The sequence below is a fragment of the Immundisolibacter sp. genome (assembly GCF_014359565.1).
Taxonomy (GTDB): Bacteria; Pseudomonadota; Gammaproteobacteria; order Immundisolibacterales; family Immundisolibacteraceae; genus Immundisolibacter.
The window spans coordinates 1-57671 of the sequence record NZ_JACIZD010000004.1 but is presented as its reverse complement, the minus strand read 5'-3'; the positions used below and the strand labels follow the sequence as shown (position 1 = coordinate 57671).

At 68.2% G+C, this 57671-nt stretch carries 52 protein-coding genes and 2 riboswitches; of the genes, 38 read left to right on the top strand and 14 right to left on the bottom strand.

From position 1 onward, the window contains the following. Positions 1-147: 147 nt before the first annotated feature. Entirely contained in the window at positions 148-561 is a 414-nt protein-coding gene (locus H5U26_RS07865; RefSeq protein WP_290618385.1) for a hypothetical protein, read from the top strand. Positions 562-812: 251 nt separating this feature from the next. Here H5U26_RS07865 and H5U26_RS07860 read toward each other — a convergent pair whose 3' ends face one another. From H5U26_RS07860 to mnmG, 5 genes are all read right to left on the bottom strand, one after another. After that, a complete protein-coding gene (locus H5U26_RS07860) occupies positions 813-2225 on the bottom strand; it encodes a DUF2628 domain-containing protein (protein ID WP_290618383.1) in 1413 nt (470 codons plus the stop codon). A gap of 184 nt (positions 2226-2409) precedes the next feature. Next, on the bottom strand, positions 2410-3255 hold the full coding sequence (locus H5U26_RS07855) for a ParB/RepB/Spo0J family partition protein (protein ID WP_290618381.1): 846 nt from the start codon (positions 3253-3255) through the stop codon (positions 2410-2412). Further along, positions 3255-4028, bottom strand: coding sequence for a ParA family protein (locus H5U26_RS07850; RefSeq protein WP_290618379.1), 774 nt, complete (start codon positions 4026-4028; stop codon positions 3255-3257). The genes H5U26_RS07855 and H5U26_RS07850 overlap by 1 nt, the downstream gene beginning before the upstream one ends. Before the next feature lie 35 nt (positions 4029-4063). Further along, positions 4064-4726: a 16S rRNA (guanine(527)-N(7))-methyltransferase RsmG gene (gene rsmG / locus H5U26_RS07845; protein WP_290618377.1), complete on the bottom strand. Its 663-nt coding sequence runs from the start codon at positions 4724-4726 to the stop codon at positions 4064-4066. Further along, on the bottom strand, positions 4716-6605 hold the full coding sequence (gene mnmG, locus H5U26_RS07840) for a tRNA uridine-5-carboxymethylaminomethyl(34) synthesis enzyme MnmG (protein ID WP_290618375.1): 1890 nt from the start codon (positions 6603-6605) through the stop codon (positions 4716-4718). Before mnmG ends, rsmG begins: the two co-directional genes overlap by 11 nt. 87 nt (positions 6606-6692) lie before the next feature. Here mnmG and miaB point away from each other — a divergent pair, with 87 nt between their 5' ends. From miaB to H5U26_RS07775, 13 genes are read left to right on the top strand one after another with little or no spacing between them, the layout of a single operon-like run. Beyond that, positions 6693-8039 (top strand): tRNA (N6-isopentenyl adenosine(37)-C2)-methylthiotransferase MiaB, encoded by a 1347-nt coding sequence (gene miaB / locus H5U26_RS07835; RefSeq protein WP_290618373.1) that lies wholly within the window; start codon positions 6693-6695, stop codon positions 8037-8039. Continuing rightward, the gene (locus H5U26_RS07830) at positions 8036-9016 is read left to right on the top strand and encodes a PhoH family protein (protein WP_290618371.1); all 981 of its coding nucleotides are present in this window, start codon (positions 8036-8038) and stop codon (positions 9014-9016) included. The genes miaB and H5U26_RS07830 overlap by 4 nt, the downstream gene beginning before the upstream one ends. After that, entirely contained in the window at positions 8979-9485 is a 507-nt protein-coding gene (ybeY, locus tag H5U26_RS07825) for an rRNA maturation RNase YbeY (protein ID WP_290618369.1), read from the top strand. Before H5U26_RS07830 ends, ybeY begins: the two co-directional genes overlap by 38 nt. After that, positions 9482-10336 (top strand): transporter associated domain-containing protein, encoded by an 855-nt coding sequence (locus tag H5U26_RS07820; protein ID WP_290618367.1) that lies wholly within the window; start codon positions 9482-9484, stop codon positions 10334-10336. The genes ybeY and H5U26_RS07820 overlap by 4 nt, the downstream gene beginning before the upstream one ends. 9 nt (positions 10337-10345) lie before the next feature. Further along, positions 10346-11833 carry an apolipoprotein N-acyltransferase gene (gene lnt / locus H5U26_RS07815; RefSeq protein WP_290618365.1) on the top strand — a complete coding sequence of 496 codons (1488 nt, stop codon included), beginning with the start codon at positions 10346-10348 and terminating at the stop codon, positions 11831-11833. 37 nt (positions 11834-11870) lie between these two features. Next, on the top strand, positions 11871-14330 hold the full coding sequence (gene leuS / locus H5U26_RS07810; protein WP_290618363.1) for a leucine--tRNA ligase: 2460 nt from the start codon (positions 11871-11873) through the stop codon (positions 14328-14330). A 31-nt stretch (positions 14331-14361) separates the two neighbouring features. Further along, positions 14362-14856 carry an LPS assembly lipoprotein LptE gene (gene lptE, locus H5U26_RS07805; protein ID WP_290618361.1) on the top strand — a complete coding sequence of 165 codons (495 nt, stop codon included), beginning with the start codon at positions 14362-14364 and terminating at the stop codon, positions 14854-14856. A gap of 7 nt (positions 14857-14863) precedes the next feature. Continuing rightward, a complete protein-coding gene (gene holA, locus H5U26_RS07800; RefSeq protein ID WP_290618353.1) occupies positions 14864-15874 on the top strand; it encodes a DNA polymerase III subunit delta in 1011 nt (336 codons plus the stop codon). A gap of 20 nt (positions 15875-15894) precedes the next feature. Next, complete coding sequence (locus H5U26_RS07795) at positions 15895-17130, top strand: glutamate-5-semialdehyde dehydrogenase (RefSeq protein WP_290618615.1); 1236 nt, start codon at positions 15895-15897, stop codon at positions 17128-17130. Between the two features lie 29 nt (positions 17131-17159). After that, positions 17160-17807 (top strand): nicotinate-nucleotide adenylyltransferase, encoded by a 648-nt coding sequence (gene nadD, locus H5U26_RS07790; RefSeq protein ID WP_290618351.1) that lies wholly within the window; start codon positions 17160-17162, stop codon positions 17805-17807. Between the two features lie 3 nt (positions 17808-17810). Beyond that, positions 17811-18179, top strand: a complete 369-nt coding sequence (gene rsfS / locus H5U26_RS07785; protein ID WP_290618349.1) for a ribosome silencing factor — start codon at positions 17811-17813, stop codon at positions 18177-18179. Further along, positions 18176-18649, top strand: coding sequence for a 23S rRNA (pseudouridine(1915)-N(3))-methyltransferase RlmH (rlmH, locus tag H5U26_RS07780; RefSeq protein ID WP_290618347.1), 474 nt, complete (start codon positions 18176-18178; stop codon positions 18647-18649). Before rsfS ends, rlmH begins: the two co-directional genes overlap by 4 nt. 33 nt (positions 18650-18682) lie before the next feature. Beyond that, positions 18683-22420, top strand: a complete 3738-nt coding sequence (locus H5U26_RS07775; RefSeq protein ID WP_290618345.1) for a YhdP family protein — start codon at positions 18683-18685, stop codon at positions 22418-22420. Between the two features lie 61 nt (positions 22421-22481). Here the strand turns inward: H5U26_RS07775 and H5U26_RS07770 are convergent, their stop codons facing one another. The 4 genes from H5U26_RS07770 to H5U26_RS07755 all read right to left on the bottom strand — a co-directional run bounded on the left by H5U26_RS07770 (position 22482) and on the right by H5U26_RS07755 (position 28618). After that, a complete protein-coding gene (locus H5U26_RS07770; protein ID WP_290618343.1) occupies positions 22482-23603 on the bottom strand; it encodes an ABC transporter permease in 1122 nt (373 codons plus the stop codon). Positions 23604-23754: 151 nt separating this feature from the next. Further along, the gene (gene rbbA, locus H5U26_RS07765; RefSeq protein ID WP_290618341.1) at positions 23755-26523 is read right to left on the bottom strand and encodes a ribosome-associated ATPase/putative transporter RbbA; all 2769 of its coding nucleotides are present in this window, start codon (positions 26521-26523) and stop codon (positions 23755-23757) included. After that, a complete protein-coding gene (locus tag H5U26_RS07760) occupies positions 26520-27536 on the bottom strand; it encodes an HlyD family efflux transporter periplasmic adaptor subunit (RefSeq protein ID WP_366055920.1) in 1017 nt (338 codons plus the stop codon). The genes rbbA and H5U26_RS07760 overlap by 4 nt, the downstream gene beginning before the upstream one ends. Before the next feature lie 341 nt (positions 27537-27877). Further along, positions 27878-28618 carry a methyltransferase domain-containing protein gene (locus H5U26_RS07755; protein ID WP_290618337.1) on the bottom strand — a complete coding sequence of 247 codons (741 nt, stop codon included), beginning with the start codon at positions 28616-28618 and terminating at the stop codon, positions 27878-27880. 117 nt (positions 28619-28735) lie between these two features. Here H5U26_RS07755 and acs point away from each other — a divergent pair, with 117 nt between their 5' ends. Then, a complete protein-coding gene (acs, locus tag H5U26_RS07750; RefSeq protein ID WP_290618335.1) occupies positions 28736-30667 on the top strand; it encodes an acetate--CoA ligase in 1932 nt (643 codons plus the stop codon). A 33-nt stretch (positions 30668-30700) separates the two neighbouring features. Here the strand turns inward: acs and H5U26_RS07745 are convergent, their stop codons facing one another. Both H5U26_RS07745 and H5U26_RS07740 read right to left on the bottom strand, forming a co-directional pair. Continuing rightward, entirely contained in the window at positions 30701-31858 is a 1158-nt protein-coding gene (locus H5U26_RS07745; protein WP_290618333.1) for an MFS transporter, read from the bottom strand. A gap of 7 nt (positions 31859-31865) precedes the next feature. Then, positions 31866-32561, bottom strand: coding sequence for a 2,3-bisphosphoglycerate-dependent phosphoglycerate mutase (locus tag H5U26_RS07740; RefSeq protein WP_290618331.1), 696 nt, complete (start codon positions 32559-32561; stop codon positions 31866-31868). A gap of 123 nt (positions 32562-32684) precedes the next feature. Here H5U26_RS07740 and H5U26_RS07735 point away from each other — a divergent pair, with 123 nt between their 5' ends. Then, positions 32685-33128 (top strand): MaoC/PaaZ C-terminal domain-containing protein, encoded by a 444-nt coding sequence (locus H5U26_RS07735; RefSeq protein WP_290618329.1) that lies wholly within the window; start codon positions 32685-32687, stop codon positions 33126-33128. Positions 33129-33162: 34 nt separating this feature from the next. Here the strand turns inward: H5U26_RS07735 and H5U26_RS07730 are convergent, their stop codons facing one another. Continuing rightward, entirely contained in the window at positions 33163-34302 is a 1140-nt protein-coding gene (locus tag H5U26_RS07730) for an insulinase family protein (RefSeq protein ID WP_290618327.1), read from the bottom strand. 14 nt (positions 34303-34316) lie between these two features. Next, a riboswitch (guanidine-I (ykkC/yxkD leader) is annotated at positions 34317-34424 on the top strand. A gap of 77 nt (positions 34425-34501) precedes the next feature. On the opposite strand from H5U26_RS07730, the gene H5U26_RS07725 reads away from it, so the two are divergent. The 18 genes from H5U26_RS07725 (at position 34502) to H5U26_RS07640 (ending at position 51429) form a co-directional block, all read left to right on the top strand. Further along, the gene (locus H5U26_RS07725; RefSeq protein ID WP_290618325.1) at positions 34502-35563 is read left to right on the top strand and encodes a putative urea ABC transporter substrate-binding protein; all 1062 of its coding nucleotides are present in this window, start codon (positions 34502-34504) and stop codon (positions 35561-35563) included. An 18-nt stretch (positions 35564-35581) separates the two neighbouring features. Beyond that, complete coding sequence (locus H5U26_RS07720; protein ID WP_290618323.1) at positions 35582-36400, top strand: ABC transporter permease; 819 nt, start codon at positions 35582-35584, stop codon at positions 36398-36400. Continuing rightward, the gene (locus tag H5U26_RS07715) at positions 36397-37215 is read left to right on the top strand and encodes an ABC transporter ATP-binding protein (RefSeq protein ID WP_290618321.1); all 819 of its coding nucleotides are present in this window, start codon (positions 36397-36399) and stop codon (positions 37213-37215) included. The genes H5U26_RS07720 and H5U26_RS07715 overlap by 4 nt, the downstream gene beginning before the upstream one ends. Before the next feature lie 21 nt (positions 37216-37236). Next, positions 37237-38412 carry an agmatinase family protein gene (locus H5U26_RS07710; RefSeq protein ID WP_290618319.1) on the top strand — a complete coding sequence of 392 codons (1176 nt, stop codon included), beginning with the start codon at positions 37237-37239 and terminating at the stop codon, positions 38410-38412. Positions 38413-38443: 31 nt separating this feature from the next. After that, positions 38444-38650 (top strand): hypothetical protein, encoded by a 207-nt coding sequence (locus H5U26_RS07705; RefSeq protein WP_290618317.1) that lies wholly within the window; start codon positions 38444-38446, stop codon positions 38648-38650. Beyond that, entirely contained in the window at positions 38628-39473 is an 846-nt protein-coding gene (locus H5U26_RS07700; RefSeq protein ID WP_290618315.1) for an urease accessory protein UreD, read from the top strand. Before H5U26_RS07705 ends, H5U26_RS07700 begins: the two co-directional genes overlap by 23 nt. Before the next feature lie 25 nt (positions 39474-39498). Further along, positions 39499-39801 carry an urease subunit gamma gene (gene ureA / locus H5U26_RS07695; RefSeq protein ID WP_290618313.1) on the top strand — a complete coding sequence of 101 codons (303 nt, stop codon included), beginning with the start codon at positions 39499-39501 and terminating at the stop codon, positions 39799-39801. A gap of 246 nt (positions 39802-40047) precedes the next feature. After that, positions 40048-40137 carry a K(+)-transporting ATPase subunit F gene (gene kdpF / locus H5U26_RS07690; protein ID WP_290618311.1) on the top strand — a complete coding sequence of 30 codons (90 nt, stop codon included), beginning with the start codon at positions 40048-40050 and terminating at the stop codon, positions 40135-40137. Then, positions 40138-41934: a potassium-transporting ATPase subunit KdpA gene (gene kdpA, locus H5U26_RS07685; RefSeq protein WP_290618309.1), complete on the top strand. Its 1797-nt coding sequence runs from the start codon at positions 40138-40140 to the stop codon at positions 41932-41934. Positions 41935-41944: 10 nt separating this feature from the next. After that, positions 41945-44011 carry a potassium-transporting ATPase subunit KdpB gene (gene kdpB, locus H5U26_RS07680; protein WP_290618307.1) on the top strand — a complete coding sequence of 689 codons (2067 nt, stop codon included), beginning with the start codon at positions 41945-41947 and terminating at the stop codon, positions 44009-44011. Positions 44012-44022: 11 nt separating this feature from the next. Beyond that, entirely contained in the window at positions 44023-44610 is a 588-nt protein-coding gene (kdpC, locus tag H5U26_RS07675) for a potassium-transporting ATPase subunit KdpC (RefSeq protein WP_290618305.1), read from the top strand. Next, the gene (gene kdpD, locus H5U26_RS07670; protein ID WP_290618303.1) at positions 44603-47338 is read left to right on the top strand and encodes a two-component system sensor histidine kinase KdpD; all 2736 of its coding nucleotides are present in this window, start codon (positions 44603-44605) and stop codon (positions 47336-47338) included. The genes kdpC and kdpD overlap by 8 nt, the downstream gene beginning before the upstream one ends. Continuing rightward, positions 47320-48003 carry a two-component system response regulator KdpE gene (gene kdpE / locus H5U26_RS07665; RefSeq protein ID WP_366055919.1) on the top strand — a complete coding sequence of 228 codons (684 nt, stop codon included), beginning with the start codon at positions 47320-47322 and terminating at the stop codon, positions 48001-48003. The genes kdpD and kdpE overlap by 19 nt, the downstream gene beginning before the upstream one ends. Positions 48004-48094: 91 nt before the next feature. Then, positions 48095-48412, top strand: a complete 318-nt coding sequence (locus H5U26_RS07660; RefSeq protein WP_290618299.1) for an urease subunit beta — start codon at positions 48095-48097, stop codon at positions 48410-48412. Beyond that, positions 48409-50115 carry an urease subunit alpha gene (gene ureC, locus H5U26_RS07655; protein ID WP_290618297.1) on the top strand — a complete coding sequence of 569 codons (1707 nt, stop codon included), beginning with the start codon at positions 48409-48411 and terminating at the stop codon, positions 50113-50115. The genes H5U26_RS07660 and ureC overlap by 4 nt, the downstream gene beginning before the upstream one ends. Positions 50116-50171: 56 nt before the next feature. Beyond that, on the top strand, positions 50172-50408 hold the full coding sequence (locus tag H5U26_RS07650) for an addiction module protein (protein ID WP_290618295.1): 237 nt from the start codon (positions 50172-50174) through the stop codon (positions 50406-50408). Positions 50409-50526: 118 nt separating this feature from the next. Further along, entirely contained in the window at positions 50527-51009 is a 483-nt protein-coding gene (locus tag H5U26_RS07645) for a hypothetical protein (protein ID WP_290618294.1), read from the top strand. A 75-nt stretch (positions 51010-51084) separates the two neighbouring features. After that, positions 51085-51429, top strand: a complete 345-nt coding sequence (locus H5U26_RS07640) for a hypothetical protein (protein ID WP_290618292.1) — start codon at positions 51085-51087, stop codon at positions 51427-51429. On the opposite strand, the gene H5U26_RS07635 is transcribed toward H5U26_RS07640, so the two are convergent. Next, positions 51416-52045, bottom strand: a complete 630-nt coding sequence (locus H5U26_RS07635; protein ID WP_290618290.1) for a 2OG-Fe(II) oxygenase — start codon at positions 52043-52045, stop codon at positions 51416-51418. The two genes, H5U26_RS07640 and H5U26_RS07635, sit on opposite strands and share 14 nt — an antisense overlap. 285 nt (positions 52046-52330) lie before the next feature. On the opposite strand from H5U26_RS07635, the gene H5U26_RS07630 reads away from it, so the two are divergent. From H5U26_RS07630 to H5U26_RS07620, 3 genes are all read left to right on the top strand, one after another. Further along, a complete protein-coding gene (locus tag H5U26_RS07630; protein WP_290618288.1) occupies positions 52331-53020 on the top strand; it encodes a VIT family protein in 690 nt (229 codons plus the stop codon). Between the two features lie 499 nt (positions 53021-53519). Beyond that, positions 53520-53613: riboswitch (cyclic di-GMP riboswitch) on the top strand. Positions 53614-53695: 82 nt separating this feature from the next. Then, positions 53696-54553, top strand: coding sequence for a PEP-CTERM sorting domain-containing protein (locus tag H5U26_RS07625; RefSeq protein WP_290618286.1), 858 nt, complete (start codon positions 53696-53698; stop codon positions 54551-54553). Between the two features lie 266 nt (positions 54554-54819). Next, entirely contained in the window at positions 54820-56334 is a 1515-nt protein-coding gene (locus H5U26_RS07620) for a hypothetical protein (protein WP_290618284.1), read from the top strand. 358 nt (positions 56335-56692) lie between these two features. Here the strand turns inward: H5U26_RS07620 and H5U26_RS07615 are convergent, their stop codons facing one another. Continuing rightward, positions 56693-57130: a transposase gene (locus tag H5U26_RS07615; protein ID WP_290618282.1), complete on the bottom strand. Its 438-nt coding sequence runs from the start codon at positions 57128-57130 to the stop codon at positions 56693-56695. A gap of 254 nt (positions 57131-57384) precedes the next feature. Here H5U26_RS07615 and H5U26_RS07610 point away from each other — a divergent pair. Then, the coding region (locus H5U26_RS07610; protein WP_290618280.1) for a transposase at positions 57385-57671 on the top strand (287 nt) is incomplete at its 3' end.

Below are 57671 nucleotides of genomic sequence, written 5' to 3'. Positions count from 1 at the left end.
AAGACTTGGATATGCGCCGCAATGCGCTACGCTTATTGCGCGGGCTGGATCAAGTAAATAGGGTGGTTGGTCTAACAATTCATACAAGCCGACACCGCTTCGCGGCGCGGCTTAATTCAGGCGTTATGTTTCTCGGGCAGATTGCGCATGCACATGGATATAAATCTATTAACAGCCTTGATCGGTATTGCTGCCGGTGCATTGGGTTATTGGCTCTCGATTTTTCATATCCAACCGATCCTGCGATTTAACGATGTTAGAAATCAAGTGCTAATGGATTTCATTTACTACGCGCAAGTGGTAAATGCCGTCGAGCTTAATGATGAAATGCAAAATCTATATCACGAGCGCGTACTTGCTAATCGTAAGGCATCGGCTCAACTATTTGCGGCAACTCAATGCCTGCCATGTTGGTATCGCTACTATCTCAAACTTAAAAAATGGGCTCCAGAAGAAGCAGCAAAAAATCTAATTCTATTTTCAAACACAACCGAATATGAAAAGGCTGCCAAGGTTCAGGCCTTTATAAGGAAAAAAATTGGGCTACCCCCCGAAACATAAACCGTCAGTCGAGAGGGACTGCGCAAAGTCCGGTAGGTTGGGCTGACGCAGGAAGCCCAACATCGGTTACACGGATAATACCGCAGCATAAGGGTTGCCGCCTGCAACCTGCCCGACGGAGCGCTTTCTGTGCGTGATGCTTGGGTGGGATGCAAAACGCGTAGGCTTCGCAAGCGTGTTTTTCGGACGAGGGTTGAATCTGTTGGGCTTCCTGCGTCAGCCCAACCTACACGATTGAACCATTTGCGAATTTACGTATGGCACACCGATATAAATATCGCTTCGCCAAGGGAGCGCGGCACGATGGGTTGAAATGTTTGATTCAACGAGTCGGACCAAATAGGAGCGCCATCACCCATGTGGCTGGAATACAGGGCAAAGAATACTTGCCTTATGGCGTGATTTCCGCAATCAACTTGGTGGTGTCCTACAGACGAGAGATAGAGGTTTCCGGCTTCTTCTTGCACAATATCATAATCGATAAGCACCTTGATTGTCGCGGAGCTGTCGTTTGATCTCTGACTTCCCAAATCTACGTAGACGGTATGATCGGGGGCATAATAAACGGGCGCCCATCCCGCTTTCAAGGCAGGCGCTTTCTGTAACTGTTCAACAGGTGCAGCCGGTGGCGCTTCTACCATTTTCGGTGTATCCACCACCTCACTGGAACTCGGCAGAGGGGCCTGGCCTAGCGAGCTTCCTGTTATAGATACTTGTTGGTCATAAGCGACAAGAGCCATCAAGATGGCCGAGATACCCACAAATACCTGGCCGGCCGCCACCCAACCGCCTAAAAGGTTGACGCCACCCTTATCGCCGACCTCTGAACGACCTTGCTTGTTTGATCCGGTAGTCCGTGCAGCTGCTACGACTATCTCTTTAGCCTTGGAGTAGTATGCGGCGTTAGCGTATATGCCGGAGGCGATATGTACGGCAATCAGAGAAATAAATCCAAGTCCCGCCGCTCCTTCTGTCATTGCCATAAAGCAAAAAGCCGAAGTCAAGAAAAGTACAATGGACCATCCATACAATTTCCGATAAATCGCCCAACCGTAGGTAAATAAAAACGCAGACCAGTTCCAGCTGGGCTTGAAGAACTTGGCGGTGTACTCGTAGATAGAAAATGAATCGAAGGTGGGTGTGAGCTTGGGCTTTTGCTGAGCAAATTTCTCGAATCGTGGAAGATAATAGCGCAGGCCTTTCTTTCCAATAAAGGTTTCACACAAGGCCAATTGCTCGCCAGAGAGCCAAGTCAACTCGTCAGCTGGGGCATGGTCACTTGCGTTTATAGAGTCGTCCGCAGCAAGATGTTCGCCGCTGGGTGGGGCATTCGGTAATGGTGTGGGTTGATTGGAAAACTTAAAAAATTTTCCATAACCCCAACCAACTGCAAAGGTCGATATTCCCAACACGCTTGTGCCAAGAAACCATCCAAAAAGCGAAAAAAGCTCGAACGTGATAAAGAATTTGTATAAAAGAGCTATGGATGACATGAGAACCACCCAGCCCGCCCATGAGCGGCCGAGCTCTGTCGGCGTTGTTGGTGGTCCGGGTGGCGCGATCAACGTACGCAAAAACCAGCCGATAATATACGAGAGGCCAACGACTATGAAAGTGAGAACGATAGCAGCAAATTTGCCGCCGTCGGCGGCCCATTCGTTCATTTCAGAGGCTCCCTGACTAGCTCAAATTGCCGGACCCGTTACCGAAAATATCGCCCTATTGCAGCCGATGTTACGTTTCCTGTGGCCAGCCTAGCGCCCGTGGGACGGGGTTGATGTAGCGCCCCTGCCTGCCGTGGCGGCGCGCAGTAGTAACCCATCGTCTATCATTGCGCCGGGTGGCCAATTACTTGATATGCCCCAGTATCCCGTCCAGCTCGTCCAGGCTGGAGTAGCGGATCACCAGCCGGCCACCGCGGCGGCCGTGTTCGATGCTGACTTTCGCGCCGAGGCGTTCTTCGAGATTCTGCTCCAGGTGCCGCACGTCGGCGCTGGGCGCGGGCTTCGTGGCGGGCGTCGTGGTCTCGCCGCGCAGTTCGCGGGCCACCAGATGCTCGGTCTGGCGCACTGACAGGCCCTGCGCTGCCACCCGCTGCGCCAGTTCGATCTGCGCCGTGCCTTCCAGCGCCAGCAGGGCGCGGGCGTGGCCCATGTCCAGCTGGCGGCTTTCGAGCAGCGCGCGCACCTGCGGCGTGAGCTGGCGCAGGCGCAGCAGGTTGCTGACCGCCACGCGCGAGCGGCCGACGGCGCGCGCCACTTGCTCGTGGGTGAGACCGAACTCGCGCGTCAGGCGTTCGAGTGCGTCGGCCTCTTCCATGGCGTTCAGGTCCTGGCGCTGGATGTTCTCGATCAGCGCCACGGCCGCCGCGGCTTCGTCGGGAATGTCGCGCACGATGGCCGGCAGTTCGTGCAGGCCGGCCAGTTGCGAGGCCCGCCAGCGCCGTTCGCCGGCGATCAGTTCGTAGCGCTGTTCGCCGATCATGCGCACCACCACCGGCTGCACCACGCCCTGGGCGCGGATGGAGTCGGCCAGGGCGGCGAGTTCTTCCTCGCCGATGTGGCGGCGCGGCTGGTAGCGGCCGCGTTCGATCTGCTCGATCGGCAGGCGCACCAGCCGTTCGCTGTTGCTGGCCGGCGCGGCGCTGCTGAGCAGCGCTTCCAGGCCACGGCCAAGTCCCCGTTTCTGGCTCATCAGCTGGCCTTCAGGTGATGCCGGCGCAGCATTTCGCCGGCCAGGGTGAGAAAGGCCGTGCTGCCGACGCAGCTGCGGTCGTAGTCGAGCACTGGCAGGCCGTGGCTGGGCGCCTCGGCCAGGCGCACGTTGCGCGGAATCACGGTGCGGTACAGGCGCTCGCCGAAGTGGCTTTGCAACTGTTCGGACACGTCGCGCGACAGGCGGCTGCGCGGGTCGAACATGCTGCGCAGGACGCCTTCCACGTGCAGGCCGGGGTTGGCGCTGCTCGCGATGTCGTTGATGGTGTCGAGCAGGTCGGACAGGCCCTCCAGCGCGTAGTACTCGCACTGCATGGGGATCAGCACGGAGCCGGCGGCGGTCAGCGCGTTCACGGTCAGCATGTCGAGCGCCGGCGGGCAGTCGATCAGCACGTAGTGGTATTCGTCGCGGATCGGGCCGAGCGCGTCGCGCAGGCGGAACTCGCGCCGCTCGATCTGCAGCAGCAGCACCTTGGCGGCGGTCAGGTCGGCGTTGGCCGGCAGCACGTCGAAGCCGGCCGGCACGGTCTGGCGCGCATCGGCCAGGGTCGCCTCGCCGGTCAGCACTTCCAGCGTGGCGGGGCTGGCGGCGCGTTTGTCGATGCCGCTGCCGGTGGTGGCGTTGCCCTGTGGGTCCAGGTCGATCAGCAGCACCCGCTGGCGCGCGCGGGCGAGACTCGCCGCCAGATTGACGGTGGTGGTGGTCTTGCCGACCCCGCCTTTCTGGTTGGCGATGGCGATGATGCGTGGCATGGATTTGGGTTCAGGAACTGCGCGGCGGCGACACTTTACCCGACCGCCCGCCGCGCCAGCACGACCAGCGTGCGCCGGTCACGGCCGGTCACGGCGGGCAGGGTCAGCGTGTCGATGTGCTCGAACTGGGCCGGCAGGTCGGTCAGTTCCGTTTCGACAGCCGGTCCCTTGAGCGCCAGTACACGGCCGCCGGGCGCGCACAGGTCGCCGATCAGGCGCAGCAGGCGAGGCAGGGGAGCGAATGCCCGTGCGATCACCACCGGGAACGGCGGGTCCGGCTGGTATTGCTCGGCGCGCTGCTGGACCACTTCGACGTTATGCAGGTCCAGCGTCAAGGCCGCATGCTGCACGAAGCGGGTCTTCTTGAGGTGGCTGTCGAGCAGCACGTGCGCCGTGTCCGGCCGGGCTATGGCCAGCGGCAGGCCGGGAAAGCCGGCGCCGGTGCCCACATCCAGCAGCCGCCCCGGCGGCAGGTGCGCCAGCACCGCCAGGCTGTCCAGCAGGTGGCCTGCCACCATGTCGGCCGGCGTGCGCAGGGCGGTGAGGTTGAAGCTGCGATTCCACTGCGCGAGCAGGCGCAGCAGGGCGATCAGCTGATCCCGGCTGGCGGCCGGCAGGTCAAGATTTAAAGCGACCAGGCCCTGGTCGAGCTGCCTGCGCGCCTGATCCCAGTCGCCGGGCGCCGCCTCAGGCGGCATCGACGGACGGACGGTTGCGGCGTTTCAGGTGCACCAGCAGCAGCGAGATGGCGGCCGGCGTGACGCCCGGCACGCGGCTGGCCTGGCCGATGGTGGCGGGCCGGGCGGCGGCGAGTTTCTGGCGCACCTCGTGCGACAGGCCGCGGATGGCGGCGTAGTCCAGATCGGCCGCCAGGGCGGTGGTTTCGGCGTGGCGCTGACGTTCGATCTCGGCCCGCTGGCGACCGAGGTAGCCGTCGTACTTGAGGTCGATTTCGAGCTGGGCGGTGGCCTCGGCATCCGCATGCGGCTCGCCCACGCCCGGCAGGCGGTGCAGGGTGGGGTAGTCGATGGTCGGACGGCGCAGCAGGTCGAGCGCCGTGCTCTCGCGCGACAGCGGGCCGCCCAGCAGCGCCAGGTCGGCTTCGTCGAGCCGCTCCGGGCGCAGCAGGATGGCGCCGAGGCGCGCTTTTTCGGCGGCGATGACGTCCTGCTTGCGGCAAAAATGCGCCCAGCGCACGTCGTCCACCAGGCCGAGCGCCCGGCCGGTTTCGGTCAGGCGCTGGTCGGCGTTGTCCTCGCGCAGCCACAGGCGGTACTCGGCCCGCGAGGTGAACATGCGGTACGGCTCGCGCGTGCCGCGGGTGGTCAGGTCGTCGATCAGCACGCCGATGTAGGCCTCGTCCCGGCGCGGCCACCAGGGTTCCAGATCCCGCGCCCGGCGCGCCGCGTTCAGGCCGGCGATCAGGCCCTGCGCGGCGGCTTCCTCGTAGCCGGTGGTGCCGTTGATCTGGCCGGCGAAGAACAGGTCGCCAAGCGCCTGGGTCTCCAGCCACGGCTGCAGCGCGCGCGGGTCGAAGAAGTCGTACTCGATGGCGTAGCCGGGGCGCAGGATGTGCGCGTGCTCGAAGCCGGCGATGGAGCGCACCAGCGCCAGCTGCACGTCGAACGGCAGGCTGGTGGAGATGCCGTTCGGGTACACCTCGCAGGTGTCCAGGCCCTCCGGTTCGACGAAAATCTGGTGCGCGGTCTTGTCGGCAAAGCGCACCACCTTGTCCTCGATGGACGGGCAGTAGCGCGGCCCGACGCCCTCGATGGCGCCGGCGTACATGGGCGAGCGGTGCAGGTTGGCGCGGATGATGTCGTGCGTGCGCTCGCTGGTGTAGGTCAGGTGGCAGCTGACCTGGCGCGGGTGCAGCCGGGCGCTGCCCAGGTACGAGAACACCGGCGTTGGCGTGTCGCCCGGCTGTTCCTGCAGGCGCGAGTAGTCGATGCTGCGCCCGTCCAGGCGTGGCGGCGTGCCGGTTTTAAGGCGCCCGACCGGCAGGCCGAGCTCGCGCAGGCGCCGCGCCAGCGCGATGGCCGGCGCATCACCGGCCCGGCCGCCGCCGTAATGCTGCTCGCCGACGTGGATGACGCCGCCCAGGAAGGTGCCGGTGGTCAGCACCACCGCGCGGGCGCTGAAACTCAGGCCCATCTGCGTGAGCACGCCGCGCACGCGGCCGTCCTCGACGATCAGGTCCTCGACGTTCTGCTGGAAAAGACTCAGGTTCGGCTGCGCCTCGACCATGCCGCGCACGGTCTGGCGGTACAGCGCCCGGTCGGCCTGGGCGCGGGTGGCGCGCACCGCCGGGCCCTTGCTGCGGTTCAGCACCCGGAACTGGATGCCGGCGCGATCGGCGGCCAGCGCCATGGCGCCGCCCAGCGCATCGATCTCGCGCACCAGGTGGCTCTTGCCGATGCCGCCGATGGCCGGGTTGCAGGACATCTGGCCGATGGTTTCCAGGTTCTGGGTCAGCAGCAGGGTCGCGGCGCCGCTGCGGGCAGCCGCCAGCGCGGCCTCGACACCGGCGTGGCCGGCGCCGACCACGATCACGTCGAAGGGGCGGTCGAACTGCATGGAAGTCACGGGCAGGGCAGGGGGAAGTCGTTATGATAGGCGGCCTTGTATACCGCTGTCAGGCTGTTTCCGGCCGTTTCCCCGCCCATGACCACGCCCCGCAAACTGCACGTCAAGACCCTCGGCTGTCAGATGAACGTGTACGACTCGCAGCGCATCGCCGATGTGCTTGCGCAGTCGCATGGTCTCGAGTCCACCGACGACCCGGCGCAGGCCGACGTGCTGCTGCTGAATACCTGTTCGATCCGCGAGAAGGCGCAAGAGAAGGTGTTCTCGGAGCTGGGCGCCTGGTGGCACGACTTCAAGCGCTACCGTCCGGAGCTGGTGATCGGCGTCGGCGGCTGCGTGGCCAGCCAGGAAGGCGACCGGCTGCGTGAGCGGGCGCCGTATGTGGACCTGATCTTCGGGCCGCAGACCATCCATCGTTTGCCGCTGCTGCTGAATCAGGCGCAGGGTCGCCAGGCGGCGGTGGACGTGAGCTTTCCCGAGATCGAGAAGTTCGATCATCTGCCGCTGCCGCGGGCGAACGGCCCGACCGCGTTCGTGTCGGCCATGGAGGGCTGCTCGAAGTACTGCAGCTTCTGCGTGGTGCCGTACACGCGCGGCGAGGAATTCAGCCGCCCGCTGCTGGACGTGCTGACCGAGGTCGCGGTCTACGCCGAGCAGGGCGTGCGCGAGGTGACGCTGCTGGGCCAGAACGTGAACGCCTACCGCGGCGCCACGCCGCGCGGCGGGGTGGCGGACCTGGCCGAACTGATACGCCAGGTGGCGCAGATCGACGGCATCGCGCGCATCCGCTTCACCACCTCGCATCCGGTGGAGTTCACGGACACGCTGGTGGCGGCCTATGCCGAGGTGCCCAAGCTCGCCCCGCACCTGCACCTGCCGGTGCAAAGCGGCTCGGACCGCATCCTGCGGGCCATGAAGCGCGGCCATACGGCGGACGAGTACCTGGAAAAAATCCGCCGCGTGCGGGCGGCGCGGCCCGGCCTGAGTCTGACCACCGACATCATCGTCGGCTTTCCGGGCGAGACCGAGGACGACTTTGCCGCCACGCTGGCCATGGTCGAGGCAGCCGGCTTCGACGAGGCCTACAGCTTCATCTATAGCGCCCGGCCCGGCACGCCGGCGGCGGCGCTGCCGGACGACACGCCGCTGGCGATCAAGAAGGAACGCCTGGCGCGGCTGCAGGCGTTGATCGAGCGGCAGTCGCAGGCTTACGTGGAAACCCTGGTCGGCAGCGTGCAGACGGTGCTGGTGGAAGGCCCGGCCAAGCGCGGTCAGGGCCGGCTGTTTGGCAGGATCGGTAACAATCGGGTGGTAAACTTTTTGGCCAGTGAGCAGCTCGTGGGTCAGTTGGTGGATTTGAAGATCACGGCGGTTTCGGTGCACACCCTGCGCGGCGAGCTGAGCGGCTCCCGCCACGCTGCATGACGGTTCCTGTTGGTTTGACGGCCGACGCCGCGGTGGCGGAAGTCACCCTGGAACCGGGCGACAACGCCCGCCTGGCCCGTATGTGCGGGCCGCTCGACGCCCACATCGGGCAGGTGGAGCGCCACTTCGGGGTGGCGATCCGCCGCCACGGTCACTCTTTCGCCATCAGCGGCGCCGCCGATCCGGTGGCCGGCGCCCGTCAGGCCCTGCAGACCATCTACGCCGAGACGGCCAGCAGCGAGGAGCTGTCGGCGGCCAAGGTGCACCTGCTGGTGCGCGGCGGTCATGCGGGCGACGACGAGCCCATCGTGGCGGTCGGCCGGCGCCTGCAGGTGCGCGCCCGCGGCCGCAGCCAGGGCGAGTACCTGCGCAGCATCCAGAACCACGACATCAATTTCGCCATCGGCCCGGCCGGCACCGGCAAGACTTATCTTGCCGTCGCCTGCGCCGTGCAGGCCCTGCTCGAAGAACAAGTGCAGCGGCTGGTGCTGGTGCGCCCAGCAGTCGAGGCGGGCGAGAAGCTCGGCTTTTTGCCCGGCGACCTGGCGCAGAAGGTCGACCCGTACCTGCGCCCGATCTACGACGCCCTGTACGAGATGCTGACCTTCGAGCGCGTCGGCAAGCTGATCGAGCGCCACGTGATCGAGATCGCCCCGCTGGCCTACATGCGCGGGCGTACGCTGAACGAGGCCTTCATCATCCTGGACGAGGCGCAGAACACCACGCCCGAGCAGATGAAGATGTTCCTGACGCGCATCGGCTTTGGATCGACTGCGGTCATCACCGGCGATGTGACGCAGATCGACCTGCCGCCCGGCAAGCCGTCCGGCCTGAAGCACGTGCTGGGCGTGCTGCAGGGCGTCGAGGGCATTTCATTCAATTTCTTCACCGCCCGCGACGTGGTCCGCCATCCGCTGGTGGAGCGCATCGTCAACGCCTATGAGCAGCACGCCGAGCCCGGCGACCAGCGAAGTTGACATCGACCGCGCCAGCACCGTGGCGGCCCCGGACGACGCGGTGTTCGTCGCCTGGGCGACGGCGGCGACGGCGGCGCTGCACCTGACCGGTGTGAACGTGGCGGTGCGGCTGGTGGACGAGGGCGAAGCCCGCCAGCTGAATCGCGACTACCGCGGCAAGGACTACGCGCCCAACGTGCTGTCGTTTCCGCTCGACGACGATTTTCCGCTGCCGCCCGGCGAGCCGCGGCCGCTGGGCGACATCGTGCTGTGCCTGCCGGTGGTGCAGGCGGAAGCCGCCGAATATGGCAAGACCTTCGAGCAGCGCCTGGCGCATCTGCTGATCCATGGCCTGCTGCACCTGGCCGGCCACAGTCACGACGAGGAGCCCCAGCGCCTGGCCATGGAAGCGCTAGAGACGGCCATCATGGCCGATCTTGGACTGCCAGACCCCTATTTGAGCGACCTCGGCGCGCTCGCCCCGCAATGAGTAGCGACAGCCACCACGGCCTGTTGCAGCGCATCAGCCACGCCCTGTTCGGCGAGCCGATCGACCGCGACTGGCTGATGCGCCACCTGAAGGACGCCGAGGCGGCGGCGGTGCTCGACGCCGGCACGCTGCGCATGATCGAGGGCGTGCTGACCATCGGCGAGCGCCAGGTGCGCGACATCATGGTGCCGCGCTCGCAGCTGGTGGTGATGCACCGGGACGACGATCTGGCGGCGCTGGTACGGGTGGTGGAGGCAAACGGCCATTCGCGCTACCCGGTGATCGGCGATGACCGCGACGAGGTGGTCGGCATCGTGCTGGCCAAGGACCTGCTGGCGTATCTGGAGCCCGGCCGGGACAGTCAGTTCAACCTGCGCGACGTGCTGCGCCCGGCCGTGTTCGTGCCCGAGAGCAAGCGCCTGAACGTGCTGCTGCGCGAGTTTCGCCAGACCCGCAACCACATGGCGATCGTGGTCGACGAGTACGGCGGCGTGGCCGGCCTGGTCACCATCGAGGACGTGCTGGAGCAGATCGTCGGCGAGATCGAGGACGAGTACGACTTCGACGAGGACGAGACCGACATCGAGCCGGCCGATGACGGCAGTGCGCTGGTGCATGGTCTGACGCCGATCGAGGACTTCAATGCCCATTTCGGCGTCAGTTTCAGTGACGAGGAGTTCGACACGGTCGGCGGGCTGCTGGCCCAGCAGTTCGGGCACCTGCCGGAAGTCGGCGAGCGGATCGAGTATCAGGGTTTCGAATTCGAGGTAACGGCCGCCGACGGGCGGCGCATTGAGCAGCTCCGGGTGCGCCGCGCGGCGGTGGTCGCCGCGGAGCCGGACGACGGCTGAGGCGCCTTGATGGCGCGAAACCGCCGCGCCGGCCTGCTGCTGGCGGCCCTGGCCGGCGGGCTGATGCCGCTGGCCTATGCGCCGTTTGGTCTGTGGCCGCTGGCACTGCTGGCGCTGGCCGGATTGCTGGCCGTGGCCATGCGGGGCACCGCGCGGGAAGCGGCGGCCCGCGGCTATGTGTTCGGTCTGGCCTGGTTCGGCGGCGGCCTGTACTGGATCTTCATCAGTTGCTACCGCTACGGCAACATGGATGCCGCCAGTGCGACGCTGGTCACGGCGGCGCTGGTCGCTTACCTGGCGCTGTTTCCGGCCCTGGCGCTGTATGCGGCCAGACGTCTTGGCCGCAGTGACGGCGCCTTTCTGCTTGCCGCAACTGGAACGCTGGGCTTGGCCGAATGGCTGCGTTCCTGGCTGCTGACCGGCTTCCCGTGGCTGGCGCCCGGCTACAGCCAGATCGACAGTCCGCTCGGTGCCTTCGCGCCGCTGCTCGGGATGGCCGGCGTCGGACTGGCCCTGACAGCCTCGGCGGCCTTGCTGGTGCACCTGTCAAACCGCCCCCGGCGGCGCTGGCCGGCAGCCCTGATATTCGTTGCGCTGACGACCGGCGGGCTGGCGCTCGGCCGGCTGGACTGGACGCAGCCGGCCGGGCCGCCGGTGCGTGTCGCTCTGGTGCAGGGCAACGTCGAGCAGCAGATGAAGTGGGATCCGGCCTATTTCGAGGAAACACTGGCCCGCTACCGGCGCCTGAGCGCCGGGCACTTCGACGCCGATGTCGTCATCTGGCCGGAAAACGCCATTCCCGCATTGCCGAGCCAGGTGGATGCCGGCTATTTCACCGCGCTGCGCGAGGCTGCCCAGCGTGGCGGCGCCGCGCTGCTGATCGGCATGCCGATCGAGGATGCCGGCGGGCGCTACTACAACGCCCTGGTGCAGTTGACGGGTCCGGGCGGCGAGTACCGCAAGCGGCACCTGGTGCCGTTTGGCGAGTACGTGCCGCTGCAGCGCCAGATCGGCCCGGTGCTGGACCTGCTGGCGGTGCCGATGTCGGATTTCTCGACCGGTGGTCCGGGCCAGCCGCTGCTGCGGATCGGCGAATCGCGGGTGGCGGCGTCGGTGTGTTACGAGATCCTGTTTCCGCAGGAACTGCGCGCCGGCGCGGCGGCCGACTGGCTCATCAACATCAGCAACGACGCCTGGTTTGGCGATTCCACCGCCCCGCCGCAGCACCTGGACATCGCCCGCATGCGGGCCCGTGAGCTGGGCAGACCGATTGCCCGCGCCACCAACACGGGGGTTACCGCCATCATCGACCACCGCGGCCGGGTCACGGCCCGCGCGGCGCCTTTCGAGCCGACTGTGCTGCGCGGCGAGCTGCTGCCGCGGCGGGGCCTGACGCCGTTCGCGCGCTTCGGCGAGATGCCGGTGACGCTGCTGTGCCTGGCGCTGTGTCTGGTCGGCGGGTGGCGGGGCCGGGCGGGCACGGGCCGGCGGCTATAATCGGCGGTCTTTTTTTGCCGCCCTTGCGCAGTCCTTCATGAATCGCCAGTACGACGCCGCCACGGTCGAAGCCCAGGCACAGGCCTGGTGGCAGGAACACCACGCCTTCGCGGCGGCCGACGACGGGCCGGGCGAGAAGTTCTACTGCCTGTCGATGTTTCCGTACCCGTCCGGTGCGCTGCACATGGGCCACGTGCGCAATTACACCATCGGCGACGTGCTGGCGCGCTTTCAGATGATGCAGGGCCGGCGCGTGCTGCAGCCGATGGGCTGGGACGCCTTCGGCATGCCGGCCGAGAACGCCGCCATCCAGCGCGGCATCGCGCCCAGCCGCTGGACCTACGACAACATCGCCCACATGCGCGCGCAGCTGCAGCGCCTGGGCTTTGCCTATGACTGGCGGCGCGAGATCGCCACCTGCCGGCCCGAGTACTACCGCTGGGAACAGTGGCTGTTCACGCGCCTGCTGAAGAAAGGCCTGGCCTACCGCAGGCTGGCGGCGGTCAACTGGGACCCGGTCGACCAGACGGTGCTGGCCAACGAGCAGGTCATCGACGGGCGCGGCTGGCGCTCCGGGGCGCTGGTCGAGCGGCGCGAGATTCCGCAGTGGTTCCTGCGCATCACCGCTTATGCCGACGAACTGCTGGCGGACCTGGACGGCCTGGACTGGCCGGAGCCGGTCAAGACCATGCAGCGCAACTGGATCGGCCGCTCGGTGGGTATGGAACTGAGCTTCGAGGTGCCCGGCTACGGGCAGTTGAAGGTATTCACCACGCGCCCGGACACGCTGTACGGCGCCACCTACATGGCGGTGGCGGCCGAGCATCCGCTGGCGCAGCAGGTGGCGGCCGGCAACCCGGCGCTGGCCGACGCCATCGACCAACTCAAACCCCGCGAGACCAGCGAGGCGGCGCTGCAGACCCAGGAAAAACTCGGCGTCGACACGGGCCTTCGCGCCGTGCATCCGCTGACCGGCGAGCAGATGCCGGTGTGGGTGGCCAACTTCGTGCTGATGGACTACGGCGAGGGCGCCATCATGGCCGTGCCCGGCCACGACCAGCGCGACTGGGAATTCGCCCGCCAGTACCGGCTGCCGATCCGGCCGGTGGTGGCGCCGGCTGGTTTCGACGGCGATCCGGCCAGCCTGGTCGAACACGCCGCGTTCACCGACAAGGGCCTGCTGATCAACTCCGGACCTCACGACGGTCTGGAGTTTCAGGCGGCCTTCGACGCCATCGCGGACCTGGCGCAGGCGCGCGGCATCGGCGCCCGGCGCGTGCAGTACCGCCTGCGCGACTGGGGCGTGTCGCGCCAGCGCTACTGGGGCTGCCCGATTCCGGTCATCCACTGCGAGGCCTGCGGACCGGTGCCGGTGCCGGACGCGCAGCTGCCGGTGCGCCTGCCCGAGGACGTCACGGTGGACGGCAGCGGCTCGCCGCTGACGCGCATGCCCGAGTTCTACGAGACCACCTGCCCGGACTGCGGTCGTGCGGCGCGCCGCGAGACGGACACCTTCGACACCTTCTTCGAGTCGTCCTGGTACTTCGCGCGTTTTGCCTGTCCCGATCTGGACACGGCCATGCTGGACCGGCGCGCCGACCACTGGCTGCCGGTGGACCAGTACGTCGGCGGCATCGAGCACGCCATCCTGCACCTGCTGTACGCGCGCTTCTTCACCAAGCTGATGCGCGACGAGGGCCTGATCAGCGCCAGCGAGCCGTTCACGCGGCTGCTCACGCAGGGCATGGTGCTCAAGGACGGCGCCAAGATGTCCAAGTCCAAGGGCAACACGGTCGACCCGCAGGCGCTGATCGATCGCTACGGCGCGGACACGGCGCGGCTGTTCATCATTTTTGCCTCGTCCCCGGACCAGGCGCTGGAATGGTCCGACGAGGGCGTGGCCGGTGCCAATCGTTTCCTGAAGCGCCTGTGGGCTTTCGCGGCCGATTTTCGCGCCTGGCGGGAGACCGCGCCGGCCGCCGATGCGCAGGCGCTGGACGCTGCGCAGCGCGACGCCCGGCGCGAAATCCACGCTTGTCTGCAGCAGGCCAGCCACGACTTTCGCAAGAACCAGTTCAACACCGTGGTGTCGGCCGGCATGAAGATGCTGAACGAGCTGTCGCGCCTGCCGGTGCCGGAAACCGGCGGCGGCTACCGGGCGCTGGTCGAGGAAGGCCTGTCCATCCTGCTGCGGCTGCTGTCGCCGATCGTCCCGCACATCACGCACGGCCTGTGGGATGAGCTCGGTTACCAGGGCCCGCTGCTGCGCGCTGCCTGGCCGCTGGTCGACCCGGCGGCGCTGCAAGCCGATGAAATCACGCTGGCAGTGCAGGTTTCAGGCAAGCTGCGCGGCACCGTGCGGGTGCCGGCCGGCGCCGATCAGGAAGCCGTGCGCGCGGCGGCGCTGGCCGAGCCGAACGTGCAGCGTTTCGTGGGCGAGGCGCCGGTGCGCAAGGTCATCGTGGTGCCGGGCAAGCTGGTCAATATCGTTGTCTGAACTGTCGACTGAACACCGGGTGAACCGATCCATGCGCCGATTTCTTTTCTTCCCGGCCCTGGCCGCACTGTTGCTGATGTCCGGCTGCGGCTTTCACGTGCGCGGCAACTACCAGCTGCCCGATACGGTGGGGGCGGTGTTCATCGACGTGCCGGGCTACGACTACGACCTGCGCCATCGCCTGCAGCGCACGCTGGCCAGCCGCGGCGTGCGTCTGGTCGAGGACGCCACGGCCGCCGATGCGGTGCTGCAGATCAGCAACCCGAGGTTCGACACGCGGGTGCTGTCCGTGGGCACCGACGCCCGCGTGCGCGAGCACGAGCTGCGCTACAGGCTCGGTTTCGAGCTGCGAAAGCGGGACGGCAGCTTCCTGGTCGCGCCGCAGACCGTCGAGCTGCTGCGCGATGTCAGCTACGACGAAACCAACGTGCTGGGCAGTCAGAGCGAGCAGAGCGCCGGCCGCCTGGAGCTGCAGGACCAGGCGGTGCAGCAGATCATGCGGCGCCTGGCGGCGCGCCTGGGCTGAGCCGGCCGTGCAGCTGAAACCGGAGCAGCTGCCCGCGGCCCTGGCCCGCGGCCTGGCGCCGGTGTACCTGCTGGCCGGCGAGGAGCCTTTGCTGGTGGCCGATGCCGCCAGCGCCGTGCGCGGCGCAGCGCGGGCAGCCGGCTACGACGAGCGGGTGGTGCACGAGGTCGAGCGTGGCTTCGACTGGAGCCTGCTGCGCGGCGAGGCGGCCAGCCTGTCGCTGTTCGCGCAGCGCCGGCTGATCGAACTGCGCCTGGGCAGCGGCAAATTGGCCGAGGACGGTATTGCCGCCTTGTGTGACTACCTCGCCGCGCCGCCGCCGGACGTGCTGCTGCTGTTGACCGGCGACGGTTTCGACAAGCGCACGCGCGACAGCGGCTGGTTCGCCGCCTGCGATCGAGCCGGGGTGGTCATGTATGCCTGGCCGCTGGAGGTCGCCGCGCTGCCGCGCTGGCTGGTGGCCCGGGCGCGTGGGCTGGGCCTGGCGCTGGACGAGCAGGCGGCCGCACTGCTGGCCGACCTGACCGAAGGCAACCTGCTGGCGGCGGCGCAGGAACTGGACAAGCTGGCCCTGCTGGCGCCGCCCGGCGGTGCGCTGGACCGTGACGGCGTGCTGCAGGCGGTTGGCGACAGCACGCGCTACGCGACGCGCGACCTGGCCGATGCGGTGCTGGCCGGCGATCGGCTGCGCCTGACGCGGGCGCTGGCGCACCTGCAGGATTCCGGCGAGACGCCCATCCTGGCCCTGTGGCAGCTGACGCAGGACCTGCAACGGCTGATCGACGGCAACAGCTTTGGCCAGCCGCCGCGGCGGCGCGAGCTGATCGAGCGTGCCGCCCGCCGCCGGCCGCCGGCCGCCTGGCAGGGCCTGCTGGCGCAGGCGGCGCAGGTCGATCGTGCCAACAAGGGCGTCGGCGGCGGTGTCGAGCCCTGGCAGGCACTGACCGCGCTGGCGCTGCGCATGGCCGGGCCAGCAAAGGCCGGCCGCCAATCTTCGGCCCACCCACAGCGGAGCTGACCGTGGAACTCGACGCTTACATGCAGCAGCTTGGCCAGCGCGCCCGCCAGGCCGCACGACACATGGCCCGCGCCAGCACCGGCGCCAAGAATGCCGCCCTGCTGGCGATTGCCGATGCCCTGCAGCGCAGCGAAGCGGCCTTGCGGGCGGCCAATGACAAGGATCTGGCAGCCGGCCGGGCGGCGGGTCTGGACGAGGCGCTGCTCGACCGCCTGCTGCTGGACGCGCGTGGCATCGCCGGCATGGCCGAGGGCCTGCGCCAGATCGCGGCGCTGCCCGATCCAGTCGGTGCGGTCGACGAGCTGCGCGCCCGGCCGTCGGGCATCCGCGTCGGGCGCATGCGCGCGCCGCTGGGTGTGGTCGGCATCATTTACGAGTCCCGCCCCAACGTCACCGCCGACGCGGCCGGGCTGTGCCTCAAATCCGGCAACGCCTGCATCCTGCGCGGCGGCTCGGAGGCGCTGCACTCGAACCTGGCCATCGCGGCGTGCATCGCCCGCGGTTTGGAAGCCGCCGGCCTGCCGGCCACCGCGGTGCAGGTGCTGGAAACCACCGACCGCGCGGCGGTTGGCCTGCTGGCCGGCCTGGTCGAGTACGTGGACATCATCGTGCCGCGCGGCGGCAAGGGGCTGATCCAGGCCGTCATGCAGCAGGCGCGGGTGCCGGTGCTCAAGCACCTGGACGGCGTGTGCCACGTCTACATCGACGACGGCGCCGACCCGGACATGGCCCGGCGCATCGTGCTGAACGCCAAGACCCACCGCTATGGCGTGTGCAACGCCATGGAAACCCTGCTGGTGGCAGCCGGCGCGGCGGACATGCTGCCGGCCATCGCCGCCGAGCTGTCTGCCAAAGGCGTCGAGCTGCGCGGCTGCGAGCGCGCCCGCGCCCAGGTGCCGGGCATGACGCCCGCTACCGAGGCCGACTGGCATGCCGAGTACCTGGCGCCGATCCTGGCCGTGCGCGTGGTGGACGGCCTGGACGAGGCCATGGAGCACATCGCCCGCTACGGCTCGGCGCACACCGAAGCGATCATCACCCGCGACCTTGGCCGCGCCGACCGCTTCCTGCGCGAGGTCGATTCGGCCTCGGTGATGGTCAATGCCTCGACCCGCTTCGCCGACGGCTTCGAGTACGGGCTGGGGGCCGAGATCGGCATCAGCACCGACAAGCTGCACGCCCGCGGGCCGGTCGGGCTGGAGGGCCTGACCAGCCAGAAGTGGGTGGTGCTGGGCAACGGCGAGGTACGCACCTGACGGCCGCCGCCGTGCGCGGGCGCCGCCGCTTGCGACCGGTCGGCATCCTGGGCGGCACCTTCGACCCGGTGCACATCGGCCATCTGCGGGCGGCGATCGAAATCTGCGATGCGCTGGATCTGGCGCAGGTGCGCCTGATCCCGGCCCACGTGCCGCCGCACCGCTCGCAGCCGGTGGCAAGCGCCGCCCAGCGCCTGGCCATGCTGCGCCTGGCGGTGCGCGGCGTGGCCGGACTGACCGTGGATGCTCGGGAACTCGAGCGTGCCGGGCCGTCCTACACGGTCGATACGCTGACCGATCTGCGGATGCAGCTTGGCCGGCGGCCGCTGTGCCTGCTGGTCGGCGAAGACGCCTTTCTGGGACTGACCACCTGGCATCGCTGGCAGGACCTGTTCGAGCTGGCCCACCTGGTGGTCATGCAGCGTCCGCCCTTGCCGGGCGAGCCGGCCCGCGAGCTGCCGCCCGCGCTCGCCCGGGCCGTGGCCGGCCGCTGGGCCGACAGCGCGCAGGCGCTGGCCGGGTCGGCGGCGGGTCTGGTCTGGCGCCAGGCGCTGCCGCCGCTGGACATTTCCGCCACCCGCGTGCGGGCCGCGCTGCGCGCCGGGCGCAGCGTGCACTTTCTCGTGACCGACGGTTGCCTGCGGTACATTCGCCGTCATCACCTCTATACCGACTGAAACATGCCGCAAGACTTGGCCGGCCTGCAGGCCGTGGTGCTCAGCGCCCTCGAAGAACTCAAAGCCGTCGACGTGACGGTGCTCGACGTCAGCCAGCTGACCAGCCTTACCAGTGTCATGGTGGTGGCAAGCGGCACCTCGAGCCGCCATGTGCGGGCACTGGCCGAATCCGCCCGCGACGCCGCCAAGGCCGCCGGTTACCCGGTTCTGGGCATGGAAGGCGACAGCGGTGCCGAATGGGTGCTGGTGGACCTGGTCGACCTGGTGCTGCACGTGATGCTGCCGCAGACGCGCGCCCTGTACCGCCTCGAGGACCTGTGGTCGGCGCGGCCTGGCCGGCCGAAGGCAGAGCAGGCCGGCGACGGGGTGTGAGCCAGGTGCTGATTCTGGCGGTCGGCCACCGACCGCCGGCCTGGGTCAGCGCCGCCTGTGGCGATTATCTGAGCCGTTTCGGGCGACGCCTGAAGGTGGAGCTGAAGGAAATCCCGCCGGCCCGGCGCAGCGCAGGTGGCCTCGCCGCTGCGCTGGCGCAGGAAGACGCCCGCCTGCTGGCGGCGTTGCCGGACAGTGCCTGGCCGGTGCTGCTCGACCCGCGTGGGGAGCAATACGACTCCGAAGCCCTGGCGGGTGCCCTGTCCGGCTGGCTGGAGCACGGCGGGCCGCTGGCGCTGCTGATCGGCGGCGCCGACGGTTTCGGTCCCGGCGTGCGCGCGCGCGCCCGGGCCAGCTGGTCGCTGTCGCGGCTGACCTTTCCGCACATGCTGGCGCGGGTGCTGGTGGCCGAGCAGCTGTACCGTGCCTGGAGCCTGCTGCACAAGCTGCCGTATCACCGGGAGCACTGAGCCGGTGCCTGCCCGTCCCGCTGCGTTCCGGCCATGCGCGTTCTGATTGGCCGTCTGCGCCGCCTGTTGGCGTGGACTGTGTTCGCGTTGCTGGTGCTCGCGGCCGCTGGCCTGAGCGCGCTGCGCGTGCTGTTGCCGCAGCTCGAGCAGCGGCCGCAGCAGGTGGCGGCCGTGGTCAGCCGGGTGCTCGGACAGCCGGTGCAGTTCTCCGACCTGAGCGCGGGTCTGCGCGGCAATACGCCGGAAATCTCCCTGCGCAGCGCCAGCCTCCTTGGCAGCGACGGCAGCGTCACGCGGGTGGCGGCACTGAGTCTGCGCTTCAACTGGCTGGCCTCGCTGCTGGCGTGGGAGCCGCGCCTGGCCGCGTTGCAGATCGAAGGCTTGCATCTGGCGGTGGTGCGCCAGCCGGACGGGCGCTGGCAGGTCGGCGGCATGCAGGTAGGCGAGGGCGGCGGCGACGGGCTTTCGTCCTGGCTGCTGGCCCAGCCGCAGGTGCGCCTGCGGGCGGCCGTGATCGATGTCACCGACCTCACGCAGGCCGGCCGCATGCTGCGTCTGGAGCCGGCCGACGTGACCCTGCAGCGGCGCGGTGCGCGGCACTGGTTGGACCTGCGCGTTGGCGTCGGCGGGGCGGCCAGCGGCAGCTTCAGGCTGCGGGCCGAGATGGGCGGTCTTGCGGGTGACATGGCCACCACCGACGGACGGGCCTACGTGACGGCGCGGGAGGTGGTCGGCGCCGGTGTACCGCTGGGGCCTTTCGTGTTTGGCGGCGAGCTCAACGGCGAACTGTGGCTGCGCTGGAAGGAAGGCCGGGTCACGCGCGTGCATGGCTCCGTCGATGGGCGGGGCGAGCTGCAGCGGGCCGATGCGCAAACCGGTCTGGTGCTGGATGCGCTGCACCTGTCGGGCGTGATGCAGCGCGCGGCCGACGGCTGGATGGCCGGTCTGGACAGCCTGCGGGCCGAGTCCGGCGAGCGTCTGTGGCGTCTGGATCGTGCCTTGCTTCGGCGCAGTGGCGACACGCTGGCCCTGACCGGCGGCCTGATCGACCTGCCGCGATTCGGTCCCCTTGCGGCATTGATGGCGCCATCACAAAACGCCCTGGCCACGCGCCTTGCAGGCGCTGATCCGACCCTGCGTGGTCGTGATCTGCTGCTCATCGCAGGCTCGGCTGGCACAACGCCAGGACCGCTGCGGCTGGCTGTCCGGGTGGACGAACTGGGCTGGCAGCCGGATGGTGCGTTGCCGGGTCTGGCCGGCGCCGCCGGTGAGCTGCGCCTGGGCGAGGCGGCGGCCAGCTTCACGCTGGTCGGTTCGCCGCACCTGCTCCTGGATGCGCCCCGCGCCTACGCCGAGCCCCTGCAACTGGATGCCGCGCAGGGCGAGCTGACCGCGCAATGGTCGCCGAGTGGGGTCGATGCCCAGCTCGGCGGTTTTTCCGCGCGTCGCGGCAGCATCGCGCTGGCGGCGCGCGGCCGGCTGAGCCTGCCGGCCGGTGGCGAGCCCGAACTGTTCCTTCAGGCCGGCACGCCGCAGGCGGCGGCGGCCGAGTTCTTTGCCCTGCTGCCGGATCGCGGACTGTCCCCAAAGTTCATTGAATGGGGCAGGAAGGCCATCCAGGCCGGCACGCTCAGCGACGTGCAGGCGCTGCTGCGGGGCGATCCGCGGCGCTTTCCGTTCCGCGACGGGCAGGGCCAGTTCCTGGGCACGGCGCGCTTTGTCGACGTCGGGCTCGACTATCAGCCGGGTGCGGGCTGGCCGGCGGTGGCCGAGGCGCGCGGCCAGTTCGGGCTGCGGGGGGCGGAGTTTTCCCTGAGCCTGGACGAGGGCCGGTTACTCGACAGCCGGGCCAGTGCCGTGCAGGTGCGCATCCCGGATGTGGCACTGCCGAGCAAGCGGCTGTTGCTGGATGGCGTCGTCGACGGTCCGGCGCAGGACGTGATCCGCTTCGTGCAGCAGTCGCCGCTGGCAAGCCGCTTCGGCGGTCGGGTCGAGCGCCTGGCCTTCGACGGCACGGCGCAGACCCGGGTCAAGCTCGACCTGGTCTTCACCGGTCCGGTCAAGTCCACGCAGGTGTCCGGCCGTACGCAGCTGGCCGGAAATGCGTTGACCATCGCCGGCAGCGGACTGACCGTGCAGCAGCTGCGCGGGGCGCTGACCTTCGATCAGCGCGGTCTCGGCGCCAAGGCGGTCCAGGCCCGACTGTTCGGCGGGCCGGTGGTGTTCGACCTCGCCAGCGCGCCGGGCAGCGGGCTGCGTGTCGAGCCGCGCGGCCAGGCCGACGCGGCGCAAATCACCCGCTACCTGCGCCTGCCCTGGCCGGAACTGTTCGCCGGTGCCGTGCCGTGGCAGGGCGGCATCGATATCGCCGGCGCCGGCGATCTGGACCTTGACCTGAACCTGGATCTGGCCAAGGCCACCGGCGAGCTGCCGGCACCGCTGGACGCGCTGCGCAGCCAGCCCCTGCACGTGCGCGCGCAGTGCGCCTGCGGGGCGCCGCCGCGCGCCTGGGACGTGACGCTGAGCGCGCAGCCACTGACCGCGCGGCTCGATCTGGCGCCCGTGGCAGGCGGCGGCACGGCGCTGCGGCGGGGCGATCTGGCGATCGGCGTCGAAACGCGCCTGCCGCCGGCCGGCTTCAACGTGCACGGGCGCCTCGCGCAGCTGCCGCTGGCGCCCTGGCTGGCGTGGCTGGGCCAGCATTTCGGCGGTGCGGCCGGTGGCGCCTGGCCGGCGCCGCGGGTGGATGTGTATGCCGACCGGCTCGATTACCTCGGCCAGTCCTTCGCCGGGGTGCGCCTGCAGGTGCTGCGCAGCGAGGGCTGGGACATCGATCTGGATGCCGTCGACGTGGCCGGCAAGGTGAATGTGCGCGGCAGCGGCCCGACGCAGGCGGTCGGGCTGGACCTTTCCCGGCTGTACCTGCAGCGCCAGGACGGTGCCGGCGAGGGTGGCAGCGGCGGCGTGAATCCGGCCAGCGTGCCGGTGCTGGGCGGCCGCATCGGCGCCCTGCGTTATGGCGGTGAGGACTTCGGCGCGCTGGAGTTCAGCAGCCAGCGCCTCGCCGACGGGCTCGATTTCGACCGCCTGGACCTGCGTGGCGAGTACGGCACCATCGGCGGCCGCGGCCGCTGGACGGGGACCGCCCAGCGTGCCGAGAGCCACCTGGACGCGACGGCGGATTTCAAGGACTTCGGGGCATTTCTGGCGCGGTTCGGGGTGGCCGACCTGGTGCGGGGTGGCCGCGGCAAGGTGCAGGCGCAGGTGTCCTGGCCGGGCAGTCCAGGCGCCTTCGGCTTTGCCATGCTCAGCGGCCAGGTCAGCGGGCAGTTGCAAAAGGGCACGCTGCCGGACGTCGAGCCCGGCGTCGGGCGCCTGTTTGGCATCCTCAGTCTGGACAGCGTCATGCGCCGCCTGTCGCTGGATTTCCGGGACGTGTTCGGGCGCGGGTTTGCCATCGACCGCACGGACGGCGAGCTGCAGCTGGCGGCTGGCGATGCCGAGCTGCGCGACCTGCGCGTGCGCGGCCCGGCGGCGCACCTGACGCTCAACGGCCACACCAACCTGGTCGACCGCAGCCTGGACCTGCAGGTGCTGGTGGTGCCGCAGGTCACCTCCAGCTTGCCGCTGGCCGGCGCCATCGCCGCGCCCGGTGTGGGTGCGGTCATTTATCTGGGGCAGAAAATCTTCGAGGGCGCGATCGACAAGGCCACCGAACAGCACTACCGGGTCACCGGCACCTGGGCCGAGCCGAAGATCGACAAGCGTTGAGCGACGCGCATCCGGCCCGCCGCAGGATGCAGGAACCGAAAAATCCCGAGGATGCGGTTTCTCAGGCCATGGTGGCGAGACTGCGCCGGAAGCGCGCCAGCGCCAGGGCGAACAGCACCGAGCCGATGGCGGCGATGGCCAGGAATTGAGGCCAGACCACCGTGATGCCGGCGCCGCGGTACAGGATCGCCTGGGCCAGCATTACGAAATGCGTGTTGGGCGCGGCGAGCATGATGTACTGGACCGCCAGGGGCATGCTTTCGCGCGGCGTCGAGCCACCGGACAGCATCTGCAGCGGCAGCAGCACCAGCATGAGCAGCAGGCCAAACTGCGGCATGGAGCGGGCGACGGTGCCAAGGAAGATGCCCATCGAGGTGGTCGCGAACAGATGCAGCGCCGCCCCGGCCAGGAACAGCGCAAGCGAGCCCTGGATCGGCACCGACAGCCAGCCCTGCACGACGGCGGTGAGCGCGAAGGCAGTGGCGGCCAGCACCACCAGCCCCATCGACCACACCTTGCTGGTCATGATCTGCAAAGGCGTGACCGGCATGACCAGCAGATGCTCGATCGTGCCGTGCTCGCGTTCGCGAATCAGTGCCGCGCCGGTGAGCACGATGGACAGCATGGTCACGTTGTTGATGACCTGCATGATGGCGCCGAACCACGATTTGTTGAGTTCGGGATTGAAGCGCACCCGCAGCGCCAGATCGACCGGCAACTCCGTCACCTCGCGATAGCGCTTCACGAAGGCGCGCACCTCGTCGTTCACGATGGTCTGGATGTAGCCGCTGCCGGTGAAGGCCTGGCTCATGCGCGTGGCATCGACGTTGAGCTGGATCGTGGGCTGCCGCCCCGCCAGTACGTCGCGCTGGAAGTCCGGCGGGATGTCCAGGGCAAAGGTGTCGAGGCCGGCGTCCATGCGGGCATCCATTCCGGCCTGGTCGATGATTTCGGGGGGCATGAAATAAGGCGGGTAAAAGGCGCTGACGATGCGCCAGGACAGCGGCGAGCGGTCCTCGTTCACCACTGCGATCGGCGCCTTGTTCAGGGTCTCGGGCATGGCCTTGGCCGCCGTGTAGACCGAAACGGTGAAGGCATAGACGATCAGCACCAGCATCATCGGGTCGCGCGCCAGGCTGCGCAGCTCCTTGATGCCCAGATGAAAAATATTGGCCGGGCGCATGGGCTAGGGATGGCCTGAAAAACGTAGCGAGCGAGTGGATGGCGCCGGCCGCCGGAGCGCAGAAAGCGCAGTGTATGTGCCAATACATGAGCATTTCGAGCACCGCCGGACGGTGCCAGGCGCACGCGCAGTAGTTTTGCAGACCATCCCGCTACCGCTCCTGCTTCTTGAGCAGCGTGGCGGACAAGCCGATCAGGATCGGCACGGCCAGCGCCAGCGGCAGAAAGGCGGCATGCAGGTCCGAGAAGTTGAGGGCCTTCGAGAAGGTGCCGCGGGCGATGGTCAGGAAATGTGTGGTCGGGTAGATCTCCCCGATCAGCCGGCCGGCGCCCTGGAGCGAGGACACCGGGTCGATCATGCCGGAGAAGTTCACTGCCGGCAGGATGGTCAGCACCGCCGTGCCGAAGATCGCCGCGATCTGGCTGCGCATGAAGGTGGAAATCAGCAGCCCCAGAGCCGTGGCGGCGCCGACATACAGCAGCGCAGCCGCCGCCAGCGTCAGGAAGCTGCCCTTCAGCGGCACGCGAAACACGGTCACCGCCAGCAGCGTGAGCAGCAGGAAGCTCAGGAAGGACAGGACCACGTAAGGCAGCTGCTTGCCGAGCAGGAATTCGAGCCGCGTGGTCGGCGTGACGTAGAAGTTGGTGATCGAGCCGAGTTCCTTCTCGCGTACCACGGCGAGCGCTGCGAGCATGGCCGGAATCATCATCAGCAGCAGCGGAATCACCGCCGGCACCATCGCCACCAGGCTCTTGACGTCCGGGTTGTAGCGGAACCGGGTCTCGATGGTGACGAGCCCCGCCAAGGCCTCGCCACGGCCGGCCTCGCGCGCCCTGGTGGCCAGCCAGTGGGCATGAATCCCCTGTACATAGCCGCGCACGGTCTCCGCCCGTGTCGGCATGGCGCCGTCGATCCAGGCGCCGATCTGCACCGGCCGGCCACGGGCGACGTCGCGCGCGAAGCTCGGCGGGATCTCGATCGCCAGGCTCAGCTTGCCCGAGCGCATGCGCCAGTCCAGATCGGCGTAGTCGATGATCGGCGGCTGTTCGCTGAAATAGCGCGAGCCGGCCAGGTCCAGGGCGTAGTTTTGGCTCAGCGTGGTCTGGTCGCGGTCGAGCACGGCGAAGCTGAGATCCTCGACGTCCAGGTTGATGCCATAGCCCATTACCAGCATCAGCAGGGCGCTGCCGAGCAGGGCCAGCGTCAGGCGGATCGGGTCGCGCACCAGCTCGAGCGTCTCGCGCCGCGCATAGCTGCCGAAGCGCCGCGGGTCGAAGTGCTGCCGCCAGCCGCTGAGGCCACCGTCGCTGGCCGCCGACGCCTGGGCCGTCAGTCGTGGCTCGTCGTCCTTCTTGTCGGCCGCGGTGGCATCCTCGAGGTAGGCGATGAAGGCATCCTCCAGCGTCGCTGTGCCGCGCCGCTGCGCCAGCTCGGCCGGCGGTCCGACCGCCAGCACCTTGCCGGCGTGCATCAGCGAGATGCGGTCGCAGCGTTCGGCCTCGTTCATGAAGTGGGTGGAGATGAAGATGGTCACCCCGTCGCCGCGCGACAACTCGACCAGCATGCGCCAGAAGGCGTCGCGCGCCACCGGGTCCACGCCCGAGGTGGGTTCGTCCAGGATCAGCATCTCAGGCTTGTGGATCAGCGCCGCCGCCAATGACAGGCGCTGGCGCACGCCCAGCGGCAGCGCGTCGGGCAGTTTGTCCATCACCTGCGTGAGGCCGAAGCGCTCGGCCATTTCCTGCACCCGCGGCGCGATCTGCGCCGCCGGCACGCCGAACAGGCGCGCGTGCAGGGTGAGGTTCTGCGCCACCGTCAGTTCGTTGTAGAGCGAGAACGACTGCGACATGTAGCCGACGCGCCGGCGCGTGGCGATGTCGTGCGGGTCGACCTCGTTTCCGAACAGCCAGGCCTGGCCTTCGGTCGGCGACAGCAGGCCGGTGAGCATCTTCATGGTCGTGGTCTTGCCGCAGCCGTTGGAGCCCAGAAAACCGAAGATCTCACCCCTCGGCACGCGCAGGCTGACGTGATCGACCGCCGTGAAGTCGCCAAAGCGCATGGTCAGATCCCGGGCCTCGATTGCGGTATCGCCATCGTCTTGCGGCCGCGGCGGAATCTCGACCGGCCGGTAACCCCGCCGCTTGTCCTCCGGCAGCAGGCGGATGAAGGCCTCTTCCAGCGTCGCCGCGCCGGCTTGCGCCAGGATGGTCGCTGGGCTGCCGATGGTCAGTACCCGGCCATCGTCCATGGCCGCCAGCCAGTCGAAGCGCGCTGCCTCTTCCATGTAGGCAGTGGCCACCAGCACGCTCAGGTTGGGGCGGTTGCGGCGGATGCCGGCGATCAAGTCCCAGAACTGGCGCCGCGACAGCGGATCGACGCCGGTGGTGGGCTCGTCCAGGATCAGCAGGTCCGGGTCGTGGATCAGCGCGCAGCACAGGCCGAGCTTCTGCTTCATGCCGCCGGACAGCTTGCCGGCCGGCCGGTCCAGAAATGGGAACAACCCGGTGGCGCGCGTGAGCGTCTCGATCCGCCGTGCCCGCTCGCTGCCGTCGTGGCCGAACAGGCGGGCGAAGAACTCGAGGTTCTCGGCGATCGACAGCGTCGGGTAGAGGTTCTTGCCCAGGCCTTGCGGCATGTAGGCAATGCGCGGCAGGATGCCCCGGCGCGCGCGGGCATCGGCCAGGTCCACGCCGAACACCTCGATCCGGCCGTCCTGGATGGCGCGCGCGCCGGCGGTCAGCGCCAACAGGCTCGACTTGCCGACCCCGTCCGGGCCGATCAGGCCGGCCATGCAACCGCCCGGCAGGTCGAGCGTCACATCGACCAGCGCCTCGACCTTGCCGTAGCGCAGGCCAACGCCGCTGAGGCGGGCCACCGGGGCGCCGTCCGGCGGCGGGCTGGCGGGGGGCGCGGCGGTCACGGCGGCAGGATGATCGCCAGCTGCTCCGGCCAAGCGGCGTTACGATCGATGCGCACGTAGGCGACGCCCGGCAGGCCGGTCTTGACCTGCTTGAGGTGTTTTTTCAGCAGATCGAGGTCGATGTTGGCCTTGACGCGGAACATCAGCTTCTGCCGCTCCTCGGCGGTTTCCACCGTCTTGGGCGTGAACTGCGCCACGTCGGCGACGAACGACACCCGCGCCGGCACCACGTACTGCGGGGCGGCATCCAGCACCAGGCGGACCTCGTCGCCCAGCGCTACCCGGCCGGCCTGCGCCGTGGGCAGGAAAAAGGTCATGTACACGTCGCCCAGGTCGACCAGGTTCAGCACCACGCCGCCGGCCGGCAGCACTTCGCCGGGTTCGGCCACGCGGTACTGCACGCGCCCGTCGCGCGGCGAGCGCAGCACGCTGTCGTCGATGTCGGCCTGGATGCGGTCGATGGTGGCGCGAGCTGCATCCACCGCTGCGCCGGCGTCGACCACCTGCGCGCGGCTGTTGACCAGGGCCGCATCGGCGGCTGCTACCTGCGCGCGCGCCGCCGCCACCGCTGCCACCGCCGCCGCGAACCGTGCCTGCTGGTCGTCGAGCTCTTGCTCGGAGATGGCAAGGCGCGCGCTGAGTTCGCGCGAGCGGGCGAGGTGCTTTTGCGCCGCCACGCGTTCGGCTTCGTTTTGCGCCACCCGCGCCTCGGCAGCGTGTTTTTCGGCCTCGCGCTGATGCACCAGGCTCTCGGCGGTGGCGACGCCGCTGTGCGCCCGCTCGAGCTGCGCCTGGGCCTCGGCGCGCTGGGCTTCGAGCACGGCCGTATCCATGCGCGCCAGCTCCGCCCCCGCGCTGACGAAGTCGCCCTCGCGGGCCAGGATTTCCTTGATCCGCCCCGGAATCTTGGCGGCAATGTCGATTTCGGTCGCCTCGATGCGGCCGTTGCCGCTGGCGATGCCGTTCAGTGCGCCGTTGCGCTCGAGTACGTACCGCCAGCCTGCGAACGCCAGCGCGGCGGCGATGGCCACGGCGGCAAGCACGCCAGCGCGGCGCCACCACGGGCGGGTTTCGTTATTCACGCTGTCTCCTGTGACTGGGTTTACGGCCGGTATGGGCTGCCGAGGCGCCCAGGTTTCGCCGTTCCATCGGCGTCGAACCGCGCCCGGCTATAGTTTGGCAGCAGATTGGGGAGCGCGATGCTTTCGATCAAGTCGGCGCCCCCAACACGTGCTCGAGACAGGGCATGCGCGCCTTGGCTCGCTGCGCCTGGTCACGGTAATTGCTGCCACCGGCAGCATCAAGCAAGCACATGTGGTGCCGGATGATCGATCGCGGCGATCGCCACGGCAGGTCAACCCGCCTCCGCAGCCAGCCGGCCCCCTGAATCATGGGCGAGTTGGCAAGACTCCGGCCGCCGGCCGGTGAAGATCACCGACGCTGGTCGACCCGTGAGCGGGTGCACGGGTTCGTCCAGCGCGATCAGCGGCAGGTCGTGATCGGTGAACAGCCGCACCCAGCTTTCCAGCGTGCGGAAGTACCACGGCGCCGGTTGCGCAAAGCCCGGCCCGCAGCCGGCCCAGGAACCCTCGCGCCAGCCGTTTCGGTAGGGCAGGCCGTGGTCGCCAGTATGCGGGTGCAGGGTCTGCACCACCAGTGTGCCGCGGGGGTCCAGCAGCGCCGGCGCCGCGCGAAACAGTGCCTCGGTCGAGTCCCGGCCGAGCAGGGCGAAGTTGCACACTACGGTGTCGAACATCTGCCCGATGCTGCCGGCCGCCAGGTCGTCGTACGACGCGACCGTGAATTCACATCCGCCGGCCGCCCGGGCGACGTCGATCAGGCCTTGCTCCGCGTCCACGCCCAGCACCGCCAGGCCGAGCGCCGTCAGCCGGCGCGAGAGCCAGCCTTCGCCGCATCCGGCATCGAGTACGCGTTTCGGCCGTTGGCGCATGACTGCCTCCACGATCGCCTGGTCGGTCACCAGCCGGCGGCTGTCGATGCGCTGCTGGCGCACGGCGTCAGCCCACGGCGCGGCGTTGCGTTGCCAGGCGCTGCGGATGGCCGCCTCGTGCCGATCCTCGGGGGAGTGTTCCATGCGTGTGTCCTCGCTGGGCCGTGGCGGGTCGTTTTTCTCGACGCCTATCGTCCGCTTACTTACCATTCGTTGTTCGAACGCTGTCGCCGCACGGCGCGTGAGCCATCAGGGGATCCCATGTCCGACGAAAAAATCTATCCGGTACCGGCCGAGTTTGCCGCCCGCGCCTACATCAAGGCCGCCGACTACGAGGCCCTGTACGCCCGCTCGCTGGCCGATCGGGATGCTTTCTGGGCCGAGCAGGCCAGCCGTTTCGTCAGCTGGTTCGAGCCCTGGCGGACGGTGTGCGAGGAAGACCTGACCGCCGGCCACATCCGCTGGTTCAGCGGCGGCAAGCTGAACGTGGCCTACAACTGCCTGGACCGACACTTGGAGACCCGCGGTGAGCAGACGGCGCTGATCTGGGAGGGCGACGATCCGGCCTTCGCCCGCCACGTCAGCTACCGTGAGCTGTACGACGAGGTCTGCCGCCTGGCGAATGTGCTCAAGACCCGCGGCGTCAAGAAAGGCGACCGCGTCTGCATCTACATGCCGATGATCCCGGCCGCGGTGGCGGCCATGCTGGCCTGCGCGCGCATCGGCGCCGTGCATTCGGTGGTGTTTGGCGGCTTTTCGCCGGAATCCATCAAAAGCCGCATTCTGGATTCCGACTGCCGGGTGGTCATCACCGCCGACCAGGGCCTGCGCGGCGGCAAGCCGATTCCGCTCAAGGCCAACGTCGATCAGGCACTCGAAGGGTGCCCCAACGTGCATACCGTGTTGGTGTACCGGCACACCGGCGCCGACATCGCCTGGCAGGACGGCCGCGACGGCTGGTATCAGGACCTGCTGGCCTCGGCCAGTGCCGACTGCCCGGCCGAGCCGATGGACGCCGAGGACCCGCTGTTCATCCTCTACACCTCGGGTTCCACCGGCAAACCCAAGGGCGTGCTGCACACCACCGGTGGCTATCTGACCTACGTGGCTCTGACCCACAAGTACGTCTTCGACTACCACGACGGCGACGTCTACTGGTGCACGGCGGACGTCGGCTGGGTCACCGGCCACAGCTACATCGTCTACGGGCCGCTGGCCAACGGCGCCACCTCGCTGGTGTTCGAGGGCGTGCCCACGCACCCCACGCCGGCCCGCTTCTGGGAAGTCATCGACAAGCACCAGGTCAACATCTTCTACACCGCGCCGACCGCCATCCGCGCCCTGATGCGCGCCGGCGACGAGCCGGTGCTGGGCACCAGCCGCAAGTCGTTGCGGCTGCTGGGTTCGGTCGGCGAGCCGATCAACCCCGAGGCCTGGGAGTGGTACCACCGCGTGGTGGGCGAGGGGCGCTGCCCGATCGTCGACACCTGGTGGCAGACCGAGACCGGCGGCATTCTGATCTCGCCGCTGCCGGGGGCGACGGCGCTCAAGCCCGGCTCGGCCACCAAGCCGCTGTTTGGCATCGAGCCGGCGCTGATGGATGCCGACGGCAACGAGCTGTCCGGCGCCGCCAGCGGTAACCTCGTTTTGAAGCGCTCCTGGCCGGGCATGATGCGCAGCGTGTTCGGCGACCACCAGCGCTTCGTCGACACGTATCTGAAGGCCTATCCGGGCTACTACTTCACCGGCGACGGCTGCCGGCGCGATGCCGATGGCTACTACTGGATCACCGGCCGCGTGGACGACGTCATCAACGTGTCCGGCCACCGTCTGGGCACGGCCGAGATCGAATCGGCGCTGGTGCTGCACCCGGCCGTGGCCGAGGCGGCCGTGGTCGGCTACCCGCACGAAATCAAGGGCCAGGGCATCTACGCCTTCGTGACCCTGATGGCCGGGCTGGAACCGACGCCGGCCCTGCGCGACGAACTGCTGGCGACGGTACGCAAGGAAATCGGCGCCATCGCCAGCCCGGACGTGATCCAGTGGGCGCCCGGCCTGCCCAAGACCCGCTCGGGCAAGATCATGCGTCGCATCCTGCGCAAGATCGCCGAGAACGACCTGGCGAGCATCGGCGACACCACCACCCTGGCCGATCCGACGGTGGTGGAGGATCTGGTGGCCAACCGGGGCTAGCGCCGGCCCCGACGGGGCGCGGGCGGTGCGAACTCAGCCTTGTCGTGCCTGGTGAACGAACGCGCCGGCGCCGATCAGCGTGATCGCGGCGGCCACGGCGAATGCACTGCCCTGGCCAAGGCTCTGCCACAGGCCGCCGAACAGCACGGCCCCGGGCAGGGCCAGCAGGCCGCTGACCAGGTAGTAGATGCCAAACGCGGTACCTTTTTGTTCCGGTGGGGCGCGATCGCCGATCAGCGCCCGTTCGGCGCCCTCGGTGCAGGCGGTGGCGCCGGCATAGGCCAGAAACAGCCCCCAGAGCAGCGTGCCGTCCCGGCTGACGGCGCCCATCACGGCCAGCAGGCCGGCGCGGATCAGCCAGCCACCGGTAACGACGGGGATGCGCCCGAGGCGGTCCGACAAATAGCCGGCCGGGATGGATATGGCCGACCGGACCGCATGCGCCGCCGCCCACAGCAGCGGCAGCCAGACCACCTCGATGCCGCCCTGATACGCCCACAGCACCAGGAAGGCGTCCGGCACGCTGGCGACTGCCAGCAGCCCGGCGGCGCCGATCAGGCCGCGAATGCGCCGGTCGAGCAGGCCCCAGCGCAGCGGCGCCAGCGGCGCGGGTGGAATCGCGGCGGGCTCGCGCAGCCCAAGGCCCAGGCACAGCAACACCAGCGCACCGGGCACCACCGAGGCCGCAAACACCTGCGGCGTGCTCAGGCCGGCCTGCAGCAGGCCAAAGGCCAGCAGCGGCCCCAGCATGGCGCCGCCGTGATCCATGGCCCGGTGAAAGCCGAACACCACGCCGCGGTGCCGTTCCTCCACCGCCCCGGCCAGCAGGGCGTCGCGTGGCGAGGTGCGCAGACCCTTGCCGATGCGGTCGGCAAAGCGCAACAGCAGCACCACCGGCCAGGCCCAGGCCAGCGCGATCAGTGGACGCACCAGGTTCGAGGCACCATAACCACCCAGCACCAGCCAGCGGGTGCTGACGCCACGGTCGGCGAGGCGCCCGGAAACCAGCTGCAGCACGCTGGCGGTGGCCACGGCCAGGCCCTCGATCAGGCCGATGGCGGCCGGCGCGGCGCCCAGCACGGCGGTCAGGAACACCGGCAGCAGGGGCGCGATCATCTCGCTGGCGGTGTCGTTCAGCAGCGAGGCGAAGCCGAGCACCCAGACCGTGCGCGGCAGGCGCAGACGCGCCACGGCCGGGTCAGCCGGTGCCCAGCACCTGCTTGTCGACGATGTGCAGCCGGTCTGCGTCGACATCCAGCCGGTAGATGATCGGCACGCCGGTCGGGATTTCCAGCTTGATGATGTCCTGGTCGGAAATGCCTTCCAGTTCCTTGGTCAGTGCGCGAAGCGAATTGCCGTGGGCGGAGATCAGCACCGTCTCGCCGCTCGCGAGACGCGGCCGAATCTCGGTGTTGAAGTAGGGCAGGGCGCGTGCCACGGTGTCCTTGAGGCTCTCGCCGTTCGGCGGCGGGGTGTCGTAACCGCGGCGCCACTTGACGAACTGCTCCTCGCCGTACTTGGCCCGCACCTCGTCCTTGTTCAGGCCCTGCAGGTCGCCGTAGTGGCGTTCGGCCAGCGGCACGACGTGCAAAAAGGCTGGAAACTCGTTCTCGTTCGGCCGGTAGGACTCGCGCGGCACGGTGCCCTCGGCCGGGATGAAGATCGGCGTGCGCCCGCCGCGGTTGGCGCGCAGCACCACCTGCAGGGTGCAGATGGCGCGCTGCAGGTGCGAGGCGTAGGCGGCATCGAAACGGTAGTCGGCCAGCAGGCGACCGGCCGTTTCGGCCTCCTGCCAGCCGCGCTCCATCAGCGGCACGTCGACCCAGCCGGTGAAGCGGTTCTGGTCGTTCCACAGCGAGCGGCCGTGGCGGATCAGGATCAGGGTGGCGGTCATGGCGCGGGCCTGGGTGCGGGTGGCGGGGCAGATAGTTTAAGTTTCCTTCAAGCCGGCGCGCTTGCCGGTCGCCTTTTGCAGCGCGTAATCTGCCGCCGCTTGTCCTGACCGCTAGGAGCTGAGATGACCGCCTGGTATTTCGAGGATTTCACCCCCGGCGCGGTCATCCCGACCGTGCGCCGTACCGTCACCGAGGCCGACGTGATGGCCTTCGCCGGCCTGTCCGGCGACTTCAACGTGCTGCACACCGACCGCGTGTTCGCAGCCGAGACGCAGTTCGGCGAGCCGATTGCGCACGGCCTGCTGGGTCTGGCCATCGTGTCCGGTCTGATGCATCAGACCGGTGTCATCAACGGCACCATCATCGCGTTCCTGGGCCTGACCTGGCGCTTCATCGGGCCGGTGAAGTTCGGCGACACCATCGCCGCCGAGATGCGCGTGCGGGCGGTGAAGGCAACCTCCAAGCCCGACCGCGGCGTGGTCACGCTGGCCTTTACTGTCACCAACCAGCGCCACGAGCGGATTCAGGACGGCGAGTTCACGCTGATGATGCGCACCCGGGGCTGATCCGGATGCGGTGAGCCGCAGGCGCGGCGCGCGCTCATACCACGATCTGCAACACGCAGCCGGCGGCCGGCAGCACGATCCGTTGGCCGGGCGCCGGCTCGATGCCGGGCGGATGCTGCGTCAGCGCCTGTGCCTGGTTTTCCAGGTCGTCCCGGGCCAGCGCTGCGCGCGCTGAAAGGGCGTCGCGCGCGAGGTTCGTCATTTCCGAACTCGAGCCTTCGTTCGCCAGCGCATCCAGGCAGGCATTCACCGCGTCGGCACAGGCGGCGACCCGGCCCGGCACCGTCGATACCTGCACCGCGATCAGGCCGGCATCCGAATGGAACTCTGGCCACACCGCGCACGCGTAGGCAAGACCGCTGTCCCGCAGCGCCGCGGCGAGGGTGAATTCCAGCACCGCTGCGGTCAATTCCCAGCCCGCCGTAGCGGCGCGGTCGTAGGGCATGCACGGCAGTGCCCACAGCAGGCTTGCTGGCCGCTCATCGCGCAGATCGCCGTAACGGCCGGGCACGAACTCGGGCGGTGCTCCCCAGTCGGGGGCGGTGCCGGCGGGCAGCCTTGCCAGCGGCGCAAGCGCTGCTTCGACCGCGGCAACATCGAAAGCGCCGACGACCGCGACGCCAAGCCGTGCTCCGACGCACTGGCGCGCCCACAGTCGCTGCAGCGCAGCCGGGCCGGCAGATGCCGGATCGGCCGGCAGCACCAGCCGGCCGAGCGGATGCTGCGGCCAGGCGAGCCGGATCAGGGCCTCGTGGGGCGGCGTCTGCCCCACGAAAGTGCGTTCGGCTTCGATCACGCCCAGTTCCAGTGCCAGGTCGGTTTCGTCGAAGGCCGGTTCGCACAGGCACTCGACCAGCAGCTCGGCCAGTGCGGACGCCTGCCCGGCCGGCGCGCGGCCGATCAGCGCCAGATGTTCGCGGCCGGTCTCGGCATTGACCATGCCCCCGAGCGCCGTGATGCGCCGGGCGAGTGCCGACGAATCGCTGCGGGCGGTGCGCCGCAGCAGCAGGTGTTCCAGCAGGTGCAGATGCCCGGCATCGGCGGCGGTTTCCTCGCGCGTGCCGCCTGCCAGACGCAGCACCACGGCGACGGAAGCGGCCTGCGGACGCGGATCGAAGGTGATTCGCCCGCCGTTGGGAAGGGCCTGCGTGGTCGTGGCGGCAGGGTGTGGCACAGGGATTGCAAAGTTCACGTTGCGTCTAGGGTTCCGATTCGGCTGCGGCCGGGTGCTGGTCCGAGAGAGGCAGCCCGGCCCCCACAGGACCGGGTACACGGCGGGACAAAAGCCCGGGAGATGTTAGCTGCGCTGGGGTCCACGGCGCCTGGCATTTCGCTCGCCGGCCCCCCGGCGCTTCCACCACAGGGAGCGCACCATGAACCGCTTGACCACCCTGCTGCTTACCGCCGTGCTGGCGGTTGGCCTCGCCACTCCGGCGCAGGCGGCGCCCAAGAAAGACTTCCGCATCGCCTGGTCCATCTATGTCGGCTGGATGCCGTGGGGCCACGCGGCTGATACCGGCATCGTCAAGAAGTGGGCCGACAAGTACGGCATCAGCATCGACGTGGTGCAGATCAACGATTACGTCGAGTCCATCAACCAGTACACGGCCGGCGCCTTCGACGGCTGCGTGATGACCAACATGGACGCCCTGACCATCCCGGCGGCCGGCGGGGTGGACTCCACGGCGCTGATCGTGGGCGATTTCTCGAACGGCAACGACGGCGTGGTGCTCAAGGGCGCCACGGACCTGAAGGCCATCAAGGGCCGCAAGGTGAATCTGGTGGAACTATCGGTTTCGCACTACCTGCTGGCGCGGGCGCTGGAGTCGGTGGGGCTGAGCGAGCGCGACATCACCGTGGTGAACACCGGCGATGCGGACATCGTGGCCGCCGCGGCGGCGCCGGATGTGGACGCCATCGTCACCTGGAACCCGCAGCTGGCCGAGGTCAAGGCCTTGCCGGGCGCGTCGCTGGTATTTGATTCGTCCGATATTCCCGGCGAGATCATCGACCTGCTGGTGGTCAACTCGGCCACGCTCGCGGCCAACCCGGCGCTGGGCAAGGCGCTGACCGGCGCCTGGTACGAAACCATGGCGCTGATGGCCGCGCAGGACGCCGCCGGCAAGGCCGCGCGCGAGGCCATGGCCAAGGCTTCCGGAACCGACCTGGCCGGCTTCGAAAGCCAGCTCGCCACCACGCAGATGTTCTACGAGCCGGCCGAGGCGGTGGCCTTCAGCCGCGATCCGGCCCTGCTGCGCACCATGGATTACGTGCGCACGTTCTCGTTCGCCCACGGGCTGCTGGGCGAGGGCGCCAGGAGCGCCGATGCGGTGGGCATTGCCTTTCCGGGCGGCAAAACGCTGGGCGATGCCGGCAACGTGAAGCTGCGTTTTGACGACACCTACATGAAGATGGCGGCCGACGGCGCGCTGTAAGGCGCGACAGGCAAGGCCATGACCCGCCTGCTCAATCGCCGCCCCGGCCGCGCCAGCGCGCTGGTGCTGGGGGTGCTGCCGCTGGCCCTGTTGGCCTTGGCCTACCTGATCGGCTCCGACGCGCGCCTGGCGGCGAACCCCAACGACAAGCTCCTGCCGTCGCTGGCAACGCTCGCGGACACCACGGTGCGCCTGGCCACGCAGCCGGATGCGCGCAGCGGCAGCGTGCTGCTGTGGGCCGATACCGCCGCCAGCCTGCAGCGCCTGACCTGGGGCGTGGGCGTGAGCGCCGTGCTGGGCTTTGCGGTGGGCGTGGCGATGGGCCTGATCCCACTGGTGCGCGCCACGCTCGGGCCGCTGGTGGCGGTGCTGTCGATGATCCCGCCGCTGGCGCTGCTGCCGATCCTGTTCATCGTGTTGGGGCTGGGCGAGCTGTCCAAGATCGTGCTGATCGGCTTTGGCGTGGCGCCGTTTCTGATGCGCGATCTGGCCCAGCGGGCGGGCGAGATCCCGCGCGAACAGGTGATCAAGGCGCAGACGCTGGGCGCCAGCACCTGGCAGATCGCCCTGCGGGTGGTGATTCCGCAAACCCTGCCGGCGCTCGTGCACGGCCTGCGCCTGACATTGGGGCCGGCCTGGTTGTTCCTGATCGCGGCCGAGGCCATCGCCGCCACCGATGGCCTCGGCTACCGGATTTTTCTGGTGCGCCGGTACATGGCGATGGACGTGATCCTGCCGTACGTGGCGTGGATCACGCTGCTGGCGTATGCGATGGACCGCACGCTGGCGGCGCTCGCCCGCCGCTGGTTCCCGTGGGTGGAGGACAACGGCGCATGAGCGGCCTGGACGTCAACGGCCTGTGGCTGCGCTACGGCGCCACGCCGGTGCTGGAGCGGATCGAGCTGCATGTGCCGGCCGGCGAGCTGGTCACCATCGTCGGCGCGTCGGGCTGCGGCAAGACCAGCTTTCTGCGCCTGCTGCTGGGGGAGCTCAAACCCACGCGTGGGCAGATTCTGCTGGACGGCAAGCCGCTGGCCGCCGAGCCGGGGCGTGAGCGCGGCGTGGTGTTCCAGCGCTATTCGGTCTACCCGCACCTGACCGTGCTGGGCAACGTGCTGCTGGGCCTGGAGCTGGACCGGGCACGCTTCACCGGTCACCTGTTCGGCCGTACGCGGCGCGTGGCGCTGTCCCGCGCCCGGGCCATGCTGGAAGCCGTCGGCCTGGCCGACGACGAGGCCAAATACCCGGCGGCGCTGTCCGGCGGCATGCGCCAACGCCTGGCGATTGCCCAGGCGCTGGTGATGGAGCCGGCCATCCTGCTGCTGGACGAACCCTTCGGCGCGCTCGATCCGGGCACGCGCAAGGACATGCACGCGCTGCTGACGGCGCTGTGGCAGCGGCTGGGTCTTACCGTGTTCATGGTCACGCACGATTTGCACGAGGGCTTCGCGCTGGGCACCCGCCTGCTGGTGTTCGACAAGCCGCGCTGGGACCCGCAGGACCCGACCGCCTACGGCGCCACCATCACCTACGACCTGCCGCTGCGCAGTCCCGAGGCCCACACGTCCCCGGAACTGGCAGCCGCGCTGGCCAGCGCCATGCGCCCGCGCCGCGCGCCGGCATCCGTTTCGCAGTTCCCCCACCACCCCTGAAGCCAGACAGGAGCTTTTGCCATGTCCCGATTGCGTTCCTCGCGCCCGCCCGCAGGTCCGGCGGTGCGCCAACATCACCCCAGTTTCGACAAGACCAGCCTGCATTCCTGGGCCATGCTGGGCAAGGAAGAGCTGATTCCGCTCGACCGCTGGCACGCCGAGCAGGCGCGCGGCCTGAAGCTGGGCCTGCCGGGCGCCGACAGCCTGGACGACAAGACCATCCCCACCTTCTCGCGCGGCGAGCTGCCGCACTTCGCCGGCATCAACACCTTCATGAAGGCGCCGTACTGCGAGGACGCCAACCTGATCGGCAACTATGACGCCTGCGTGCTGGGCGTGCCCTTCGACGGCGGCACCACCTACCGGCCGGGCACGCGCTTCGGACCGCAGGGCATGCGCCGCATTTCTGCGCTGTACACCCCGTACAACTACGAGATCGGCGTTGATCTTCGCGAGCAGATGACGCTGTGCGACGCCGGCGATGTATTCACCATCCCGGCCAACATCGAAAAGACCTTCGACCAGATCAGCAACGCCGTCGGGCACGTGTTCCGATCCGGCGCCTTCCCGGTGATCCTGGGCGGCGATCACTCGATCGGCTTTGCCACCGTGCGCGGCATCGCCCGCGAGACCGACAAGAAGATCGGCATCATCCACTTCGACCGCCACGCCGACATCCAGGAAAAGGACCTCGACGAGCGCATGCACACCACGCCCTGGTTCCACGCCACCAACCTGCCCAACGTGCCGGCCAAGAACCTGGTGCAGATCGGCATCGGCGGCTGGCAGGTGCCGCGCGAGGCCATCGCCGAAGCGCGCAAGCGCGACACCACCATCATCACCATGAACGACGTGGTGGAGCTGGGCCTGGAGAAGGTGGCCGAGATCGCGCTCGAGAAGGCCTGGGACGGCACCGACGCGGTGTACCTGTCCTTCGACATCGACTCGGTGGACTGCGGCTTCGTGCCGGGCACCGGCTGGCCGGAGCCGGGCGGCTTTCTGCCGCGTGAGATCCTGTACCTGATCGGCGCCGTGGCCAAGGAAGGCCTGTGCGGCATGGAGGTGGTGGAAGTCTCCCCGCCGTACGACACCTCGGACATCACGGCGCTGCTGGGCGTGCGGGCCTGCGTGGACGTGCTCGGCACGCTGGTGGCGCACGGCAAGATGGGCGCGCACAAACACATGATCCGCGGCTGAATCACCTGCAAGCAACCTCGAGGAAACCCCAATGAAACACGCACCAAAAGCCCTTTTCCTGGCCATGTTTGCGCTGCCCGGTGTCGCGCTTGCCCATCCGGGCCACGCCCCGCTGGCCGGACTGCCGGACCTCCTGCTGCACCACCCGTGGACCGCACTGCTGGTGTTGGCGCTGGGCGTCGGTGGCCTGAGTCTGCTGGGCGCGCAGCGTGCTCGTGCGCGCTCGCGCCGACGCTGAGATCGCCACCGGCTGGCGCGCACACCTCGGCCTGAGCTTTGCGCGCCAGGGCGAGCGCACCGTGCTCGCCCGGCGCGCGCACGGCGGGCCGCTGACCGTGCAACGGCCCTTTCATCCGGAAGGGCCGGCCGGTGCCTGTCACGTGTATCTGCTGCACCCGCCGGGCGGGGTGGTGGGCGGCGACGTGCTGGACGTGGCGGTTCACGCCGGGCCGCACAGCCGTGTGCTGATCACCACACCGGCCGCGAGCAAGCTGTACCGCAGCGCCGGCCCGTGCGCGCAGCTCACCCAGACGCTGCGCGTGGACCCCGGCGCGCAACTCGAATGGCTGCCGCAGCCGACCATAGCCTTCGCCGGCGTGCACGCGCGGGTGGCGACGCGGGTGGAGCTTGCGCCCGGCGGCCGCTTCATCGGCTGGGAGATCCTGTGCCTGGGCCGGCCGGACAGCGGCGAGCGCTACGCCGGCCGGCTCGGCATGGCGCTGGAGCTATGGCAGGACGGTGCGCCGCTGTGGCTGGAGCGCGCCCATTACGACGGCGCGGCGCTGCTGGATGCACCGTTTGGTCTGCGCGGCCAGTGCGTCAGCGGCACCTTGCTGGCCACACTGGTAAGCGAGGAGGAAATCGTCGGCGCCGTGCGCGCGGCGGTGGAGGCGCATGCCGGTGTGCTGGCCGGCGCCAGCAACGTGGACGGCGTGCTGGCACTGCGCGTGCTTGGCCCGCAGGCGCAGGCCGTGCAGCGCGCCCTCATCGACGCCTGGGCCGCGCTGCGCCCGGCCGTGCTGGGCCGCCCGGCGCTGGCGCCGCGCATCTGGGCGACCTGAGTTTCAAACGAAAAAGGGAGACCGCATGGAACTGACCCCACGCGAGAAAGACAAGCTGCTGCTGTTTACCGCCGCGCTGCTGGCCGAACGGCGCAAGGCGCGCGGCGTGAAGCTCAACTACCCGGAAGCCGTGGCCTATATCAGCGCGGCGATTCTGGAAGGCGCCCGCGATGGCCGCACGGTGGCCGAAATGATGGATTACGGCCGCACCCTGCTGACGCGCGACGACGTCATGGAAGGCGTGCCGGAGATGATCCCCGACGTGCAGGTGGAGGCCACCTTTCCGGACGGCACCAAGCTGGTGACCGTGCACGAACCCATCGTTTGAAGCGCAGCCCGGCCGTTGGCAGCCGGGGTTCCATTGCCAGCCTGATCCGCCTCATGTTTACGGCTTGTTGACGCCACAGCCGCGTCTTTTGTCGGCCAGTTTGCAGGCGTCGGCGTATCGTGCCGGATGTCTGTCATGCATGAGGAGCAGCGCGATGGATGGGGTCTGGTTGCTTGTCCTGTTGGTCCTGTTCGGTCTCGTGGTGGGTCTGGCGGTCGGCTGCGGTCGCCTGCCGGGAGCGGCGCCATGAGTGTGGTCTATCTGATCGGTGGCGCATTGGCGGTGGCGCTGCTCGGTTATCTCGTCTACGCCCTGATCCGGGCGGAGGATTTCTGAATGACCACGCAATCCTGGTTGCTGCTCGCGGCTTATCTGGTCGTGCTGCTGGCGGCGGTCAAGCCGCTGGGCCTGTACATAGCCAAGCTCATGGACGCGCCGCGCTGGCGGCCGCTGGCGCGGCTCGAAGGCGGCGTTTTCCGCTTGTGCGGCATCGGCCGTGAGGAGATGAGCTGGCGCCAATATGCCCTGGCGGTGCTGCTGTTCAGTCTGGTCGGATTCATTGTGGTGTACGCGCTGCAGCGGTTGCAGTTGTGGCTGCCGCTCAATCCGCAGCAGATGGTGAATGTCACGCCGGATTCGAGTTTCAACACCGCTATCAGCTTCGTCACCAACACCAACTGGCAGGGTTATGGTGGCGAGGCCACTATGAGCTATATGACGCAGATGCTCGGGCTCGGGGTGCAGAACTTCGTCTCGGCCGCGGCGGGCATCGCGGTGGTGTTCGCCCTGATCCGCGGCTTCGCGCGTCATTCGGCGCAGACCATCGGCAATTTCTGGGCCGATCTGTACCGCGTCACGGTCTATCTGCTGCTGCCCTTGTCGTTCGTTTTGGCACTGGCACTGGTCAGCCAGGGCGTGATCCAGAACTTCTCGGCCTACCAGGAAGTCACCACGCTGGAACCGGTGAGCTACGAGGCAGCGAGGCTCGACGATGCCGGTCAGCCGGTGACGGATGCCGCGGGTAATGCCGTCACCGAGACCGTCGCCACGAGCGCCCAGACCCTGCCGATGGGACCGGCCGCCTCGCAGATCGCCATCAAACAGCTCGGCACCAACGGCGGCGGCTTCTTCAGTGTCAACTCCGCGCACCCATTCGAGAACCCGACGCCGCTGTCCAATTTCCTGGAGCTGCTGGCGATCCTGCTGATTCCGGCCGCGCTCTGCTACACCTTCGGCAGGGCCGTGGGCGACACCCGCCAGGGCTGGGCGGTGCTGGCGGCGATGACGGTGATCTTCGTCGGTGCCACGATCGCGGTCATGAGTTTCGAGCAGCAGGGCAATCCGCTGCTCGCCGCGCTGGGCACCGATCAGACCGCGAGCGCGCTGCAATCCGGCGGCAACATGGAGGGCAAGGAGACCCGCCACGGTATCGGCGCCTCGGCGCTGTGGGCGGCCGCGACCACCTCGGCCTCGAACGGCTCGGTCAACGCCATGCACGACTCCTTCACGCCGCTGGGCGGGCTGGTGCCGATGGTGCTGATGCAGCTCGGCGAGGTGGTGTTCGGCGGCGTCGGCTCGGGTCTGTACGGAATGCTGGTGTTTGCCATGATGGCGGTGTTCATCGCCGGGCTCATGATCGGCCGCACGCCCGAATACCTCGGCAAGAAAATCGAGGCCTTCGACATGAAGATGGTGGCGATCGCCATCCTGGTGACCCCGGCGCTGGTGCTGCTGGGCACGGCGATTGCGGTGAGCGCCAGCGCCGGCACCGGGGGGGTGGCCAATCCCGGCGCGCATGGTTTCTCGGAAATCCTCTACGCCTTCTCGTCCGCGGCCAACAACAACGGCAGCGCCTTCGCGGGTCTTGGCGCCAACACGCCCTTCTACAACGGCTGGCTTGGCGTGGCCATGTGGCTGGGGCGCTTCGCGGTGATCGTGCCGGTGCTGGCGATCGCCGGCTCGCTGGCGGCCAAGAAGCGTCTGGTGCAGGGGCCGGGCACGCTGCCGACCCATGGCCTGCTGTTCGTGGGGTTGCTGGTCGGTACCGTGCTGCTGCTGGGCGCGCTGACCTACGTGCCGGCGCTGGCGCTGGGGCCGGCGATCGAGCACCTGATCCTTTGGGCTGGCAACTGAGGCGAACCCCATGACGACCAAAAGCCTTTCGCTGTTCGATCCCGTCCTGTTACGGCCGGCGCTGGTGGATGCGCTGCGCAAGCTCGACCCGCGCGTGCAGTGGCGCAATCCGGTGATGTTCGTGGTCTACGTCGGCAGCCTGTTCACCACCGCGCTGTGGCTGCAGGCACTGATTGGCACGGGCGAGGCACCGGCCTGGTTCATTGGCGCCACCACGGTGTGGCTGTGGTTCACGGTGCTGTTCGCCAATTTCGCCGAGGCGCTGGCCGAAGGCCGCAGCAAGGCGCAGGCGGCGGCGCTGCGGGCCACCAAGAAGATGATCCTGGCCAAAAAGCTGCGCGAGCCCCGCTTCGGCTCTGACTGGGAATCGGTGCCCGGCTCCGATCTGCGCCGCGGCGATGTGGTGCTGGTCGAAGCCGGCGACATGATTCCGGCCGACGGCGAGGTCATCGAGGGCGCCGCCTCGGTCAACGAGAGCGCCATCACCGGCGAGTCGGCGCCGGTGATCCGCGAGTCGGGCGGCGATTTCTCGGCCGTCACCGGTGGCACCACGGTGCTGTCGGACCGGATCGTGGTGCGCGTCACCGCCAACCCCGGCGAGACCTTCGTCGATCGCATGATCGCGCTGGTGGAAGGCGCCAAGCGGCAGAAGACGCCCAACGAGATCGCGCTGACCATTTTGCTGGTGGCGCTGACGCTGATCTTTTTGCTGGCCACCGTGACGCTGCTGCCGTATTCGCTGTTCGCAGTGGCCACTGCCGGGGCCGGCAGTCCGGTCACGGTGACCGCGCTGGTGGCGCTTCTCGTGTGCCTGATTCCGACCACCATCGGCGCGCTGCTGTCGGCCATTGGCATCGCCGGCATGAGCCGCATGCTGGGCGCCAACGTCATCGCCACCTCCGGCCGCGCGGTGGAGGCGGCCGGCGACGTGGACGTGCTGCTGCTGGACAAGACCGGCACCATCACGCTGGGCAACCGCCAGGCGGCGGCCTTCCTGCCGGTGCCGGGCGTGTCCGAACAGCAACTGGCCGATGCCGCGCAGCTGGCCTCGCTGGCCGACGAGACGCCCGAAGGCCGCAGCATCGTGGTGCTGGCCAAGCAGCGCTTCAACCTGCGCGAGCGCAATCTGCTCGAATTGGGGGCGACCTTCGTGCCGTTCTCGGCGCAGACGCGCATGAGCGGCGTGAATCTGGGCGACCGGCAGATCCGCAAAGGTGCGCTGGAGGCGATCCGCAAGCATGTGGAGGCCAACGGCGGCCGGTTGCCGGACGATGTGATTCGGGCAGCAGAGGAAGTGTCGCGCCGCGGCAGCACGCCGCTGGTGGTGGCCGACGGCAGCCGCGTGCTGGGCGTGATCGAGCTCAAGGACATCGTCAAGGGCGGCATCAAGGAGCGCTTCGCCGAGCTGCGGCGCATGGGCATCAAGACGGTGATGATCACCGGCGACAACCGCCTGACCGCCGCCGCCATCGCCGCCGAGGCCGGCGTGGACGACTTTCTCGCCGAGGCGACGCCCGAGGACAAACTCAAGCTGATCCGCCAGTACCAGGCCGAGGGCCGACTGGTGGCCATGACCGGCGACGGCACCAACGATGCACCGGCGCTCGCCCAGGCGGATGTCGCGGTGGCCATGCACAGCGGCACCCAGGCGGCCAAGGAGGCCGGCAACATGGTCGATCTGGACTCGAATCCGACCAAGCTGCTGGAAGTCGTGGCGGTCGGCAAGCAGATGCTCATGACCCGCGGCGCGCTGACCACCTTCAGCATCGCCAACGACCTGGCCAAGTATTTCGCCATCATCCCGGCCATGTTCGTGGCGGTTTACCCGCAGCTCGATGCGCTCAATGTCATGGGGCTGGCCAGCCCCATGTCGGCCATCCTGTCGGCGGTGATCTTCAATGCCCTGATCATCGTGGTGTTGATCCCGCTGGCGCTGAAGGGCATCGCCTACCGGCCGCAGGGCGCCGGCGTGGTGTTGCGACGCAACCTCGCGATCTACGGCCTGGGCGGAATCATCGTCCCGTTCCTGGGCATCAAGCTCATCGATCTGGGCCTCGCGGCGCTGGGTCTGGTGTAAGGAGCACTGTCATGACATCCCTGTTACGTCCCGCACTCTCCCTGTTCGTGCTGCTCGGCGTGCTGACCGGGCTCGCCTATCCGCTCGCGGTGACCGGCGTCGGCCAGCTGCTGTTTGCGCATGCGGCCAATGGGTCGATCCTGGCGGTGGACGGCAAGCCGGTCGGCTCGGCGCTGATCGGCCAGTCCTTCACCGGTGCGCGGTACTTCTGGGGCCGGCCGTCCGCCACCGGCCCGTTCCCCTACAACGCCGCGATCTCGAGCGGTTCGAATCTTGGCCCGCTCAACCCGGCGCTGAGGGATGCGGTCAAGGCGCGCATGGCGGCACTGCGGGCCGCCGATCCGGGTAACGACCAGCCGGTGCCGATCGATCTGGTCACCGCGTCGGGCAGCGGTCTTGACCCCGACATCTCGCTCGCGGCTGCGCGCTACCAGGTGGCGCGGGTGGCGAAGGCCAGGGGGCTGGCAGTGCAGCAAGTTTCCGCGCTGATCGAGCAGCAGGCCGCGCGGCCCTGGCTGGGCATTCTGGGCGCACCGCGGGTGAACGTGCTGCGCCTGAACCTGGCGCTCGACGGCCACCGGGTGCAGCCGCTTGACTGAGGTCCCCGGTCGCCCCGACCCGGACGCCCTGCTGCGGCAGGTGACGGCGGACGAGGCGGCGGCGCGGCGCGGCAAGCTGAAGATCTTCTTCGGCGCGGCGCCCGGCGTGGGCAAGACCTACGCCATGCTGGCGGCGGCCCGGCAGGCGCGCACGCAGGGCGTGGAGGTGGTGGTCGGGCTGGTCGAAACGCACGGCCGGCCGGAGACCGAGGCCCTGCTGGATGGCCTCGAAATCCTGCCGCGCAAGCCGGTCGAGCACCGTGGCCGCATGCTGACGGAATTCGACCTCGACGCTGCCCTCGCCCGGCGCCCGGCGTTGCTGCTGGTGGATGAACTCGCCCACTCCAATCTGCCCGGTTGCCGGCATCCGAAGCGCTGGCAGGACGTGGAGGAACTGCTCGCCGCCGGCATCGATGTCTGGACCACGCTCAACGTGCAGCACCTGGAGAGCCTCAACGACGTGGTCGGCGGCATCACCGGCGTGCGGGTCTGGGAGACGGTGCCCGACCAGGTATTCGACGCCGCCGACGAGGTGGCGCTGGTCGACCTGCCGCCGGACGACCTGCTGACGCGTCTCAAGGAGGGCAAGGTCTACCTGCCCGAGCAGGCGGCGCGGGCCGCCGAGCATTTCTTTCGCCGCGGCAACCTGATCGCGCTGCGCGATCTGGCGCTGCGACGCACCGCCGAGCGGGTGGATGCGCAGATGCAGGGCGCGCGCCTGGCCACGCCCGGCAGCCAGGTGTGGGCCACCAGCGAATCGCTGCTGGTGTGCCTGGGGCCGGGCGACACCGACGGCAAGCTGGTGCGCACGGCGGCACGCCTGGCGAGCCGGCTGAACGCCCATTGGCATGCGATCTACATCGAAACGCCGCGCCTGCAGCGCCTGCCGGAAGCGCAGCGCAGCGCCATCCTCGCCACCCTCAAGCTGGCGCAGGAGATGGGCGCCGAAACGGCGGTGCTGGCGGCGCCGGACCTGGTGGATGCGGCGCTCGACTACGCTCGCGAGCGCAACCTGAGCAAGATCGTCATCGGTCGGCGGGCGCGACCGCAGCGGCGCTGGTGGGGCCAGTTCATGCGCCGCCTGAGCGAGCGGGCGCCGGACATCGACCTGATCGCGGTGGCCCGTCGCGCTGACGACGGGCGCCCACCGCAACGCCGTGTGGCGGTTGACGACGCGCCCGCGCCCCGGATCGCCAAGGCGATCTGGCCCCGTTACGTCGCGGCGGCGCTGCTGTGCCTGGGCATCACGGCGCTGGCCACGCCCCTGCGGGATTACCTCGAGCTGACCAACATCGTCATGCTGTTCCTGCTCGGCGTGGTGCTGGCGGCGTTCCGCTGGGGACGCGGGCCGGCGGCGCTGCTGGCCGTGCTGTCGGTGGCGCTGTTCGATTTCTTCTTCGTGCCGCCGCGTTTGACCTTTGCCGTCAGCGATGCCCAGTACCTGCTCACCTTCGCCGTGATGCTGATCGTGGGCCTGACCATCGGCCATCTGACCGCGCTGCTGCGCTACCAGGCGCGCATCGCCGGACGCCGCGAGGAGCGCATTCGCAACCTCTACCAGATGGCCAAGGCGCTGGCCTCGGCATTGAGCGAAGCGCAGGTGGCGGCGATCAGCGACCGCTTCGTGGAGGCGAGCTTCCGCGCCCAGGCGACCGTGCTGCTGCCCGATGCCGCCGGCAAGCTCCGGCCCCAGGACGGGCAGGCACCGACCGTGGACGTGGCCATCGCGCAGTGGTGTTTCGACCACGGCGAGCCGGCCGGTGTCGGCACCGACACCCTGCCGGCTGCCCGTGCCGCCTACCTGCCGCTGAAGGCGCCGGTTGGGGTGCGCGGCGTGCTGGTAGTGGAGCCGAGTCACCCGCGCCTGTTGCACATCCCCGAACAGCGCCGCCTGCTGGAGACCTACGCGGCCCTGATCGCGATGGCGCTGGAGCGCCTGCATTTCGCTACCGAAGCGCACGGCAGTCGGCTCGGCGCCGAATCCGAGCGCCTGCGCAGCTCGCTGCTGGCGGCGCTGTCGCACGATCTGCGCACGCCGCTGACCGCATTGGTGGGGCTGGCCGACACGCTGACGCTGCAACTGCTGGCGGTACAGGCGCCGGAGAGCGAAACCGCCGCAGCCATCCGCGACCAGGCGCTGCGCACCAGCCGGCTGGTCGACAACCTGCTGGAAATGGCGCGCCTGCAATCGGGCACGGTGCAGCCGCGCAAGGAGTGGCTGGCGCTGGAGGAGCTCATCGGCGCAGCGATCAAGGCGCTGGAGCCGTCGCTCGCCGGCCATCCATTGCAAACCGACCTGCCGGCCGACCTGCCGCTGGTGCAGGGCGATGCGGTGATGCTGGAGCGGGTGCTGGTGAACCTGCTCGACAACGCCATCAAGTACACGCCGCCCGGCACGCCGCTGGGCATCACCGCCCGCGTGGCCGGCGATGTGCTGGAGGTGGCGGTGTGGGACGAAGGACCCGGCCTGCCGCCGGGCCAGGAGCGGATCATCTTCGACCGCTTCACCCGCGGGCAGCGCGAATCGGCGATTGCCGGCGTGGGGTTGGGCCTGGCCATCTGCCAGGCCATCATCGACGCCCACGGCGGGCACATCCGGGCCGAAAATCGCCCCGAAGGCGGCGCCCGTTTCGTGTTTACCCTGCCGTTGGCGCCGCCGCCGACAGCCGCCGACGAAGTTGCCCCACCCACACACGCGCAGGCCGAGTCATCGACGGCACCATCCTGATCGTCGAGGACGACCCCACCATCCGCCTGTTCGTGCGCCGCGCGCTGGAGGGTGAAGGCCTGCGTGTGTTCGAGGCGCCGACGCAGGCGCGCGGCCTGATCGAGGCCGGCACGCGCAGGCCCGATCTGGTGATCCTCGATCTGGGCCTGCCCGATGGCGACGGCCGGGACTTCATCACCGCGCTGCGCGCCTGGAGTCAGATGCCGGTGATCGTGCTGTCGGCGCGGGTCGAGGAGACCGACAAGGTGGCGGCACTTGATGCCGGCGCGGACGACTACCTGACCAAACCCTTCGGTGTCGCGGAGCTGCTGGCGCGGGTACGGGTGGCGCTGCGCCGCAGCCGGGCGGGCGAGGGCGGCGAACCGGTGCTGTTGCTGGGGGATGTGACCGTCGATCTGGCGCACCGCCGCGCCAGCCGCGGCGGGCAGGACATCCACCTGACGCAGACCGAGCTGCGCCTGCTGGCGGCGCTGCTGCGCCATCCCGGCAAGGTGCTCACCCAGCGCCACCTGCTGCGCGAAGTCTGGGGGCCGGCGGCGGTGGAGCAGGGCCACTACCTGCGCATCTACATGGCACGCCTGCGCCACAAGTTGGAGGTCGACCCCGCCCGGCCGGTGTTCCTGCTGACCGAAACCGGCGTGGGCTACCGCTACGCGCCCGCTTGAATCATCGGGAAAGGGCTTTCTGGCGCGTGGCTTGCATGCAGGCGTGGCGCAATCCCGACGCCGAGCAAGGCAGTCCACAGGAGCGATGTGCATGATTCCAGGAGAAATCGACCCCCAGCCCGGCGAGATCGAACTGAACGCCGGTCGGCCCACCCTCACGCTCGAAGTCGCCAACAGCGGCGACCGGCCGATCCAGGTCGGCTCGCACTACCACTTTGCCGAGACCAACCCGGCGCTGCGCTTCGACCGCGCCGCCGCGCGCGGCATGCGGCTCGACATCCCCGCCGGCACCGCGGTGCGCTTCGAGCCCGGACAAAGCCGCGAGGTGCGGCTCGTGCCCTACAGCGGCGCGCGCGCCGTGTGGGGCTTTCGCGGTGAAGTGATGGGCAAGCTGGAGGCGCAGCCATGAACCGCATCAGCCGCCGCGCCTATGCCGAGATGTTCGGCCCCACCACCGGCGACCGGGTACGCCTGGGCGACACCGAGCTGTGGATCGAGGTCGAGCGCGACTTCACCGTCTACGGCGAGGAGGTCAAGTTCGGCGGCGGCAAGGTGATTCGCGACGGAATGGGCCAGAGCCAGGCCACGCGCGCCAGTGGCGCCCTGGACACCGTCATCACCAACGCGCTGATCCTGGACCACTGGGGCATCGTCAAGGCCGACATCGGCATCAAGGGCGGGCGCATCGCCGGCATCGGCAAGGCCGGCAACCCGGACGTGCAGCCGGGCGTGACGCTGGTCATCGGTCCCGGAACCGAAGTCATCGCCGGCGAGGGGCTCATCGCCACCGCCGGCGGCATCGACGCGCACATCCATTTCATCTGCCCGCAGCAGGTGCAGGACGCGCTGATGTCCGGCATCACCACCATGCTCGGCGGCGGCACCGGACCGGCCACCGGGACGAATGCCACCACCTGCACGCCCGGCGCCTGGCACCTGGCGCGCATGCTGGAGGCCGCCGAAGCGCTGCCGATGAATCTCGGCTTCCTCGGCAAGGGCAACGCCAGCCGGCCCGAGGCGCTCGTCGAGCAGGTCGAGGCCGGCGCCATGGGCCTGAAGTTGCACGAGGACTGGGGCACCACGCCGGCGGCCATCGACTGCTGCCTCACCGTCGCCGATCACTACGACGTGCAGGTCGCCATCCACACCGACACGCTGAACGAATCCGGCTTCGTGGAGGACACGCTGGCCGCCTTCAAGGGCCGCACCATCCACACCTACCACACCGAAGGCGCCGGCGGCGGCCACGCGCCGGACATCATCAAGGCCTGCGGCGCGGCCAACGTGCTGCCGTCCTCCACCAACCCAACGCGGCCCTACACGGTCAACACCGTGGACGAGCACCTGGACATGCTGATGGTGTGCCATCACCTGGACCCCGGCATCGCCGAGGACGTGGCCTTCGCCGAATCGCGCATCCGCCGCGAGACCATCGCCGCCGAGGACATCCTGCACGACCTGGGCGCGTTCTCGATGATCAGCTCGGACTCCCAGGCCATGGGCCGGGTGGGGGAGGTCATCACCCGCACCTGGCAGACCGCGCACAAGATGAAGGTGCAGCGCGGCGCGCTGGCGCCGGACACCGGCCGCGCCGACAACTTCCGCGCCCGCCGCTACGTGGCCAAGTACACCATCAACCCCGCCATCAGCCACGGCATCGCCCACGAGGTCGGCTCGCTGGAGGCGGGCAAGCTAGCCGACATCGTGTTGTGGAAGCCGGCCTTCTTCGGCGCCAAACCGGCGCTCATTCTCAAGGGCGGCGCCATCGCCGCCGCGCCCATGGGCGACCCCAACGCCTCCATCCCCACCCCACAGCCGGTGCACTACCGGCCGATGTTCGGCGCGCTCGGGCCGGCCATCGCCAGCACCTGCCTGACCTTCGTCTCCCAGGCCGCGCTGAATGCCGGCGTGCCCGAAACGCTCGGCCTGCGGCGCCGCGCCGTGGCGGTAAAGAACACCCGCGCCATCACCAAGCGCGACATGGTGCTCAACGACTACCTGCCGCTGATGGAAGTGGATTCGCAAACCTACGAAGTGCGCGCCGACGGCGTGTTGCTGACCTGTGAACCGGCCAAGGTGCTGCCGCTCGCGCAGCGGTATTTTTTGTTTTAACGTGGCTGGCATCGCATGAAACTTCGGGTTACGAAACCCGATTGGAGAGACCCGCCATGAGCGCGAGCAGGGACGTCAAGGAACTTGAAGCCCAGGCACTTTCGCTTCCCATCGACGCACGCGCCTCCCTGGCGCATCGTCTGCTGCAAAGCATGGAAGAGGTGTCCGAAGCCGAGTACGAGTGGCTTTGGGGCGAAGAATCGCTCTGCCGCGCGGCCGAAGCCGACTCGGGGCGAACTCGGACTGCGTCCGGAGCGGAGGTAGCCCGCAAGGCCATATCCCTGCTCCGGTGAATTACAGGGCGTTGGTTTCGGCACCAAGACCCAGAAACCGGAAATGGCTAGCCTCCGAACGCCTTCAGTGTGAGACACCGCGGGTTTTAAGGGCATGCGACAGAACAAGGAGATGACGATGAAACGTAGCATCGTGGTGTTTGCGGCTTTCGTACTGGGTGCCGGTGCCGCCCACGCGGATACATTGGGAACCATCACCGCCAACTGGCAGGGCGAGGAGCAAACGTGGTTCGTCACTGCAAAGGACGGCGAAAGCCAGTCCTCACACGACGATTCCGCGAAGGTTATCGATAGTTTCACGCTCTGGGGCAACCCGCAGGAGACCGATCTGGCCGCGACCAAGAACGCGATTTCCCTTCGCTTTTATGTGATGAGGGGCCCCAAAGGCAAGGAAGCCCGTGGGACCGATTTCTATTACCTGCTGTCAGGGTTTTCGGACAAATGGGAGGCCGGCGAGGAGGACACCGAGGTCAAGCTGGAGCTGTTCGACAAGACCGACACGGCCGTTCACGTCAGGGGAACTTTCGAGGCCTCCCCGAAAAGAGAGGGTGAAACGACCGAGATTGATGGCGTTTTCGACGTCACCTTTCCGCTGGATTGAGCATTGGTTCGCCCGGCGAACGGTTTGGTTTAGGGAAGCGCTGATTTATTCCCCCCCCGTTGGTGGCGTGAGACCTTGGTCCTGAGACAATGCGGCCTGGTCCGCAGCCCGGTTGGGCTGACGCAGGAAGCCCAACATCGTTTACAGCGGGAATACCGGAGCACAAAGGTTGCCAGGCGCAAGCTGCCCGACGGGGCGCTTTCTGTGCGTGATGCCTGGGTGGGATGCAAAACACGCAGGCTTCGCAATCGTGTCTTTCGGACGATGATGAATCTGTCGGGCTTCCTGCTTCACCCCAACCTGAACCGCGGCAACCCAACCGGCATGAACTACATGACCTATCGGGACGAGAAGCGGGAGAGCAGTCGCATCAAAAGCGGCCTGGGCCGACAGGTGAAGGCCGCTCTCAGAATTTCTTGATGGCGCGACGCACCAGTTTGTGGATGATCTTGCGCATGCCGGTGGCCTTTTTTCTCTGAAGTCGCTGCGGATCCACCCAGTACATCTGCAGCGTGCGCCGTTCGCCCGATGCGGACGGAAAGCCGTGGAAGGAATGCTCGTTGCGCCGAAAGGCAATCAGGTTGCCGCACACCGGCGGGACCTCGACGTAGTAGTCGTCCATCCGGTCGAGGCTCTTGTTCAGGCGCAGTTGGCCGCCCCGCTGCGTCCACTGCTCGTTGAAGTAGATCAGCACCGTGATTTTCTTGGAACGCGAGTCGTTGTGAATGCGGCCATCGAGCCTCGACATGTGCTTGCGGATCGTCACCTGGGTCGGGAATGCATCAAGATCCATGCCGAACTTGGCGGCGAAATGCCGGCGCACGTCGGGGCCGGTCAGCTCGTCGACCAGCGCCTGGAAGCGCGGGCCGCAGCTCAGGTCCTCGAACGGAAAATTGCCGGCGGCATCGATGGCCGGAAAGTCGGCGTTGAGCCCAGCCAGCGCTTCCGGCCTCACGAAGCCGGGCACGATGAGGTAGTCGCACGGCTCGGTCTGCAGCGGCGTGGCGTCGAACTTGGCCAAGTTGAGCATCGACATGCGGTCGTCCTTCGGATTTCGCGGTGTTTTCAGACGCGCGGAACAAAAGCATGGGGTCAGGTCCAGAGTTTATGCATTACTCTAAAGTCTAGGCCTGACTCCTGTATTGTACGCAGCTGGCAACCTTTGTGCTCCGGTATTCTCGGTGTAAACGATGTCGGGCTTCCTGCGTCAGCCCAACGGGCTGAACAGAAGACCGCGTGCGACGGCGTATAGCGTGCCTCGCTCTCGCTTTCACTCGGGCCTGAGCGTTGGCTTCGTCTTTCATTTCAATTGGAGCTTTGCATGAGGCATGGTGAAAGGCACAGGACGGAACGGATTGGCTGGCTTCGTGCTGCGGTTCTGGGGGCAAATGATGGAATTGTATCTACTGCCAGTCTGGTTCTGGGGGTGGCAGCAGCAGGGGCAGACCCAAAAGCGGTCTTGGTGTCGGGTGTTGCCGGTCTCGTTGCAGGCGCCATGTCGATGGCAGCGGGTGAGTATGTGTCAGTCAGCTCCCAATCGGATACGGAGCGGGCGGATCTTTCCCGAGAGAGTGGAGAGCTGGCCAGTGCGCCCGAACAAGAGCAAGCGGAATTGGCTGAGATATACGTCAGGCGGGGGTTGGATAAAGAACTCGCAAGCACGGTAGCAGTCCAGCTCATGGAGCACGATGCGCTTGGTGCGCATGCACGCGATGAACTCGGTATTTCGGAAACATCGACGGCTCGCCCGATTCAGGCTGCGTTTGCGTCTGCAGGTACATTCTCGGTCGGCGCGAGCCTTCCTCTACTCGTCGTCCTGTTGTTGCCGGCTTCCTCGCTTATGTGGACTGTTCCAGGCAGCTCTCTGTTGTTCCTTGCGTTACTGGGCTCATTGGCAGCGAAAACGGGCGGCGCTCCCGTTCTCGTAGCGGCTTTGCGAGTCACTTTCTGGGGTGCCCTGGCAATGGCCTTGACGGCAGGAGTCGGTGCGCTGTTCGGGGTGGCCAATTGATTTGCCGGCCGTGCATCGTCTCGCGCATGGATAAGACGTAGTTTGTGGGAGGCCCGCCCTCGGGCCGAATCGCCAAGGCCGAGACTGTGGGAGGCCCGCCCTCGGGCCGAAGGGTTGGCCACCAAGATTCGCACCCTGTGGGAGGCCCGCCTCGGGCCGAATGGGTCGCCACGACGATTCGCGGCGAGGGCGCCGCTCCCACAGAGGAGGGTCGCCGCTCCCACGATTCGCCATCTGTCTGTGGGAGGCCCGCCTCGGGCCGAATCGCCAAGGCCGAGACTGTGGGAGGCCCGCCCTCGGGCCGAATGGGTCGCCACGACGATTCGCGGCGAGGGCGCCGCTCCCACGAGACACCGCTCCCACAGGCCCACCTCGGGCCGCATCGCCTGCCGGTCGCGAAAACTGTCATCAAACGGTAAGCGCCGCGTAACTATCGGTCGCTAGTCTGCCCCCGTCGCCTGGATGTCCCGGGCGGCGCGTGGGGGTCTTCGGGCCGCCGCGGGACAAATGCCACACCCGTCGTGAGGCGGGGCCGGAAAGCCACGGATCTTGTTGCCCTCGCCTGAGGCCACCAAGACCGCCGGGTTGCCAAAGCGGCCCCTGGATGCACTCTCCGTTCGTTCGAGCGGCCGGCATGTCGCCGGCTTCATCATTCCTTGCGAGGGAGTATCGACCATGCAGACGACATTGAAATTGACGACCCTGGCCGGCGCGGTGGCGCTGGCGCTGGGCGCCGGCCAGGCTTCGGCCAACATCGTGCCCGCCTCCACCGGCAACAGCGAGATGGTGCTGTCGGTATGGGATTCGGCGCGCCAGGCTGGCTACACCCTGGATATGGGCATTTTCCAGAGCACGCTGACCCCGGCCGGCGTGAGTTCGCAAAGCGGCATCATCTCCAACAGCACCCCGCTGCAGATGAGCTTTGCCCCCGACGCCCTGCTGACGCAGTTCCTGGCCGACTCGACCGCCAACGGCAGCCTGGGCAGCGTGCGGTGGAACGTGGTGGGCGGTGACTCAACCGGCACCACCCTCAATACACGCAAGATACTGACCACCGCGCTGTCGTCCGTCACGGAGGCCACGATCGAGGCGCTGAGCGGTGTCCAGATGGGCAACATGCTGGGTGCGTTCAATGTCTACGTGTCGCAGGCCCAATCCGGCACGTTGGGCACGCACGACACTCAGGAAAACGGTTCCAACATCGAGGTGATCGGCGACGGTCTGGGCAACGACCAAGCGTACTCCGGCAGTGGCGGTTGGGGTGCCGCCTTCGGTGGTTGGGCCAACTTCAGCAACGCCGGCTGGCTGGACCAGGGGCTCAACTTCTGGTCGCTGTCGAATGGCGCTGCTGTGAGCTCCAAGATCAGTGCCACGCAGTTCTTCGGCGCCTCGGCGCCGGCGATCTGGACGCTGGCCAGCGACGGCACCCTGACCTTCGCCGCCGTGCCGGAAGCCGAGACCTGGGCGCTGCTGGGCCTGGGCCTGTTGGGCGCCGGTGCCGTGGCGCGCCGGCGCAGCCGGGCGCTGGCCTGAGCGTCGGTTGAGGGCCTGAGCGGTTGGTGGTGTCCGAAGCTTCGGCCCGCGGGCGGGCCTCCCACGGGGAACTCCCCTGTGGGAGGCCCTCCTCTCTTGCTGGGTTGTGGGAGCGGCGCCCTCGCCGCGAATCCCGGTAGCCAATCCCAATCATTCGGCCCGAGGGCGGGCCTCCCACGGCGGATCGACCCTCACCAAACCGCTCATTGAGTAATTGTCTCCTTGACTTGTCTATTTCCAATCTTCCATCCGAAGGAGTTCCTGCAATGACCCTGTTCAAACTGAATCCGCTGGCGGCGGCCTGTGCCGCGGCGCTGAGTCTGTCCGCCGGCCAGGCGCTGGCGCTGACCGCGTTCGAAGCACCGGACGTCGACATCTACCTGTCAGGTGCCTCGGCGCCGCAGAATCTGCTAGGCGAAGTCGCCAACAAGCTGTTCGATTCGAGCCAAGGTATTTTTGTTTACCACGACAACAACGGCTCCACAAACAATTTTGGTGACGACGGCAGGAGCTACCGCGCCTACTTCGGCGTGGTGAAAGCCGACCCGAGCATCAAGGCCAGCCTGCACGGCAAGAAGGTGCTGCTGGTCAACCGCGCCAAGGGTGGCTCGGTGTGGGGCGTGAACCCGGTGGCCCGCGCCGAGGCCATCGCCACCATGAAGATCGATTCTGCCTCCTGCACGCTGAACACTGGCATCTATCGCTGCCCGGAGGTGGGTAACGATCTCACCCCCACGGCCGACAACCGGGTTCCCGACTTCGGCGTGTCGGACGTCGAGCCGAACATGTTCAAGGGTCCGTACAATGTAGAGTTCGGTGCTGATCAGCTCGACCCGACAGAAGCGGTTGTGTTCGACGGCACCCAGTTTGGCGCCAGCTCGCTGATGATGGGTATCGTCGCCACCAACGCCGTGCCCGACACGCTGCCGATCAGCCGCGCCGAGTACGGCGCCATGCTGTCCGGCCTGATCACGGACTGGGGCAATGTGGCCGACGGCAGCATCAGCGGTCCGGTGGCGGTGTGCCGCCGCGTGCAGGGCTCCGGCACGCAGGCCAGCTACAACTGGTTCTTCAACAACTTCCCGTGCGCCCAGAACAGCCTGCACGGCACCGCCGCTTCCACGCCGCCGGCGCGCATGGCGGACAGCGCCGGTTACGACAGCGCCCATGCCGGGACCTCGGCAGACCCGATCCTGATCGATCCGAGCGCGGGCTACACGGTGGTCGAGAACCCCTCCTCGGGCAACGTGCGCGACTGCCTAGCGCGGGCCCAGTCCGGTACGGATCACACCTTCACCGGCGACGACGGCAAGGTCTACAAGGTCCGGTTCAGCCTGGCGCCGGCCACCAAGGCCATCGGCGTGTTGTCGCTGGACAGCCTGAACAGCGAGAACGGCTGGTCGTTCCGCGCGCTGGACGGTGCCGGTCGCATCAACCCCGCGACCGACGCCTTCGAGTGCACCAACGCCGATCAGCTTGAGTGCGGCATCGCGCCGACCAAGGCCAACCACCGAGAAGGGCGTTACGACTTCGCCGTCGAGCTGTCCTTCCAGTACCGCAACACGACGGCTGGCGCGTCGGCACTGGGCGGCCTCAAGAAAGACGTGGCCGACGAGTTCATCGAGCTGATCGGCGACCCGGCCGTGCTGAGCACGCTGGCGGCCGGCCCGAAGGAAGCCACCATCGCGCTGCCGATCAACTACGACCCGACCACCAACAGCAATGTTGCCAAGGCGACCCACTACGGCAATACCTGCGCGCCGCTGCAGAAGTTCTTCTGAAGTAAGCGCACCGCATGGCCGGCGTAAGGCCGGCTGACCTGAACAAGCCCCGGGGATGGCGACATCCCTGGGGTTTTTTTGTCTGGCCTGGCGGGTATCGGTCGGCTCTGTGGGAGCGGCTATTTGGATTGTGGGAGCGGGCGCCCCTGTGGGAGCGGCGCCCTCGCCGCGAATGGTTGTCGCCAATCATTCGGCCCGAGGCGGGCCTCCCACAAACAGCGAATCTTTCAGCCAATCATTCGGCCCGAGGGCGGGCCTCCCACACCCACTGTGGGAGCGGCGCCCTCGCCGCGAATCTTGGTGGCGACCCATTCGGCCCGAGGCGGGCCTCCCACATGGGCCTCCTGCAAGTGCTTTCTTACAGCCAGATGGCATCCCAGTGCGGGTAGTCGCCGACGCGCTGCACCAAGCCGGCCCGCACGGGATTCAGCACCAGATAGCGGGCGATGCGCGCCAGATCCTCGTCCGCGCGCACGGCGTGGTCGTGAAAGCCGGCCTGCCAGATCGGCCCGGTCATGGCATGGGCCACCACACTCTTGACCCGGCCGACCACGGTGGCCAGGGTGACACCCTCGCCAAGTTGCATGAGCCAGTGCAGATGGTCCGGCATGGCCACGTAGGCGAGGGTCGTGGCCGCGCCGCAGTCATTTTCGCGGCGCAGAGCCGACACCAGCAGGCGAGCGGCGGTCCAGTCCGCGAACACCGGGCGCCGCTGCAGGGTTGTGGCGGTGACCAGGTAGGCGCGGCCGGCTTCCGAAACCCGGCCGCGCCGCAGCCGGTGCGAGGCAAAGCGCATCGGGGGTGCTCCGTCGGAAAACAGGTTTCCCGGCTCCGGTGGTTGTCTGGACAGGGGTGAGTCTAGCCGGTGCGAGGAGTTGTTCGGAGTTTTACCAGGGTAGTGGGAGCGGCGCCCTCGCCGCGAATCGTCGTGGCACCCATTCGGCCCGGGGGCGGGCCTCCCACAAATGGCGAATCTTCCAGCCTGTCCTGGTCCAATCGAAGTGGACACCTCGATAGGGGATCATCCATCCCCCTGAGGAACCTGAAGACATGACACCCCGCATCCGTAGAACTTTCGATAGCCCCTTCAAGCTGCAGGTCGTGCAGATGATCCGCGACCAAGGCCTGGGCGTCGGCCAGGTCTGCCGTGACCTGGACCTGGTCAACAGCGCGGTGCGCCGCTGGCTGGCGCAGTACGACGCCGAGCAGGCCGGTCAGCCGGGCATCGGCAAGCCGCTGACGGCCGAGCAGGAACGCATCCGCCAGCTGGAGCGTGAGAACCAGCGGTTGCGCGAGGATGTGTCGATCCTAAAAAAAGCATCGGCCTTCTTCGCCCG

Coding starts and splice junctions, on each gene's coding strand:
- H5U26_RS07775 (WP_290618345.1), top strand. CDS start 18,683: ATGCGCGTTCTGATTGGCCGTCTGCGCCGCCTGTTGGCGTGGACTGTG.
- H5U26_RS07725 (WP_290618325.1), top strand. CDS start 34,502: ATGAACCGCTTGACCACCCTGCTGCTTACCGCCGTGCTGGCGGTTGGC.
- kdpF (WP_290618311.1), top strand. CDS start 40,048: ATGAGTGTGGTCTATCTGATCGGTGGCGCATTGGCGGTGGCGCTGCTC.
- rsmG (WP_290618377.1), bottom strand. CDS start 4,726: ATGCCGCCTGAGGCGGCGCCCGGCGACTGGGATCAGGCGCGCAGGCAG.
- H5U26_RS07625 (WP_290618286.1), top strand. CDS start 53,696: ATGCAGACGACATTGAAATTGACGACCCTGGCCGGCGCGGTGGCGCTG.
- ureA (WP_290618313.1), top strand. CDS start 39,499: ATGGAACTGACCCCACGCGAGAAAGACAAGCTGCTGCTGTTTACCGCC.
- miaB (WP_290618373.1), top strand. CDS start 6,693: ATGACCACGCCCCGCAAACTGCACGTCAAGACCCTCGGCTGTCAGATG.
- ureC (WP_290618297.1), top strand. CDS start 48,409: ATGAACCGCATCAGCCGCCGCGCCTATGCCGAGATGTTCGGCCCCACC.
- H5U26_RS07820 (WP_290618367.1), top strand. CDS start 9,482: ATGAGTAGCGACAGCCACCACGGCCTGTTGCAGCGCATCAGCCACGCC.
- lptE (WP_290618361.1), top strand. CDS start 14,362: ATGCGCCGATTTCTTTTCTTCCCGGCCCTGGCCGCACTGTTGCTGATG.
- ybeY (WP_290618369.1), top strand. CDS start 8,979: ATGAGCAGCACGCCGAGCCCGGCGACCAGCGAAGTTGACATCGACCGC.
- H5U26_RS07770 (WP_290618343.1), bottom strand. CDS start 23,603: ATGCGCCCGGCCAATATTTTTCATCTGGGCATCAAGGAGCTGCGCAGC.
- H5U26_RS07860 (WP_290618383.1), bottom strand. CDS start 2,225: ATGAACGAATGGGCCGCCGACGGCGGCAAATTTGCTGCTATCGTTCTC.
- kdpA (WP_290618309.1), top strand. CDS start 40,138: ATGACCACGCAATCCTGGTTGCTGCTCGCGGCTTATCTGGTCGTGCTG.
- H5U26_RS07710 (WP_290618319.1), top strand. CDS start 37,237: ATGTCCCGATTGCGTTCCTCGCGCCCGCCCGCAGGTCCGGCGGTGCGC.
- H5U26_RS07855 (WP_290618381.1), bottom strand. CDS start 3,255: ATGAGCCAGAAACGGGGACTTGGCCGTGGCCTGGAAGCGCTGCTCAGC.
- H5U26_RS07635 (WP_290618290.1), bottom strand. CDS start 52,045: ATGTCGATGCTCAACTTGGCCAAGTTCGACGCCACGCCGCTGCAGACC.
- H5U26_RS07735 (WP_290618329.1), top strand. CDS start 32,685: ATGACCGCCTGGTATTTCGAGGATTTCACCCCCGGCGCGGTCATCCCG.
- H5U26_RS07720 (WP_290618323.1), top strand. CDS start 35,582: ATGACCCGCCTGCTCAATCGCCGCCCCGGCCGCGCCAGCGCGCTGGTG.
- H5U26_RS07645 (WP_290618294.1), top strand. CDS start 50,527: ATGAAACGTAGCATCGTGGTGTTTGCGGCTTTCGTACTGGGTGCCGGT.
- mnmG (WP_290618375.1), bottom strand. CDS start 6,605: ATGCAGTTCGACCGCCCCTTCGACGTGATCGTGGTCGGCGCCGGCCAC.
- leuS (WP_290618363.1), top strand. CDS start 11,871: ATGAATCGCCAGTACGACGCCGCCACGGTCGAAGCCCAGGCACAGGCC.
- H5U26_RS07715 (WP_290618321.1), top strand. CDS start 36,397: ATGAGCGGCCTGGACGTCAACGGCCTGTGGCTGCGCTACGGCGCCACG.
- lnt (WP_290618365.1), top strand. CDS start 10,346: ATGGCGCGAAACCGCCGCGCCGGCCTGCTGCTGGCGGCCCTGGCCGGC.
- H5U26_RS07830 (WP_290618371.1), top strand. CDS start 8,036: ATGACGGTTCCTGTTGGTTTGACGGCCGACGCCGCGGTGGCGGAAGTC.
- H5U26_RS07740 (WP_290618331.1), bottom strand. CDS start 32,561: ATGACCGCCACCCTGATCCTGATCCGCCACGGCCGCTCGCTGTGGAAC.
- H5U26_RS07620 (WP_290618284.1), top strand. CDS start 54,820: ATGACCCTGTTCAAACTGAATCCGCTGGCGGCGGCCTGTGCCGCGGCG.
- H5U26_RS07705 (WP_290618317.1), top strand. CDS start 38,444: ATGAAACACGCACCAAAAGCCCTTTTCCTGGCCATGTTTGCGCTGCCC.
- kdpC (WP_290618305.1), top strand. CDS start 44,023: ATGACATCCCTGTTACGTCCCGCACTCTCCCTGTTCGTGCTGCTCGGC.
- kdpB (WP_290618307.1), top strand. CDS start 41,945: ATGACGACCAAAAGCCTTTCGCTGTTCGATCCCGTCCTGTTACGGCCG.
- H5U26_RS07630 (WP_290618288.1), top strand. CDS start 52,331: ATGAGGCATGGTGAAAGGCACAGGACGGAACGGATTGGCTGGCTTCGT.
- H5U26_RS07865 (WP_290618385.1), top strand. CDS start 148: ATGCACATGGATATAAATCTATTAACAGCCTTGATCGGTATTGCTGCC.
- H5U26_RS07850 (WP_290618379.1), bottom strand. CDS start 4,028: ATGCCACGCATCATCGCCATCGCCAACCAGAAAGGCGGGGTCGGCAAG.
- acs (WP_290618335.1), top strand. CDS start 28,736: ATGTCCGACGAAAAAATCTATCCGGTACCGGCCGAGTTTGCCGCCCGC.
- H5U26_RS07755 (WP_290618337.1), bottom strand. CDS start 28,618: ATGGAACACTCCCCCGAGGATCGGCACGAGGCGGCCATCCGCAGCGCC.
- H5U26_RS07650 (WP_290618295.1), top strand. CDS start 50,172: ATGAGCGCGAGCAGGGACGTCAAGGAACTTGAAGCCCAGGCACTTTCG.
- H5U26_RS07795 (WP_290618615.1), top strand. CDS start 15,895: ATGCAGCAGCTTGGCCAGCGCGCCCGCCAGGCCGCACGACACATGGCC.
- H5U26_RS07615 (WP_290618282.1), bottom strand. CDS start 57,130: ATGCGCTTTGCCTCGCACCGGCTGCGGCGCGGCCGGGTTTCGGAAGCC.
- H5U26_RS07660 (WP_290618299.1), top strand. CDS start 48,095: ATGATTCCAGGAGAAATCGACCCCCAGCCCGGCGAGATCGAACTGAAC.
- rsfS (WP_290618349.1), top strand. CDS start 17,811: ATGCCGCAAGACTTGGCCGGCCTGCAGGCCGTGGTGCTCAGCGCCCTC.